The following is a 57,671-nucleotide window of genomic DNA, read 5'->3' on the forward strand; positions in this document are numbered from 1 at the left end:
AGGAATGCCGTCACGAACTGGGTACGCCATACCGCCGACTTTGCTGATTAACTCAGTGCCGTCTTTGCTTAACGTAAGTGACGCTTTTGTCACAGGGCAAACAAGAATGTCTAATAAGTTTTTATTCATGGGGAGTGTCCATTTTAATTAAGTTTAATTTTTCTAAAAAAGCACGCTGAAAACCCAAAGGCAAATCCAGAGAGACGGGTAAGTACCATGCATTACTATTTGGTAATAACAGAGACTGACATTTAACCGCGTCTTTTTCCGTCATGATAACCGCCCCACTCATGGGAATATCCGACACCACAAAAGAATGATGGTCTGCAAACCATTGATGGCTAGCATCTTCGTATTTCAACCCCAATTCTTTTAGCGTTTCGACAAAACGCTCAGGGTTTCCAATACCAGCCATCATATGCCATTTTTTCCGGTCGACAAATGCGCTATGACAATCTAATGTTTTAGATCCATCCAGAGACACCAAATTGGTTGGAATCAACGGCGCCAATGTTATTGGCAAATCCAGCTTTATTAGTGATGGCGTCATTCTGTCCGAAACACTCACGACAAAATCGACGTCTTTTAATCTTTCTACAGGCTCGCGCAGTGGACCAACAGGCAATAAGTGACCATTGCCAACGCCTCGTTTGGCGTCAAGCATCGCAATTTCAATGTCTCTGTTTAATTGGTAATGCTGCATGCCATCATCACTGATGATGATATTGACGTCTGTCGTTGCAAGAAGGTGCTTAACTGCTTCAGCTCTTTTAGCAAACACCACCATAGGGCAAGCTGAACGGCGAGCCAGCATCACAGGCTCATCACCAACCTCATTTGCCAAACTGTTCGGATACACATGAGTCGGGGTTTGAATTTTTACCCCATGGCCTCGTGAGACAATTCCTGGTCGATAACCTTCCTCCGATAGTAGCTTGCACAAAGCCACCACCATTGGTGACTTTCCTGTACCACCAATGCTTATATTGCCCACAACGATGACAGGAACAGGGGCTTTATAAGCCGCATCAGGGTTGGCTAAAAATACCTTCCTCTTATTCAGAACCGCTTTTCTAATCAACGGCTGGAGTGGGCGAAATACATGAGTCCAACCACAAGAGCCATACCAAGCACGATTAAACAATGACTCTACACTCACTGAGCGGGCTCTTTTTGTGCGGTATGAGCCAGTTTTGTAATACCAAGACTCGCTGCTGCGTCATACACTCGCAGCACCATATCATAAGAGGATTTTGCATCGGCAGTGATAATCAGTGGCCGAGTATTGTCACCTTTAGTGACTTCTTTTAGCCCCTGAATTAACGTGCTGACTTTCTCGTTGATAAGCGTTTGTCCGTTTATCACGTATTGTCCGTCCGCCGTAATGACCAGCTCGACATTTTTTGAACGATCAGTGCTAGGAGCATTGGAAGTGGCCGTCGGTAAATCAATGGTCAGTTCTGTGCTTTGATTGAACGTAGTGCTGACCATAAAAAATATCAGGAGTAAAAAGACAACATCAATCAATGGCGTTAGATTAATCTGAACGTCATCTATTTTCTGACGACGAAATTTCACTGTGCAACCCCTATTTTTTCTCGATCACCGTGCAACGCATCGACTAATTTCGTGGATTGTTGCTCCATAGTAACAACCAACTCGTCGATTCGACGACTAAAGAAACGATGGAAAATTAACGCTGGAATAGCGACACCAAGCCCAGCAGCCGTGGTAAGTAACGCTTCTGATATGCCTCCGGCCAGCAATGCTGTATTGCCCGCCCCACTTTCCATCAAAACAGAAAATACCTTGATCATTCCCACGACGGTGCCTAACAAACCAAGCAAAGGGGAAATCGCAGCAATGGTTCCTAGTGTGTTCATAAAACGCTCTAATTCATGAATAACATGACTTGCGGCTTCTTGAACGCTCTCTTTCATCGCACTACGGCCGTGCTTTGAATTCAGAAGTCCGGCTGCAAAAATGGACGCTAAACCAGTTCGAGTTTGCATGGAACGAATGTAATCAAGGGTCATTCTGTCATCTCGTAACCGAGTCATCACATCGGATAAAAGGCCATTTGGTGCAACGCTCGCTTTACGGAGAGTCCAAAAACGCTCAATAATAATGGCAAGTGTAAGGATAGAACAGGCCATCAAAGGCCACATGAAAAAACCACCAGTTTGAATAAAGGCTAACACGTTACACTCCATTTTAAGTTTGCAGGTAATTTAACACACTCTCAAACTTTTCAACACGTTTGCAAGTGTCAGATTTCATGAGAGAAAACGAATAAATACAGGAGGAATGACGCAATAAAATAAGATTGTTTCTAAAGTAAATCTCTAAATTTTCGTCATCAGAAACAACCACCCAATTTATACCCAGAGCAGCAAGCATTCTACGAGTATTTTCAGCCACCTCATCTTTTAGCACAACCCAATTTACGTCATGCACTATTAGCATTTTAGAGGTGAGTTCAGATAGATTGTTCGGGGCTAAAAAATAGCCTCCTTGCTTAATCGATAAATAAGTATCCAGTTTTAATCTTTCGACATCTTCCCCTACCCAGCTATTCATTAATAAGACTTGGCCAGCCTCAATTAAGACAAGCTTATTGTTTTTATTAAGCAAGATTAAATCGGCATTGGTAGTATGAAAAATTATTGAAGAAGAAAACAACACACACCAAACCCCCATCGCACCGCCGACACCCCGCTTCAAAGGGCTTTGGTAAACCCAATAAACCACCAATATCAACATTAAAGAGCGCGCCACACCGCTGTGAAAATGTTCAAACTGCAACAGCGGTAACTCAAATGCAGCACGCTCCATAAATTGCACCACAAGATGCAGAAGCCTGTCGAGAAACTCATAACTGTAAGTAGATCCAAAAACCAGCACTTCAGCACAGGACACAAGTGCCCATGGAAACCATAAAAACGCCGCGAACGGAATAAGAAGCAGATTGATAAAAATAGACACGCTGGAAATGGCGTCCTGCCAACCCAGGATCAATACCATTGACGCGGTACTCAGCATGACTTGCACCATAAACACACGAGACCATTTTGCTGAAGCCTGACAATATCCTATTAATAAATACACCATGCTAAAAGACAGCCACAAACCTGGGCTGAGCACCGTTCTTGGTTCGAATAGCAACACAAGCCATAAAGCAAAAGTAAGAATTCCAAATGGTGATAGTTTTAAAGCCAGCACTCGTGACAATAAATAGACGCTGAGCATGATTGAGGCTCTCACGACGGGTTCGCCCCAATTCGTTAAATAGGCATAGGCAATCAACAATGGCATCACAACCACCGCATCACAATGCCAGCGTGTCACACCAGAAAGAAGTATTTGGTCAGGCAGGAATCGCCAAACCATACCACTCACCCATCGACCAATGGCAAACATAAAGCCTGCATGCAAACCAGAAACAACAAAAAGATGCGCCAAACCGAGCGTCCGAACAATCCAAGTGTCTCGCTCGCTCCATAAATCATCTTGCCCTAACAGCAATGCTTTTGAAAAACGCCATTGAGAAAAAGAGCCTAGCGCATGGTCGAGCTTCTCCAGCAAACGCCCCCTCAAAGAATAAGGCAGCGCCAATCCACGCGGTACCTCAGTAGAAAATCGAACCGTCAGCTGTGCCGATTGCCTTTTGATGTAGAGGTTTTTCTCCCACCAACTTCCTGCTTTATTTGACAACAAAACGCCAGTTACGACGGCACGATAGTGAGACTGAAGTAAGGCTTCTGCGTTCAACCGAGAAGATGAGGATGCAATAGAGAACCCATCCACAGTTCGCCGTACGCCATCCTCTTGAAAATACACCAAACGCACAAACGTGCTATCCGATAAGGTTTCTTGGCTTAACTCGCCAGCCGAAATAGGAATCAATTTTTTACTTTCAAAATCAACAATTAACGCATCACCAACGACAAACGGGACATTTGAAGCAGTGATAAATTCATGTAAAAGGATGGAAACAAAGGAGAGAAGCGTCAAAAACAACACTATCGGCCGCTTTGACCATATTAAGTAGAGACACACCAGAATGATGTGCGTAGAATACACCCACAAATAATCGCTCGGCACCAGAATGGCGCCCATCAATATGGACAAACTACTTAGTAACATAAGACCTCCTTGTCTTAAATTGCTAAATTATTTTTTACCTGATTATGCCGAAGAATTATCTAAAAAAATTCATACCTAACCCAGAGAAACTTAAGCAGAGCAAAGCTTTAGGTCTATTAGGCTCACAGATTTATGAAGCCAATTTATGGCACTTAAATCGAAAATCTGTCGCTCGCGCTTTCTTTAATGGTTTATTCTGGGCATTTATTCCAATGCCATTTCAGATGCTTGCCTCTGCATTGCTTGCGATACCATTACGAGCAAACATTCCACTTTCAATCGCTTTGGTGTGGATCACAAACCCTATTACTATGCCTTTTGTATTTTATTTTAACTACAAAGTGGGCTCATTAATTCTTGGTTCTCATCACGAAAAGAACTTCAAACTGTCGGTTGAATGGATCTGGGATAAAATGGAGCATATCTGGCTACCACTTTATGTCGGTTCAATTGTTTCCGGGCTCATTGCTGGCGCCATCAGCTATGCGCTCATCAGCATATTATGGCGATTACATGTTGTAAAACGCTGGAAAGAACGAAAACTCCGTATTAAAAAATAATCAAATAAAAAAGCCATGATAAATCATCATGGCTTTTTTATTTACGAATCACATCTCTGCTGACTTCAATGGCATCAAAGATCCTTGAGACAATCGATAAGCAGAATCCATCCAGCTCAACATTTTTTCATCATGAGTAACAACAAGAAACGCCATATCGTAAGTCACTTTAAGTTCATTAATCAGCTTCTGAATATCTAACGACGTCGTCTCATCTAGGTTGCCGGTTGGCTCGTCCATCAACACACATGCTGGTCGATTCGCCAACGCTCGCGCAATGGCAACACGCTGTCTTTCTCCGCCCGATAACTGCGAAGGTTTATGATTTAAGCGATCTTTTAACCCCACCTGCCCCAACAGTTCTTCGCCACGCTTCTTGGCTTCTTTTTTACCCATGCCTGAAATCCACATTGGCATCAATACATTTTCTAATGCAGAAAATTCAGGGAGCAAATGATGAAACTGATAAACAAACCCCATTTCTTTATTGCGCATTTTGGATCGTTTGGCGTCTTTCATGCTTGACCAAGAAACATTAGCCAGCTTTACATCGCCAGTTGTCGCCAAATCTAAACCTGCCAACAAGTTAAGTAATGTTGTTTTCCCTGATCCAGAAGAGCCGACAATAGCGCAGGCTTGCCCTTTCAAAAGCGTTAAATCAATGGCGTGAAACACATCAACCAACTTTTTACCGTCCTGATATTGCTTAGACAGCGCACGACACTCTAATACAACTTGGTCATTCATAACGCAATGCCTCCGCTGGTTCCACTTTCGAAGCTCGCCAAGCAGGGTAAATTGTCGCAGCGACCGTCATGATGAAGGCGGATATGACAATAAGCTTCACGTCAGACCACTCCAACTGAGAGGGCAAATAATTAATAAAGTACACGTCTGAACTCAAAAACTGAACGTTCAATAAGGTTTGCATCGCCGCAATAATTTCACTCACATTGAGCGCTAAAGTAACACCCAATACCACTCCAATCAGTGTGCCTAACATGCCAATAAACATACCCTGAACAACAAATATCCACATAACCTGACCAGACGTTAAGCCCATTGTCCTGAGGATGGCGATGTCATTGCGCTTATCCGTAACCACCATGACCAAAGTAGAAACAATATTGAATGCCGCCACAGCAACAATCAATAACAGCAATAAACCTATCATGGTTTTTTCCATTTTAATGGCTTGGAAAAGATTACCGTGGGTTCGAGTCCAATCACTCACTCTGTTCTGACCTGGAATGGCGCGAGCAATGTCCCAGATGCGGGAAGGCGCCAAAAACAAATCATCAAATGAAATGCGCAGCGCTTCAACAGAATCTGCCTTGTAACGTTTTAATTTAGCCGCGTCTTTAATATTGATGTACGCAAGACTGCTGTCCAGCTCTGCACCAACTTCAAAGGTACCAACGACCGTAAAGCGTTTCAGCACTGGTGCCACACCCGCAATAGAAACATTTGCCTTGGGTAAAATAGCCGTCACTTTATCACCGATATCGACACGCAACATTTTCGCCAGCTGAGCGCCTAAAACAATACCGAATCGAGTGTCATTGAGTGCATCCAAAGACCCCGAGGCCATGTTGTCATCAATGATGGAGACTTTCTTCTCCATCTCAGGGTTGATGCCATTTAAGATTGCACCATGGACACTGGCACCCGACTGAAACATGACTTGCGCTTGAATATGTGGAGCAACGCCAATCACATTAGGCATTTTTTCAACCAGTGTGGCCGTGTTGCGCCAATCCTCAAGCACTGGCCCACCCCATAATGTTGCGTGAGGCACCATACCTAAAATTCGTTGACGTAATTCTCGGTCAAAACCATTCATGACAGATAAGACAGTAATCAATACCATGACGCCAAGCGCAAGGCCGGCAATAGAAGAGAAGCTTATAAAAGAGATAAAATGGTTGGAACGTTTTGCCCGGGCGTAACGTAAGCCGATGGCAATAGGAAGGAAATTAATCAATGTATATCCTTATATGACAAGCTTTCGTGGCAAAAATGGAGGAGCAAGACTCCTCCATTATGGACTAAGTGCCAATACGCTTATGAGTCGAAATCAATGCCTATACGACGACCTACATCCTCGTAAGCTTCAATCACGCCACCTAAGCCTTGACGGAAACGGTCTTTGTCTAATTTTTCTTTGGTTTTGGCATCCCATAAGCGACAACCATCAGGTGAAAATTCATCACCCAATAAAACCTCGCCTTTATATAGACCAAACTCCAATTTGTAATCAACCAGAATCATGCCGCCTTCAGCAAAAATCGCTTTTAATACATCATTTACCTTGTATGTAAGGATTTTTGCTTTTTCAAGATCTGCTGCTTTTGCCCAGCCAAATGATTCAACATGCGATTCATTGATCATTGGATCGCCTAATGCATCATTTTTCAGAAATAGCTCAAACGTTGGCGGTGTCAGTGTCACGCCTTCTTCAACACCTAGACGACGACACAAACTCCCTGCCGCCACGTTTCGAACGACGCACTCAACAGGCATCATATCCAGGCATTTAACCAGTGAATCCGTATCGCTCAACAATTTTTCGAAATGCGTCGGAATACCAGCTTCTTGTAGTTTGGTCATGATGAAAGCGTTGAACTTATTGTTCACCATGCCTTTACGGTCAAGTTGCTCTATTCTTTTGCCATCAAATGCTGAGGTGTCATCACGAAATACTAGAACCATCTTGTCAGGATCATCTGTACGAAATACAGATTTTGCCTTACCTGCATACAGCTCTTGTCGTTTTTCCATTGGAGGGTCTCCGGTTTTCTTTTATGAGGGGTTAATCTTAATTTAATTTACAAAGCGCTGCGCCAAATGGAACGACGTCACTTCAGGTGACTCCATTGCAGATACATCGATGACTAAGAAATCACCCGCTTTTTGATGCGTAATTTTGTAAGTGTATTCACGCTCTTCCCAACTCACATCGTCTAAGTTACGACGATAGACATTGAATAATTTTTGTTTTTCTCCATTCCCGACAGGAATATTGAAATCAACCACGTCACCAATTCGAGCTACATCTTCTGGCGGTACTGGGGAAAGCAAATAATCTGAGTCTGGAATCAAATATATACCCGCCGCACTCAAAATGGTTTCGAATTCCGATGCAGATACCTTGTTGCCAAGGCGAATGGCATAAATGCCTTTGTGATCTACCCAAACTGGGAATGAAGCAGAATCTCCACGGTTCGATAAGTACGCGGAAGATTGATTTAATTGACGCCCCATTGTTCCCCATAAGCGAACCGCAACAGAATAAGCGTCATCGTTTTGAACAGGACTTATCCAATTACTTGGCTCAACACCTTGCTGTTCATCACGGAACTGCACGCTGACCAATGTTTTTCCTTCCATTTCACTAAAACGAAATGAGAATGCCGTTTGAGCCGGATGCAAGCGCGTAATGCTACTCCACAATGATGCCCACCAACCTTGTGGATGAAAATCAAATGGAACACTCGTAATTTGATCGTCTGTTTGTGTCGCTACCGATGTACCTGCACCGTGTAAAGCGGTGAGAAAATCCGTCACGATACGTTTTGTTTTTTGTTTTGTCGCTGGAACCAAGTACTCAATAGCATCGTCCTGTTCCGTTACTTCGACAGCCACCATTGGGTAAAAAACAAATGGGGCTCTTGGAGTCGTAAAAGGGGTGGCCGTTTCTAAGTCAGCAATATTGGATTCATTAGGAATGACCAAAACATCTTTTGACTCTGTCGACCCGGCTGGCATTTCCAATGCAGAAGCAACCGGTTTTTCGTTCTGATAGTCATCTGAATGATCGGTAAAAAACATGCTACAACCAGACAACAATAATGTGAGCGATCCCGCCCCCATTAACTGCAATGCAAACTTATTCATACTAATAAAACTCCAGCTTCTATCATGGCTTGTCGAACGGCAGAATGATGCTGTTCAGAAAGAGGTGTTAATGGTAATCGAATCCCTTCTTCGCACAGCCCTAGCTGGCTACAAGCCCACTTAACGGGTATAGGATTAGATTCCAGAAATAAGTTTTTATGAAGAGACGAGATAGTCGCATCGATTGAATGAGCTCGCTCACTATCCCCAGCCAATGCCAATTCAGCTGACTGGGCAACGGCTTTCGGTGCGACGTTGGCGGTAACAGAAATGTTACCTTTGCCACCTAGTAGCATCAATGAAACCGCCGTTGGGTCATCACCAGAATAGACAGCAAAGCCATCAGGCAACGATTTGATAAGGGCTTCACCGCGTTCTAAATTCCCCGTAGCGTCTTTGATACCAACAATATTTTTAACACTAGACAAGCGAACAACCGTGTCGTTTTGCATATCACATGCGGTTCGACCGGGAACATTATAAAGAATCTGAGGAATGTCGACGGCATCGGCAATGGCTTTAAAATGTTGAAACAAGCCTTCTTGCGTTGGTTTATTGTAATAAGGTGTGACCAGCAAACAAGCATCGGCGCCGGCTTCTTTTGCACTGCGAGTCAGATAAATTGCTTCGTGGGTTGCATTCGCTCCCGTACCGGCAATAACAGGAACTCGGCCATTAACCGTCTTTACGACTTGACGAATAACATTGGCGTGCTCTTCTGTTGTCAATGTTGAAGATTCACCCGTTGTGCCCACTGCAACAATTCCGTGAGTCCCTTCATTGATATGAAACTCTATCAGATCATCTAATTTTTTAGTATCTACAGCGCCATCTGGTGACATAGGAGTGATAAGCGCAACTAAACTACCTGTGATCATTTCGAGTCTCCGATAAAATTATAAGCGCGCCTATAGTAACGTCCAGACTCAGGTTTAACAATAATTGAGAGGCGTAAAGCCAGAGTAAATTAGCTTGAGGCCGTATTCGAAGGGATTTTTCTCTTAGCTCTTGGTAAGCTTATAGTTTTTATACTAATAACAGAATTAGACAGACCTGTTTCCAACCATGTTTTATTGAACAAAGAGTAACCTTATGACGATTGAAATTGGACAACCCGCACCCGACTTTAATGCAAAAGACCAAAACGGTGAGTTGATTACACTAAGTCAATTCAAAGGCAAAAAAGTCGTTCTGTACTTCTACCCAAGAGACTCAACACCAGGCTGCACAGCACAAGCTTGCGATCTACGAGATAACTACCAAACACTACTTGATCAAGGTTTTGTGATACTCGGCATTAGCACCGACACAGAAAAAAAACACCAAAACTTTATTGCTAAATACGACCTGCCTTTTCCATTGATCGCAGACACAGAAAAAGACGTGCATGAACTATACGGTACATGGCAACTTAAGAAATTCATGGGCCGCGAATCCATGGGAACCGTTAGAACGACGTTCATCATTGACGAAAACGGCTTAATTTCAGACATCATTAGCAAGGTAAAAACCAAAGAACACGCCGCTCAAATCTTGAATTAGAGCGCACCGCCAAAACAAGGTGTGCCTTTGTGTCACACCTTGTTTTGATTCTGATTAAATGCCGCCGCGAATTTCCTGCCTCACTTCTTCCCGATAAAAATCACGCAGTAGCGCATGAGTCTCTTTACTCAATGGCGGTAACGTAGACGCGGCCGCATTTCGAACCACCTGAGAAGAACGGCTGGCCCCTGCAATGATACTAGATACTTGCGGTTGGTCTAAAATCCAGCGCAAAGAAACATCAAGTATGTTTTCGCCTTCCGGTAGCTTCCCTTTTAGTGCTTCAACCAAACTCACCCCCTTCCCAAAAGGAATACCATTGAAGGTTTCTCCGACATGAAACGCGGCACCGTCTTTATTATATGATCGATGATCACGCTCATCGAACTTATGATCTAATGTCATTTTTCCCGATAACAATCCACTCGCCAAAGGCAAACGCACAATGATACCAACGTTATTTTTCTCCGCGACTGGGAAAAGAGACGCTATCGCATCCTGACGAAATAGATTGAATAAGATCTGCAAACTTGCAACATCTGGGTGCCCGCAGCAAAATTTAGCTTCATCTAACATTTCCACACTCGCGCCAAAATGCTTGATAATACCTTCTTGTTTTAGGTCTTCCATCCAAGCAAGAATGTCGCCAGCAAACAGCACATCTCTTGGCACGCAATGTAATTGAGCCAAATCGATTGCCTCTACCCCCAATCGTTTCGCGGAGGCTTGTAAGCTCTGTTTCACCGACGCTTTAGTGTAACCATTAGGATACAAAGCCGCGTCGCGACCAACCTTAGTGGCAATAATGGGCGGCTGCGATAAGGATTGTCGCCATTGCCCTATTCGCTGTTCGCTCACTCCGCCGCCATACACATCCGCCGTATCAAAAAAATTGATGCCACTATCTACAGCAGTTTGCAGTATTGCATTGGCCTCCTGATCTTCCACTGGACCAAAGTCATTACCCAGTTGCCAGCAACCCAAACCAATTTCTGACACTTCGTAGCCGGTTTTTCCTAATAATCTTGTTTTCATAAAACGTTTTCCTCGTTCTTTTTAAACTAATGCCATTATTAATTAATGCCACTACTATACGAGCCTTTAAACTGTTTATAATTATCAAAACATTTAATGCATTGTTTATTTAGGATTAACAATATGAGCAACCATTTACCAGAAGGCATACGAGAATTTTTAGCCGTTGTGGAAGCTCACAGCTTTTCAAAGGCGGCGGAGCAGCTCAATATTTCTCGCGCTAGAATGTCACAAATCATCAGCCGTTTAGAAAAAGACATGGGCGTTCAACTTCTATATCGATCGACTAGATCACTTTCTTTGTCCCCTGCTGGTGAGACGTTTTATCAACTTTCTCGCCAAGGCATCGACCAACTGGAACACGCGGTATTATCAGCGAAAAATGCGCACTCAAGTATCAGCGGGCAGATTAGAGTCAATGCCGTAGGCGGTTTATTCGGCGAAAAAATACTCGCTCCAATTTTAATTCGTTTTATGGAACAGCACCCTGAAATTGAAATAGAGCTTAGTTTTTCAAGTACACGTGAGGATTTAATTGAATCGCAATATGATCTGGTTGTTCGAATGGGAGCTTTACCAAATTCTAACTTGATCGGTAGAAAGCTCACCAGTTACACCAATTATCTTGTAGCAAGCCCAAGTTATATTGGGTCTATGCCGAAACTGAAGAGCCCAAAAGACTTACTGGATCATGCATTAATTAATGGCTCGGTGAAAAGGTGGTCTTTTACCAATACCATTAGTAACGAGAAGTACGAACTTCCCGTACAGGGGATATTAAAGTGCTCAAACGGTCATGTTGTTATGCTAGCAACGCTTAGCGGTACAGGCATTTCTCGCCAGCCGGCGTATTATGCACAACATGACATTCAGTCGGGGAGACTTGTCGAACTTTTACCAAACTGGACACTCCCGCCGTCTGATGTGACCTTACTTTACCCGCAATCAAGAAATATGAGCCTGAGAGTCAAAGCTCTGGTGGATTATATTGTGGAAGCCTTTAAGATAGATCACGATAGTATTTAACAGCTCTCATTTACCCTAAGGTTTTTTATGTTAACAGCATTGGCTGGCGCACTCACTCCTATCCTATTAATTATTTGTTTAGGGTATTTCCTCGGTAAAAAAACACATTACCTAGAAAGTCCTTCATTAGGCGATTTGGTTTCCAATCTAGGTTTACCTGCCCTATTATTGTATTCCGTTTTATCCATGCAAATGCAGATTTTCAGCATGCTGAAAATCATTGCCGCGACCGTTTTGGTATTGGCCATTGTGGCGCTGGCTTCCTTTATTTTTTTGAAGATATTAAAATTACCAACGCGGTTTTATTTGCCCCCATTAGTTAATCCAAATACGGGCAACCTTGGCATTCCGATCGCGTACGCTTTATTTGGAAGCGAAGGCATGGCCATTGCAGTCGTCATCTCATCGGTTGTACAAATTAGCCACTTTACGCTGGGCGTGGGTTTTATGTCAGGTGCATACAACCCGAAACAATTACTTAAAAATGGCCCCGTAATCGCGCTATTGATTGGCGCACTCTTATTAAGCCTAAATGTCAGTTTACCCTCGCCATTAATGAACACACTGAACATGCTCAGCCATATTACCCTACCCATTATGTTGATGCTGCTTGGTAAGTCACTTAGCACCCTAAGCGTTAAAGAAAGCAATAAGATAAGCCGAGCAGCCATGCTGTCAGCGTTTCGCCCGCTTGTTGGTGGGTTATCAGCGTGCCTGGTTGTGTTTTTTTTCCCGTTAAGCCATTTGGAAAGCGTGGTATTAGTTGTTCTGAATGCGATGCCGGTGGCAGTCATCAGCTATATGCTGGCGATTAAATTTAAAGGCCCTGTCGACGAGATTGCGCTAATGATCCTTATCTCATTGCCTATATCACTTGGAGCAGTCGGTATTTTTTGGTGGTTTTATATTTAGCCCTTTAGGATTGAAGCCAATCTAAAAAAGCCGCAACGGGTGCAGTTTGCGCCCGTTGTTTTGGCAAAACAATGTGATACCCATTATTGGATTGCACTGAAAAATTTGAGAGCGCAATCAATACACCGCTTTGTATATAATCATCTAAAAGTGGCGCCCATCCAAGACCAATACCTTGTCCAGAGATAGCGGCTTGCACCAGCAGAGTGTAATTATCAAACTCCATTGATGAGTCGGATGGTTGCCACCGAGAGCCATTCGATTTAAACAACCACTCCCAATCTACCCATTTTTGTCCCATGTCAGCATTCAACCTAAGTAAGGGAGATTTAACTAGGTCTTCTAAAGTACGAAAGCCGGAATACTCCTCAAACAATTTAGGACTACAGACTGGGTAAACAATTTCAGGCAAAAGTTTCTTCACTAAGTAGCCTTGATACTTTCCTTCACCAAATAAAATCGCCACATCGGCTTCTGTTGAAGCCAAATCCACTTCCGATTGTGATGTTTGGATTCGAATATCAATGTCTTTATGCAATCGACGAAACTCCGGCAATCTCGGCATGAGCCAAAAAGCGGCAAAAGCAAAGTCAGTTGCGACAGTAATCCGTTGTGACTTCGGTTTGTGTTTTATTTTTTGCATCACATCCCGTAAGTCTCGCAAGCTGGATTGTGTCGTTTTTAGTAAAACATGCCCTTCATCCGTTAACACAACGCCGCGATAAATTCGTTCAAAAAGCGAAACCCCCAGCGACGCCTCTAACAAACGTATTTGTTGGCTCACTGCCGGTTGAGTCGTACCCAACTCACGTGCTGCGGCAGTAAAACTCAGTAGTCTTGCCGATGTTTCAAAAACGACAAGGGATTGCAATGGCGGCAACTCTGCATTCGATGACATAAGTAATACTTATCCTACGCATAAGATTTCAGTCAGTTTACAGCAATCGTTTCAAGGCGCAATCTTGATAAATCAAGCAATTAATGCGTATTTGCTTTTATTACCACACTTTATACATTAGAGAAAATCATGTCAGAGAAGCAACCAAATATTCTATTTATTATGGCAGATCAATTAGCCACATCCGCCCTTCCTATCTATGGTAACTCGGTAGTAAAAACGCCTCATTTAAGTTCATTGGCTGCTGAAGGCGTTGTATTTGATTCGGCCTATTGCAACAGCCCACTTTGCGCCCCTTCGCGCTATGTACTAATGACAGGACAATTGCCAAGCAAAATAGGTGCGTATGATAACGCCGCCGATTTGTCCGCCGACATCCCCACCTTTGCCCATTACCTACGGGCGCAAAACTACAAAACCGCTTTGTCGGGCAAAATGCATTTTTGTGGCCCAGACCAATTACATGGATTTGAAGAGCGCCTCACCACAGACATCTACCCGGCCGATTATGGTTGGTTTCCCAATTGGGATGATCTTAAAACTCGCCCCACTTGGTACCACAACATGTCTTCCGTCACTCAGGCTGGCCCTTGCGTTCGAAGCAATCAATTAGATTTCGACGACGAAGTCGTGTTTCACGCTCAGCGATATTTATATGACTATGTTAGACGCGATCAGGATCGCCCATTTTGCTTAACGGTCTCCATGACTCACCCTCATGATCCTTACGCGATTCCGCAAGAATATTGGGACAGATACTGCAACGACGACATTGAATTACCAAAAATTAATATCAAAAAGGAAGACCAAGACCCCCATTCGGCTCGCTTACAATCTGTTTACGCCTATCACGATCAAGAGATTAGCGAACAAGACATAAAAAATGCGCGCCATGCTTATTATGGTGCCATCAGTTACGTTGACGACAAAATTGGCTTGTTATTGAAAGCGTTGAAAGAAACAGGTCTGGATGACAACACCATCATTGTTTTTTCAGGCGATCACGGCGACATGCTGGGCGAAAGAAACCTCTGGTACAAAATGTCATTTTTTGAAGGTTCGGCTCGCGTTCCAATGATCGTTCATGCGCCTAAACGCTTTTCCGCCAAACGTGTTAAAGAATCCGTTTCCACTATGGATTTACTGCCGACGTTCCTAGAAATGGCCACTAACCATCAAGATCACAACTACGCCATGCCAATCCAAGGCAAAAGCTTAATGCCACACATTGAAGGCAAACAAAACGGTCATGACGAAGTCATCGGTGAATACTTCGGTGAGGGCGCTATCGCACCACTTTTAATGATACGCAGGGCACAGTACAAGTACGTTTACTGTCACATTGACCCTGAACAACTGTTTGATCTAGAAAGCGATCCTGATGAGCTAAACAACCTTGCCACAAACCCAAATCATTCCGAACTACTTAGCGCTTTCAAGAAAGAAGCATTGGAGCGTTGGGACTCAAGCGCCATGACGCAGGATGTTCTTATCAGCCAACGCCGTCGCCGACTGATTGTGAAAGCCATGAACAAAGGAAAGAAAGTTGCTTGGGATCACCAACCCATTTTCGACAGCAGTGAAATGTACATGCGAAATCACATTGATCTAGACGATTTAGAAAGCCGGTCTCGCTTTCCGAAAGTCGAATAAATAAACCAAAGTACCACCACAAATAGGAGCACGAGAATGAAAGCACTGACCTTTACGAAAAACGGAATAAAGATAGCAAGTATAGCGAGTCTTCTTATTGGTAGTGGACTAACGCTTTCCGCCGAACCTGAACAATGTAAAAAAGTCACGTTTAGCGACCCGGGTTGGACCGATATAGGGGCGACAAACGGCGTTGCAACCACCCTATTAAACGCCATGGGTTACGATACACAAGTTTATCTTTTGAGTGTTCCTGTTGGATTCGAAAGCTTAAAAAATGGAAAGATCGATGCTTTCATGGGGAATTGGATGCCTGCGCAATCAGCGTTTATCGACAAATACAAAGGCGACATTGATGTCATTCGAACCAATTTAGAAGGGGTAAAGTTCACACTTGCCGTGCCCAGTTATGCTTTTAATAAAGGCGTAAAAGACTTTGCTGATTTATCCAAATTCAGCAAAGAATTCCGCCAACGCATCTATGGTATTGGCGCAGGCGCACCGGCCAATCAAAAACTGCAAAGCATGATAGACACCAACGATTTCAACTTAAAAGGCTGGAAAGTGGTTGAATCTGGCGAACAAGCCATGCTTTCCCAAGTGGCTAGAAGCGTCAAGCGGGATAACTTTATCGTTTTCCTTGCCTGGGAACCTCATCCAATGAACGTCAATTTTGATCTAAAATACCTGAGCGGTGGCGATAAATATTTCGGCCCAAATTACGGCGGTGCAACCATACACACCGTAACTCGAAAAGGTTACAAAGAGGAATGCCAGAATGTCGGTACGCTATTAAGCAACTTAGAATTTGGCTTAACGATGGAAAATGAAATCATAGCGTCCGAAGAAAAACCAGAACAAGCAGCCGAAAGCTGGATAAAAAAACATCCTGAAGTGCTCGAAAAATGGCTGCAAGGTGTTACCACTTATGCAGGACAACCCGCTCTGCCTGCCGTGAAAAAACAACTCGGTTTAATGTAAATGAAAAAGTAAAGTTAAAAAAACCGCATCTGAAGTGAGGCGGTTTTTTTATTTCTCATTCTCTTATTGCAACTACTGGCGGGTCAATCTGTCGTTACCTAACACCAAAGGCGCAGATGAACGATAAGGATTAATGTCTAAACCGCCACGTCTAACATAACGCGCATACACAGTTAAACTTTCTGGCTGACATTGACGCATGATATCGATAAAAATACGCTCAACACATTGCTCATGAAAATCCGTATGTTCACGAAACGACACGACGTATTTTAGAAGGCTTTCATGGTGTATTTTAGCGCCTTTGTAATCGATGAATACCGAGCCCCAATCAGGCTGATTGGTTACAGGGCAATTCGATTTCAATAAATGGCTTACCAATCGTTCCTCGACAATACCTGATTCCGCGTCCAGTGTTAACAGATCCGCGTTAGGATGATATTCCGTAATATCAACATCCAATTCATCAATGCAATAATCTGGTGTTAACACAACCAAAGAAGCCATAGAATCAACATCACGAATAATCACGGTAACATCCGCGCCCGCCGCATTCGAAAGATCTTTCTCAAGCAGTGCCTGCACTTCCTCTATCGAGTCATAACGCATTTGATTCAATGAATTTAGATACAATTTAAACGACTTTGATTCAATAATATTAGGCGAATCGCAAGGTAATCGAAATTCAGCCAACGCAACCACGGGCTTTCCTTTCAAATTTAGCCATGACATCTCATAAGCATTCCAGACATCCTCACCATAAAATGGCAGGCGCTCTGACGCAATGCCCATTTCAGACCATTTGTCGACTCTAGCAATGGGGTAAAGCAACCCTGCATCGTATTCAGAAACATATTCTGTTTGCTGACCTAAGGGTAAAAAGCCCATATACATAACCTCAATTTCTAATGCCTTTGCCCTGATTGAGCAAACGCAGACCAAACCAGAACAACAACACAATAAACACACTGACAATGACAAGCGCCCAATACACATTGATATCGGAAACACCTAGAATGCCGTAGCGAAACGCATTAACCATATATAGAACAGGGTTTAACATCGATATAGATTGCCAAAAATCCGGCAATAAATCGATTGAATAAAACACACCACCAAGGTACGTCAATGGCGTTAAGATGAATGTCGGTACAATAGACACATCATCAAAGCTTTTAGCGTAGATAGCGTTAACAAAGCCTCCAAGCGAAAACATAACCGCCGTCAAACACACAACAAGCACGGTCAAAAATAGGTTTTCCAACGCCAAATGCGTAAAAAACAAAGACAGTACCGTAACAATTAAACCAACACACAAACCACGCGCCACACCGCCTAATGTGTACCCTAACAAAATAATCCAATTAGGCGTCGGTGAAACGAGTAATTCTTGAACGCTGTGCTGAAATTTTGCCGAAAAAAATGAGGATGACACATTTGAATACGAGTTCGTAATGACCGACATCATAATCAAGCCCGGCACGATGTATTGCATGTAACTAAAGCCGCCCATTTCACCAATTCGGTCACCAATTAAATTGCCGAAAATCGCAAAATATAACGACATGGTTATCGCTGGTGGTAACAAGGTTTGCGGCCAAATACGCGTAAACCGACGAATTTCTCTTACTAAAATGGTATAAAACGCGATCCAAATTTCTGAATTTTTCATTTCTCTAACCTTTAATTAATTTGACGAAGAGCTCTTCGAGTCGATTAGATTTATTGCGCATGCTCACCACATTAACGGAGATCGCATCTAGCGCCTTAAAAATCGCATTAATGGATTGCCCTTTTATCACCTCAACCTCAATTGTCGTGGCGTCTTTGCTGATCACGATATTAAATTCCGGTAAATCCCAGCCATCAGGCACGCTAACATCAAGATCCAATATAAACGTTTCTTGATTTAGCGTTTTTAATAACGCCTTAACACTGGTGTTTTCAACAATTTCACCGGCGTTAATGATCGCGATGTTTCGACATAATTGCTCGGCTTCTTCTAAATAATGCGTAGTAAGAATAATCGTCGTGCCTTGCTCATTCAGTTTTTTGATGAATTCCCACATAGAACGGCGCAATTCAATATCCACCCCCGCTGTTGGTTCATCTAAAATCAGCACTTCTGGCTCATGTATCAAAGCTCGCGCAATCATTAATCGACGCTTCATTCCGCCAGATAGCATTCGAGATTGATCGTTACGCTTATCCCATAGATCCAATTGTTTTAGGTATTTTTCAGCCCGCTCAGCTGCAACAACCTTACTGATGCCATAAAAACCCGCTTGAGTGACCACTACATTGAAGACGGTTTCAAATACATTAAAATTAAATTCCTGAGGAACAACCCCCAGATATTTTTTTGCTTTCGCGAAATTTTCGTCAACATCGGTTCCAAAAATAGACACTTTCCCCGATGACTTATTCACTAAAGAACACAAAATACCGATGGTAGTAGACTTACCAGCGCCATTTGGGCCCAGCAAAGCAAAAAAATCTCCTTTTTCAACTTTTAAATCGATCCCCTTTAGCGCTTCAAAACCACCTTCATAGCGTTTTTTAAGGTCACTAATTTCGATTGCATATGTCATAATTGAAATTCTCGTACGGCATCGGCCGACTCAATAGTTATTTATTTGAATAGGGTTTTACGTGGAATCACGCACACAATACATACTCGACGCTTTTTCTGATTTGCGTCATCGAATTGCAGAACATGCTCCTTTTGATCAGACAGACTTAACGGAAGAAGACAAAGACTTCTTAGAAAAATGGGATGAACTGACAAATAAGATTCAGCAAAATGCCCTAGATTACAGTTTTGATGCTCAAGAAGTTTTATCGCGCTTCATTCGCTGTTACGCAAACCTTGTACCACTCATTAAAAGAGAGCTGCTATGGTTTGTTGGCGGAGAGTGTTTGCATTTTCTAGGTGATGAAGAAATCACACTTTATCAGCAACTTGAAGATCGCTTATACGAGCTAGACAGCCAAAACTTACGCGCTGATATATCAAAAGAGATCACGACATTGCGCGGTACATCTACTCAAATTCATTAAGAAAAATGAGATGGGCGATTGCGTTATCGCCCATCGACTCTTTTAACGTATTTTCTTAAACACCAAGGTCCCATTTGTTCCACCAAAGCCAAATGAGTTATTCAAAACCACGTCAATTTTGCGCTTTTGAGGCGTAATCGGTACATAGTTTAAATCACAACCATCGCCCGGCTCTTCTAAATTGATCGTAGGTGGAGCAACCTGATCACGAATGGCCAAAATCGAGAATATTGACTCTACAGCACCAGAAGCACCCAATAAATGGCCAATCATAGATTTAGTCGAACTAATGGCGATGTCCGAGGCGGCATCGCCCATTAGCGCTTTGACAGCATGGGTTTCAGCCAAATCACCAGCTGGTGTTGATGTACCATGTGCGTTTATATAGTCAATGTCATGCGGTTTAAGCTTCGCATCTTTTAATGCCGCACTCATTGCTGATGTTGCGCCTTCGCCACTTTCTGGTGGTGCTGTCATATGGTGTGCATCATCGCTCATACCAAAGCCCGCGAGCTCTGCGTATATTGTTGCACCACGTGCGACGGCGTGTTCGTACTCTTCTAGTACAAGAATACCGGCACCATCTCCCATAACAAAACCATCACGATTCTTGTCCCATGGTCGACTTGCTGTTTTGTGATCGTCATTGCGAGTAGACAACGCCCTAGCTGCACCAAAACCACCAATACCCAATGGGGTAATGGCCATTTCTGCACCGCCGGCAATCATGACATCAGCGTCGCCGTAAGTAATCATACGAGCCGCTATGCCGATGTTATGCGTACCTGTTGTACACGCTGTGACAATAGAACTATTAGGGCCTTTAAAGCCAAAACGTATCGCCACATGACCAGAAATCATATTAATAATCGCGCCTGGTACAAAAAATGGAGAAATACGTTTTGGACCTGATTCATTCAAGAGCTCTAAGTTTTTTTCTATCATCGGCAGACCGCCAATTCCAGAACCTATTGCACAGCCTACGCGGTTCAAATCCGCGGTATCGGCATTTAAATTAGCATCTTCAAGCGCTTGAACAGCCGCTGCGATACCATATTGAATGAAAAGATCCATTTTGCGCGCTTCTTTTACGCTCATATATTGAGTCGCATCAAAATCAGTAACTTGCGCTGCAAAACGAGTGGAAAACTGGCTAGCATCAAAAGAAGTGATCTCCGATACACCACTTTTGCCTTCCAATATGTTATCCCACGTATCCTTCACATTATTGCCAAGGGGTGTCACCATTCCCATACCTGTGACCACAACCCGACGACGAGACATAAGATTCCTCCAGCAACCCGCCCTGAATTCTTCAAAGGGCTATTAATAAGAAAAGCCGCTGTAACGAATACAAGCGGCTTTTCGGGAACTCAGTTCACTAATATATTACAAGTTAGCGTTGATGTAGTCGTTCGCTGCTTGTACTGTAGTGATTTTCTCAGCTTCTTCATCAGGAATTTCAGTATCAAATTCCTCTTCAAGAGCCATAACCAACTCAACTGTGTCTAGGGAATCTGCACCTAGGTCATCAACGAAAGATGCTGAAGAAATAACATCTTCTTCTTTAACACCTAGTTGTTCGCAAACGATTTTTTTAACGCGTTCTTCAATGCTACTCATTAGAAATTCCTACTCTACTCGTTAACAGCTCAGTGTGAGCATATTATAAAAATTCGGTCACCTAAAAGGTGTGATTCTCTACATGAACCGGAGACGTATTTTCGTTGAATTAAATATAAAATTCAACTCAAATTACGACATATACATGCCGCCATTGACATGTAATGTTTCACCAGTGATGTATCCAGCGCCATTTGACGCCAAAAATGCGACTGCCGCCGCAATTTCTTCTGGTTGACCAAGACGAGAAGCAGGCACTTTTGATACCAACTTCGCTTTGTGCTCTTCAGGCAACACCTTAGTCATGTCTGTTTCAATGAACCCAGGAGCAACACAGTTTACTGTGATGCCACGTGATCCAATTTCTGCAGCCAAAGAGCGGCTAAAACCTTCTAGACCGGCTTTCGCTGCTGAATAATTTGTTTGTCCGCCATTGCCCATAGAGCCAACAACCGAACTAATACTAATCACTCGACCAAATTTCGCTTTTGTCATGCCGCGCAAACACGCTTTCGTAACACGGAAAACAGACGTAAGATTGGTATTAATTACCTGATCCCATTCGTCTTCTTTCATACGCATCATTAAGTTATCACGAGTAATGCCTGCATTGTTAACCAAAACCGTTGGCGCACCAAATTCTGCTGTGATTTCTTTGATCACGGCATCAACCGATTCACTGGATGACACATCCAGAACCCAGCCTTTACCATTTGCTCCTAAGTAATCACTGATGCTTGCCGCACCAGATTCACTTGTCGCCGTTCCAATAACCGTCGCACCTTGCTCAACAAGAGCAACCGCAATCGCCTTACCTATGCCACGGGTAGCCCCCGTTACTAGCGCTATTTTTCCTTCAAGACTCATACTTGTCTCCAACGATTTTTCAGTAAATATAAAACAGCACTATGCAGACAACGCCGCCTCAAATGCCGACAAATCACCCAAAGAAGATGTATTCAATCCTTTGACGATTCGCTTATTCAAACCACTTAACACTTTACCTGGGCCACATTCAACGGTTGCCGAAACACCCAATTCAGAAAGCAGCACAACAGATTGAGTCCATAAAACTGGCTCACTCAACTGAGACACCAAATTAGCTTTAATTACAGCAGGATCAGATACCGCTTGCGCCGTCACATTTTGAACCAAGGTACAGGTAGGGACACTAAACGCTATTGACTCCAGTTTTTCAGCCAATTTATTACCTGCTGGAATCATCAACTCACAGTGAGAAGGCACACTAACTGGTAAAGGCAATGCGCGCTTAGCGCCCGCCTCTTTCGCATTTACCATCGCTTCTTCAACAGCGGCAACATGACCCGCTATTACAACCTGCCCAGGTGAATTAAAGTTAACAGCACTCACAATACCTGAAACAGCACTACATGCTGCAATCACTTTATCGTCATCTAGCCCAATAATGGCTGCCATCGCACCCTCACCTGCTGGAACGGCTTGCAACATATATTCGCCACGCAACTTAACCAGTGCAACCGCATCAGTAAAACCAATAACGCCAGCGCACACTAGAGCGGAATACTCACCCAAACTATGGCCAGCAACATACGCTGGCATTTCACCACCCTGTTGCTCCCAAAGGCGCCACAAAGCAACACTTGCCGTCAAAAGAGCGGGCTGCGTCTTGTCTGTTTGACCAAGCTGCTCCGCATCATTCTGAACCAAATTCCACAAATCATAACCAAGAACAGTGGATGCTTCTGCAAATGTTTTTTCAATTATATCGTGTTTTTCTGCCAAATCAGCCAACATTCCCAACTGCTGAGAACCTTGACCCGGAAAAACAAACGCTAATGTTGTGCTCATTTTACTTCCTCGCTACAAAGTCGCGCTTCCATAGCAGAAAACAAATCTGCTCGCGCTATATCAATTCCATATTCAATCGCCCCAACCATTGCTGGTAAATCAGAACGACCATGACCTTTTACCAAATTGCCACGCACTCCAACCAAACAGGCACCATGCCTACGTTCAGTTTGGTAAAAAGTCTCGAATAATGACGACACGCCATCCATACCTTTAAATTTTTGCATTAAAAAGGACAATAGCCCTTCCGATGCCTTTAACACAGCGTTCCCTACCATGCCGTCACACACTATGACGTTTTTCTCGCCATCGAACAATTCCGTACCTTCCGCATAACCAAGATACGTTGGCCAAGCCTTCTCAGAAAGCAAGCGATCCGCTTCCTTAATGACCACACTGCCTTTAGAGCTCTCGACCCCTACGTTCAATAAACCAACCTTGGGCACCTCATCACTTAAGGCTTCAACATACGCAGAACCCAACTCGGCAAAACCAACCAACATAGAAGGCGGACAATGAACGTTTGCACCCAAATCGACCAAACATCGCAAAGGGTTAGAATATAACTCCCTAATAAGAGCGGGATAAAGCTTAGGACGAACCACACCTAAAATATGGCGAGCCAATGCAACCATCGCACCCGTATTCCCTAATGTCACAACGACATCTGAAGACTTCTGAGCCAACGCATTTAAAGACTGATAAAGCGTACTGTTTCGGCGACGAAATAAAGACAAAACGATTTCATCGTCTGCATCAATAACATCAGTGCAAGCTATCAGAGTTAAACGATCATGAGGCGCGGGAAGATCCAGTCCTGGATTTGGGGAATAATAAATTGTGATGGTGACATCTTGATGGCGAGAAAGAATATTTACTGCGCCGTCAAATGCAATGCGGGGACCTAAGTCCCCGCCCATAGCGTCTAAAGCTACCCTAATCATGGGTATCTTAGTTATTCACCTTTAGGGGTGATAACTTGACGACCACGGTAAAAACCGTCTGCAGAAATGTGGTGACGACGGTGAAGTTCACCAGTAGTCTTTTCTACAGATAGAGTAGCGCTTGTTAAAGCATCGTGCGAACGGCGCTGGCCGCGACGTGAACGAGTTACTTTACTTTTTTGTACTGCCATTTTTGGAGCTCCTAACTTTACTTGGCCTTTAATTGGGCCAATATACTAAATGGATTCGGTTTTTCGTCATCCGGTGCGTCATCGGTAGACGAGGCATACTTTACAGCTGTTGGGTTGCAACCACTTTCTTCGTGATAGGCGACAATTGGTAAGGCAAGTATAATTTCTTGCTCCACCATATCTGCCAGGATTACTTCACCATCGGTCATGACAACAGGATCATAATCACCAGGTAGATTTTTAGCATGATCTTCGTCATAAACGAAGCCCAACGATAGATCTAACGCCAGATCATGTGCTACTGCTTCCATACAACGTTGACAAACAACCTGTACTTGAGCAGTTAATGATCCAGTAGCAATGTAACGCCTATCCTCATCAACTCTAAAGTCTAGATGAATAAAAACATTACCCTCATCAGAGGCTAATATAGCACTAAGCTCCTCAAATCGATTAAGGGGCACGTACCCTTCAAAAGCCTGCCTATTAAAGGCATATTTTCGAGGGTCAAAATATTTAGGTAACGTATCATTCAACATGGCGGGGAATGTTATTGCCAAGCGCCCTTTTTGTCAAAGTCTAAGTGCAGTTAAAGCAATTTTTTTCACTCTTTTAAGGCATTCTCAGTAAAAAAACGTAAAATCCACACTCATTCTCATAAAGCGAGCAAAATCGAATGCATAAAATACTCATTTTAGGCTCCTCTTCACCCTATCGAAAAGAGCTACTTAAGCGCCTAAATATACCATTTGAATGCCATTCACCCAACATCGACGAAAGCCCATTAACAAATGAGTCTGCCATCAATTTGGTAAAGCGCCTTTCCATCCAAAAAGCGCACGCCGTTCACCAAGAATGTAAGAATAACAACACCCATAAAGACAGCCTTATCGTCACATCCGACCAAGTGGCGGTATTGGGTGATGTGACATTAGGAAAACCACACACCAAGAGCAATGCCATCAAACAACTGTCGAGTTTTAGCGGCAAGAAAGTCAGCTTTTTAACCGGCCTCTGTGTCCTCAATCAAGAAAGCCAACGCCACCAATACACGCTAAATGAATACCATGTGTATTTTAGAAGGTTAACACTCAAGGAAATTGAATCGTATATTAATATTGAGGAACCATTAGATTGTGCTGGCAGCTTTAAATGTGAAGGTCTAGGGGTTTGCCTTTTTGAAAAAATGGAAGGCGATGACCCCAATGGCCTGATTGGATTACCACTTATTTCGCTTAGTCAACTACTTAGAAATGAAGGCATAAACCCAATAGGCTAAGTTTGTACAAAATCAATGCCCTTTAGGAAAAGCGTAATATCTCATGGAAGGAGACTCCAGCTCATTAATGGCCTTCAACGCTACGTCATAACCAAAAGCAATCAACTCTTTGGCACGCCAAAACTCATAAAATCCGGAGATATCCTTCGGAATTGAGATGAGTAAGTCTGGCGGATAGCCCGCCAATTTGTATTGAGTCAGCGATTCCTGCATTGTCTCAAACATGACATTAATGGTTTGTAAGCGCCCCCAATTTTCTGGCGAATAGGCATTATCATCTTTGTCAGAAAAATCATCCTGCCCTTTACTAAAGAACCCTTTTGTGCTTCCCCACCAAGAAGGCGCCTCTTTAGCGCCACCATCAATTGAAACAGGCACCTGATCGAGCTCTTTTTCTCCAGGGCCGTTGAGATCCACTGCAATAATATAATCTGCGCCAGCGGAGACAGTCGGAATAATGGGCAAAGGGTTTAACACACCGCCATCAACATACCATCGATCATTCAGATGCACGGGCGACAAAATGGAAGGAATCGCTGAAGACGCCCTCATAGCTGTGATCAAATCGCCCCGTTGAAACCAGCATTCTTTTTGATTCACCAACTCAACGGCCACAGAAGTATAGGCAATAGGGAGAGATTCAATAACAGGTTCACCGATGATTTCCTGGATTTTTTCAAAAAAACGATCCCCTTTGATATAACCGCCGTTCATTAGAGACATATCGAGCAATTTAAGGACATCAACCCTATCAAGTGACTCCGCCCAGTCTCGATATTCGGCCAACTTACCAGCTGAAAAAACACCTCCAACAATGGCACCAATAGAGCACCCTGAAATACTAACAATTTCATAACCACGCTCTTCAATGGCCTGAATGACGCCAATATGAGCATTGCCACGTGCTGCACCACTGCCTAAAACAAGAGCAACTGTTTTTTTCTTATTCACTCACACCACCTATGGACGAACATAAACAAACGACACTCTATTCACACCCAGAGATTCTCGCCCAAGATCTGCCAAATTAATAAAACGTACTTTTTCCTTTAATTGATCGCCTAAACCTGCCGTTACAACTGCAATAAGTTGATCCCCTACCTCAATGGCAGTCTGCACCCCGGACTTCTGGCTAGTCACAAAAGCGACGACACGCTGATTTTCTGGCAGATCGCCAACAAACCGACGAATTCTCGGAATGTCGTGTGCATCCATTTGCGCAACAATGTAAAACTCAGTATTTTTTACACTCGCTGTTTTAACCTCATCCAAACGCACCATCACATCACCTGCGCCCCGACGATTTAAATACAAAACCTGATATACATCCTGTTGATTTTTAACCACGAGCAAGAACTGACTTTGATCCGCACCATACAAAAGGTAATCGCCAAAAAAATCATTTGCCCACGCATTACTGCTACCACAGCTTCGACTATCGCATTCGAATAACACACTGCGACCATCAGACAGCATCTGTGAACGATAATGAGCATAAACATCTTCCAGAAGCGCATTACGATTGATCTTATACAACGAGGTAAGATAATCACCATTTAGCCGAATAACCGACTCAGGCTCCCAACCACTTCCTGCTCTACGTATTTTACTTAATGGAATTTCTACCTGCTGGTCCGTCTGCACATTACTCTTAACAAGCTGAGCATCACGGTATGGCTCAATCCCTAAAACACCGGCAAAAGAAACGCTGCTTAAAAAAGCCAACAAACATAAAATTTTGTGAAACTTCACCATAAAATGCCCTATAACCCAAACTAGAAATGGGTTTCTCTTATTAGTTTTGATCAATAAATTGCTGAATCTCGGTGGCAACAGCAAAACAGCTATCAGGTTCGAGATGAAAATGATGATTTCCTTCCAGCCACTTTAACTTTACCCATGGAAAGTGCGCTGCACGATGCTCAACTAGTTCGTATTTGTTTTTATAAATGCCGTCATTGGCTATCAACACTAATGTAGGGCACTTGATCTGCTGAATAAAAGCCTCAACACCACCCTCATCCATGCGAAAAGGAGAAGGAAACGTTAATTTACCATCATGCCGCCACGCCCAAACACCTTCTTTTTTTTGACTAGAACCGCGATCCACCAACACCCTTGATGCTGCATAAGACAATTTGGTGAAACCATCCATTCTAGCCTTTACCATAGCTTCCTTCGATGAATAGATCGTTTCCCTATCCGAACGATACTTCGCCATCTTATTTACTGCTCGCTGAAGCGTCACAACACGATCCGTTGAATCACCCGCCATTGGCCCAACATTATCCAACACAATGAGCCCACGAACCTTTTCAGGCGCGATCGCCGCCACTAACATAGCAACAGCCCCACCCATACTATGACCAATCAACCAAACACTTTGTTTGGATTGGTTCAAAATGGACACAACATCCAAAACATAATCCCATAAATGATAAAAACTTCCCGACGGGCGATGTCGAGACGCGCCATGGCCAGGAAGATCTAAGGCAACATGCGAATATTCAAAGAGGTAAGGAGACAAATTAGAAAAACTGGCCGCATTGTCTAGCCAGCCATGTAAGGACAATATCTTTAAAGCAGAAGTGTTTTTTGGCAACCATTGAATTGCCGCTAACTCTGTGTGCGTCAGCTTATAAACAATCTCATTTCCCATATATACGTATTACCAAATCTAATAAATTCTAGTCCATATTTCACTGGGGGGATGAATACCAACGAAACTGACAGCATGCACCAGCAAAAAACTCACCTTCAACCGCAGTAAGTGTCGCCGTTGCCATAACAACATTGGCAGGCAACGGTTCGTCCACCAAGAAATCCACAAGCTGATACGCAAAAGGCTGATGAGTGATCAACAAAATAGACTCATAAGGCAATTGATCCAACCACTCAGCCACCTCAACTTCTTTTCCATAAGGCGTAATCAAGGGGCTATTTTGAACTTCAACGCCCCCTTCTAGAACAGACAGAAAGTGTGTCGCTGTCTGCTGCGCCCGCACATACGGACTTACAAATACAACATCTGGCACTTCTTTTTTAACTAAAAAAGCCCGGGCTGTCGCCTTAACTTCCGCGACCCCAAGCTCAGTAAGCTTACGAAATTCATCCTGCCCTAAGCCATACGGCTCAGCATTACCATGTCGCAGAACATAGAGTCGCTTAAGCTTCTTCATCCGTCGCTACCTGAGGCCACGGTTGAAATGGAAATGGTTTTTCTTCTGTTTCAAAAGATAAAAATGACAGGTTTTGGCGCAGAAAAGCCGTCATACTTCCTAACCAAGAAGAAAGCATAACAGGCTCATGTTTCGACCCTAATTTCACCAGGCTCACCAACACAAGCAAAACACCAAATACGGTGACAGAGATGTTTAATACAACCCAATACAACAACATAAAAATCAAACGAAACCAAAAACCTTGATCTGCATAACCTGGTTTAGACATTGCCATTCTCCTCATTCGTCGCAAATTCGACATCCCATTTTTGCTCACCTGTCATCATTGAACCAATCAAGGATTCCAGCTTTGCATTTTCAAACAACAGTTTAGACAAACCTTCTGCAAGCGGCATATACAAACCGTGCTTATGCGCCTCATCCACTACCATTTTTAAAGTATTGACCCCTTCAGCGACCTCGCCAATACCGCCAATCGCCTCCTCTAGATTCTTACCAGAGCCGATAGCAAAACCCACTCGATAATTTCGACTTAAAGGCGATGTACAGGTAGCAATCAAATCGCCCATTCCTGCCAAGCCCAAAAACGTCATGGGGTTAGCGCCGAAATGCACGGCAAAACGGCTCATCTCGGCCAGACTGCGCGTCATGATCATCGACATTGTGTTTTCGCCAACATTAAGTGCTTTTGCAAGACCGCACACAATCGCATAAATATTTTTTAATGCGCCAGCCAACTCAACACCTGTACTGTCTTTATTTTCATAAACACGGAAAGTAGGCGACTTAAGCAATTCAATCACACGCTGACGAACCAGATCATCCGAGCTTGCCACTACAGAGCCCGTCATTTGCCCTGCAGCAATTTCTTTCGCCAAATTTGGACCACTTAGAACGCCAATTTTTTGAGTGGCAGGGTTTCGACGCAAAACATCACTCATAAGTTCAAATCGATTTGGATTAAATCCTTTAGTCGTGCTAATCAGTATTTTATCGGCCGTCAATAAAGGCGCAATCCGCTGCACAACTTGCTCAAAAGACTTTGAAGGAATAGAGACAAATACCGTGTCACTGTCACGAATCGCTTGTTCAAGATTACTGGTTGCCAACAATTCACGATGCAATGGCGCATCGGGTAAATATCGGCTATTCAATCCGGTGAGATTAATTTCTTCGACCTGCTCTTCATTACGCATCCACTGACTAACCTGATGGCCATTTTTAGCCATAATATTTGCCAAGGCCGTACCAAAACTACCGCCACCTAATACACACACAGAATGCTTCATATTGACTCTTTCTCTTTTAAAATATCGCCTAACTGCGTAAAAACAAACAACACTAAGACGAACAACTAACTTCTAATGACCGACCCCATTCTGGCGCTCTTTGCGCCAGCAACTCTGATTCAGGATGCTCACTGTAAGGCTGATTCAGAACATTCAACAATCGCCTAAATGGCAAATAATCACCTTGTTCAGCCGCCTGAATGGCATCATGGGCCAAATAATTTCTTAATATAAACTTTGGATTAACGAGCAACATGTCATGACTGACCTTAGACCATACCAGCCCCTCACTTAACCTTGTGGTCTGATAACGATCAAACCAATGAGATAAGCTATCACGGTCAACAACCTCATCAAGCAAGACCGTAAAACCATCTACTTCAAGATGGCTTAATAAGCGGAAAAATACGGTGTAATCCATCTTTTCTTTTGCTAACAGTGTCAATATAGTCGGCAAAAGATCCCTAACATTTTGAGCCTTACTTAAGCCCATTTTTTTCATCATTAGCACGTCATAATGCGACTGCAACTCGGCCTCATAACATTGCAATATTGAAATTAACTGATCTCGTTCCAAATGTTTTGAGAAGCACCGCATTAAACAATTAAGATTCCATAACCCAACACCCGGCTGGCGTGAAAATGCGTAACGACCTTCATGGTCAGAATGATTACACACCCAATCGGGCTCATAATCTTCCATAAAACCATAAGGACCATAATCAATTGTCTCACCAGTAAAAGAAAAATTATCTGTGTTCATAACACCATGTTGAAAGCCAACTGACTGCCACTTGGCAATCATTCTAGCGGTACGTTTTACCACTTCGACCAGCATACTTTGCAATGGCGAATCTGCAGCCAAACATTCTGGATAATAATGCTTTAGGCAATACTCGATAAGCTGGTCCAGTTCAGCCTGTTTCCCTTGAGAAAAAAAGTATTCAAAATGACCGAAACGAATATGCCCCTTCGCAACTCGCAACAACATAGCGCCCGCCTCTGGCGTTTCTCGATAAACCGCCTCACGACTATCATAAAGCGCCAATGCGCGCGAAGAAGGCACTGACAAGGCCGCCATAGCTTCACTCGCCAAATATTCTCGAATACAAGATCGCAAAACTGCACGACCATCACCGCGACGAGAATAAGGTGTTGGCCCAGCACCTTTCATATGCAAATCATACAAAAAGCCATCCGCACCTTTCACCTCACCCAATAGCACCCCGCGACCATCACCCAGCTGAGGAGAAAAACCACCAAATTGATGACCAGCGTAAACCATACTGACACTAGCAGATAAAGTCTCTTCGCCATTGAGTATGCGCTTTGTGGTAGAGGATTTAATATCGATCGATAGAAAGGAAGCAAGCGCTTGGTTAAATTCAACCAAGCGCTGCTCAAAAAGTGGTTGGATGAGTGTTTTTGAAGAAAACGCCTCACCCAGACTTGCAAAGTGATGTTCTAAATTCATCTTGTCTCACTGTAAAAGTAAGCGATGTTTTGTTTATCGAGACGTATCAACCATGTATTCACAGCGAATACTCTCACCAACAACCTTCTCGATTTCAGGAATCATGAACGCATCGTCTTCACTGGCAAAGCTAACAGACTTACCTGATTCGCCACCCCGGCCTGTACGGCCGATACGATGAACATAATCTTCTGGGTCTTCTGGCAACGCATAGTTAACAACCAATGCCACATTATCAACATGGATACCACGCCCCGCCACGTCCGTCGCAACAAGAACCTGAATGATACCGTCTTTGAAGTTCTTCAACGTTTTAACACGCTTATCTTGAGCCACTTCGCCAGACAAAATAGCGCAGTTAATATTTGCTTTTCGTAAACGTTCATACAAGTCACGCGTTTCATCACGACGATTGGCAAAAATAATCGTACGTTGACCACCATTTTCTTCAATTAACTGCTTTAAAACAGGCCATTTTTGATCTGCTTCAACCGTATAAATAACTTGTTCTATATTTTGGTTGGTTGCTTCTTTTGGCACAACCGACACTTCTTTAGGGAAGTATGTCCATTGCTGTGCAAGCGCTTGAACATCTTTAGGGAAAGTGGCACTGAACAACATCGTTTGTCTTGATTCTTTATGAGGCGTCATGCGAATGATGCTTTTCACATCCGGAATGAAGCCCATAGACAACATACGATCAGCCTCGTCTAATACAAGGCATTCCACTTTACCCAACTGTACTTTACGGTTGCGAGCAAAATCCAACAATCGACCTGGCGTTGCGACCAATATGTCGACATTCTCAGTTTCTAACGCAATTTTTTGCTTCTCGTAACTTAAGCCACCCACAAGAGTCACAACATTTAAGTGACAATTCGTCGTCAACTTCACTGCTTCATCGGCAATTTGCAATGCCAATTCACGTGTTGGTGCAATAATCAGGCCTCGAGCAAAGTTATTCGCTCGCTTTTCTTCCAGCGGATAATCAAGAAAATCACTGATCATCGCGATCAAAAAGGCCGCCGTTTTACCCGTTCCCGTCTGAGCTTGCCCAATGATGTCATAACCTTGCAATGTCATTGGTAATGTTTCTGCCTGAATTTCACTGCAGTACTCAAATCCCATTTCCGCAATTGATTTGATAACCCGATCAGGAATATTCAAATCGTGAAAGCGAATTTTACCTTCCACTGCAGCAACCTGGAAATCGTCAATAGACCAAATCCCTGTACTTACTTCACCTTCAGCCGTCAATTTTTTTTCAACTGGTAAGTGAGCTGAAGACTCTACATTATTTTTTGGGCGCTTATTCGTGCGACGAGTACGTTTTGGTTTTTCTGCCGTTTCTGGTGGTGTTTCTTGAATTTGGTTTTCCATATTGGAATCTATACGCTTCTATTGTGTTTTGAGGTTAATCATCTTTGCAAAGAGTGTACCTAATTGAACTCGCTTTATCACCCTTTGCTTACGGTTTGTTAAGCTATGTTATTGATATCGATACGGCGGCAAACTATTAATCAACTGCGAGCCATAACGCTTTGTCTTTAAACGTTTATCTAAAATGTGAATTTCACCAGTGTCTTTTTCACTCCTCAATAGTCGCCCCGTCGCCTGAACCAAACGCAAAGACGCATCCGGAATAGTAATCTCCATAAAAGGGTTGCCTCCACGCTTTTGAATCCACTCAGCCAAAGTTGCTTCTACAGGGTCATCAGGTACAGCAAAAGGAATCTTGGCGATGTACACACACGTTAGATAATTCCCTGGTAAATCCACGCCTTCTGCAAAGCTGGCTAATCCCAACAACAAACTGCCTTTGCCTTCATCAATTCGTGCTCGATGGGAATCTAATATAACCCTTTTAGATTGCTCACCTTGCATCAGCAATATTTCTTGTAAGCCAGCAGTCAGTGATTTAGCGACTTCTTCCATTTGTCGGCGGGAAGAAAACAATACTAAGCTGCCTTTGTCTGTACTGACATGCTCATCAAGGTAGCTAATAATTTCAGCGGTATGCTGCTCAACGCGGTTGGGCTCATGTTCCATATCTGGCACGACCAATAAACCATTATTTTGAAAATCAAATGGGCTAACAACGCGTAAATATTCACTTTCTTTTGGCACACCGGAACGCATATTAAAACGATGGAATTGGTTTAGCGCCGTTAGCGTTGCGGAAGTAACCACAGCGCCAAAACATTTATCCCACAATTGCTGCCTTAACGTATTGGCTGCAAGAATCGGCGAACCGCCCAACTCAATATCCTGCTCCATACCCTGACCGGATAAAACCAACCACCGTGCGTTTGGTGGGTAATTTTGATCATCAACGGTGGAATACAAACGCCACAAACCAACACATTGCTCCAATCGACCAAGAATAACACCCAATATAGGCTGCCAAGTCTCTGCCGTTTCGGACGTCACGCCCATCCCTTCATTTTGTTTGGTCTTTTTACATTCGTCCTGAATACTTTCTATATTATTAAAAAGTTTCTGGTAAGACGTTTGAAGGCTATAAGCCAGCTGTCGCAATTCATCTGGCACCAAGCCAAACTCAAATCGATGCTGATTATTTTCTTGATCTAACCCCAAACCTTGAATGTAAGGTGCCAGACCTTGTTGCGCATATTGGATAAAATTCACAATACTTTGAATTTGCTGCGGTATTTTTAACAACAATTGACCAGTAAGGCTGACGTCATCTGTTAATTCTTGCTTTAAGTTCACCAAGTTTTTTTCTAATTGCCTAAGCCAAGTAATACTTTGCTGCAATCGAACTTCATGACGAAAATGTCCTATTGCTTTATCTGGAAGATGATGACCTTCATCAAACACATAAATGGTTTCTTTTGGCGGCGTCAGAATCGCACCCCCACCAAGCGACAAATCCGCCAACACCAAATCATGATTGGCCACAATGACATCCGCCGTTTCTATCTCAGCTCTCGCCTTAAAGAAAGGGCATACAGAATAATTCGCACAATTACGATTTGTGCATTGCTGATGGTCCGTGGTTAAACGACGCCAATCTTGGTCTCGGATAATGCCAGCCCAATTGTCTTTATCACCATCCCACTCGCCTTTTTCTATGGCGGCGTCCATTTCTTGATAAAGAACTGTATTCACATCATCCGAATGTAGATGCTGCTCAAAAAGGCCTGCGAACATGTCATCCATAGCCTGCTCTTCTGTGCTCAAAAAACCTTCAAGATTGTTCAAACACAAATAACGGCCACGACCTTTTGCCAGTGTGTACTTAAAGCTTAGCTCCGTATGCTCAAGTAAATCTGGTAGCTCCTTATGCAGGATCTGCTCTTGAAGCGCCACTGTTGCTGTAGAAATGATTAACTTCAAGCCTCGCGCTTTAGCGATAGGAATCGCCGCAAGACAATAAGACAAGGTTTTACCTGTGCCCGTTCCAGCCTCGATGACTGCGACATGCTTTTCATCGAGCCGTTCGCCTTCTGAGCCTTGCTTAATATTCCCGAGGGTACGGGCAATCGCACCAATCATTTGGCGCTGTCCAGCCCTTGGTTTATGGGACTTCGCATCCAAAGAGGCTCGGTATGCAAGTTGAATTTGTTTTTTTAGTTCATCTGAAAGCATTTATATTATTGAGATTAGTTAAGAATACTGTATATAATAACAGTTACTGTATAAACAACCAGATAACCTATGATTAAATTAACCAAAAGACAATCTGACGTACTAGAAACCATTCGCGAATTTATTAGTGAAACTGGTTTTCCGCCAACCAGAGCAGAAATCGCTCGTCGACTTGGGTTTAAATCCCCCAATGCCGCCGAAGAGCATCTAAAAGCCTTGTGTAGAAAAGGGGCTATTGAAATGCTTTCAGGCGCCTCACGCGGGATTCGCTTAGTGAATCAAGCGTCGAACGACGAACCAGAAGACCTTGGCCTGCCCATCATAGGAAAGGTCGCTGCAGGTTATCCGATTCTTGCTCAGGAAAATATTGCCTCTCACGTCAACATACCAGCAAGCATGTTTTCTCCAAAAGCAGACTATTTTCTCTCTGTGTCTGGAACAAGCATGAAAAATATAGGCATTATGGAAGGCGATCTTTTGGCCGTTCATAAAACTAACACAGTTCACAACGGTCAAATCGTTGTTGCTCGGATTGGAGACGAAGTCACCGTAAAACGTTTTGAGCAAAAGGGCAGTATTGTTAGGCTGATCCCGGAAAACGAAGAATTTAATGACATCATCGTTGACCTAGAAAGCGAAGACTTTGCCATTGAAGGCTTATCCGTTGGCGTTATCCGCCAAGGGATTTAAAACCTAAAAAAAGGCGAAGCCATCGCTTCGCCTTTTTCAATTTTAAGTATCAATGCAAAATTTTCGGTCGAAATTCTTCATCCGCTAAATAGTCAGAATCATCATCAAATAAAGACTCTTCAGAATAAACAAAATCAATCCCTGCATGGAACATGCATTTCGCCAATTCAAAATAGCGATCTTTCAGAGACGAACGTGTGTCATCCGAAATTTGCAAGGTTGCCAGTGGCACGGTTTCCTCACCATCTTCACTGGCCGGTCGCAGCACGATATCGCCGTTTTCCAGCTCAACAATCTCTAGGTAGGACTCTTTCATATTCAATACTCTGATGACTCTTCTCTAAAACGTAATACCAATTCAACCAGTTTCGCCAAATAGAAATCAACTGAAGCGCCAGCGTCATTACCACGACCAATTAGATTATCGCTTTCAACAACAGACAGGCTTGAGCGACACTCAAACTGCACTAAATACGCCTGATACAGTTGAGCACACCAAGAGTCTGAACGAGACAATAAGTCAGCCAATTCAGACAGTGCAGGTACCATGATTTGCTTTGACTCAGCTTCAAGTAAAAGTGTCGCAACGTCCAAGGATCCAGACAACGAATAGGCACAAGAAAGCTCTTTCAAAAAACCATTGAGCGCACTTCTTAGCTGAAAAATAGCCGAGCTCTCCAAGCCTACACTCAGCCACTTTTCATCACTTTCCTGACTTTGACGAATAAATCGTCTTGCCGTATCTATTTTTTGGTTTGTTAGACTCGCTAAACTTGCACCACTCATTTTTTCTTTTTGCCTTCCTCAATCACCCATTTCGACCCAACAAAATAAGCCTTCCAACCTGTCGGCTTACCTTCTTCCTCTGTCATTACATACTGCTCTTTCGTCTTTCGACTATAGCGAATGACCGTTGGGCGACCTTCATTATCGGCAACAGGTGCTTTAGCGAAGAAATGGTATTTCGGATCAATCTGATCCATGTAAGGAAGCAATTCTTTGACGAGCGGCGCACGCGTCTCTCGTTTACGAGGAAACTGACTAGCCGCCAGGAATAAGCCCGTGGCTCCATCTCGCAAAATGTAATGATCCTCAACCTTCAAACAAGCAAGGTCAGGCATTGGAACAGGATCCATTTTTGGTGGCGCAGCTTCACCACTTTTCAGAAGCTTACGAGTGTTTTTACATTCTTCATTGGTACAACCAAAGTATTTCCCAAAGCGGCCCGTTTTCAACTGCATATCAGCAGAACATTTATCACATTCCAGCAAAGGCCCATCGTAACCCTTGATCTTGAATGTGCCCTGCTCTACTTCATAACCTGAACAAGATGGATTGTTACCACAAACATGGAGCTTGCGATGCTCATCCATCAAATAACTGTCCATGGCAGAACCACAAATAGTACAGCGATGCTTGTTAATCAGTGCTTTTGATTCGCCTTCTTCGTCATCAACCGCAACAACATCATCCCCACGAATAAGGTTAATCGTGGCTTTACAACGCTCTTTTGGCGGTAATGCATAACCAGAACAAGACATAAACACCCCCGTACTCGCTGTACGAATTTGCATAGGTCGAGAGCATGTTGGACATTCAATGTCCGTTGGTGTCGGCTCATTTAGCATCATGCCGCCATCTGGCGCTTCGGCTTTGGCTAAAACACCACTAAAATCTTTATAGAAGGCATTGAGCGTTTTAATCCAATCCTTATGACCTTCCGCGATATCATCAAGCTGCTCTTCCATTTGAGCCGTGAAACTAAAATTCATTAATGAACTAAAGCTATCAACCAAACGCTCAGTGACAATATCGCCCATTTTTTCGGCATAAAAACGGCGATTCTCAACTCGCACATAACCACGATCTTGAATCGTAGAAATGATAGATGCGTACGTTGATGGACGGCCAATTCCTCGTTTCTCCAACTCTTTTACCAAGCTTGCTTCACTGAAACGCGCGACAGGCTTAGTAAAATGCTGCTCTGCCAACAATTCGTTAAGGGATAAATATTCACCTTTAGCAACATCAGGCAAAATATTGTCTTCGCCTTTTTTAACCACGGTTTGCATAGCGCGAGTATAACCATCAAAACGCAAAATACGCCCTTTAGCTTTGAACTCATACTCGCCACTACTTACTGTAATGGTGGTTGATGTATACTCTGCTGGCGTCATTTGACATGCCATGAATTGGCTGCGAATCAAATCGTATAGACGATGTGAATCTTTTTCCATGCCAAGTAAATCGTCAACACGCACTGTAACGTCAGAAGGTCGAATCGCTTCATGGGCCTCTTGAGCGCCTTCTTTACTACTGTAACGAATAGGCTCTTCAGGCAAATACTTATCGCCGTAAGTAGATGAGATATAACCTCGCAAGGCCTCAACAGCATCCACACTCAAGTTTGTCGAATCGGTACGCATGTAGGTGATATAACCACCTTCATACAAACGCTGTGCGAGCATCATGGTTTTCTTAACCCCATAACCCAAACGCGTACTTGCCGCTTGCTGAAGTGTAGACGTAATAAATGGCGCAGACGGTTTACTACTGGTTGGCTTATCTTCGCGACTGCTAACCAAGTATTTCGCGCCACTTAAGCGCGCTAGGTGCTCATCCGATTCGGTTTTATTGACTGGTCGGTATTCTTTATTCTGATACTTTGCCGCTTCAAATTTAATAACTTCTTTTGATGGCGTGGCAAGTAAAGCGTCTAGCTCCCAAAACTCATCAGGAACAAAAGCGCGTATCTCTTTTTCACGTTCAACAATTAAGCGCACGGCAACCGATTGCACTCGACCTGCCGACAAGCCTCGTGCCACTTTTGCCCAAAGCAAAGGTGAGACCATGAAGCCAACCACTCGATCTAGAAAACGACGAGCTTGCTGAGCATTAACTCGATTCAAATCCAGTTCAGAAGGTGTTTCAAATGCCGCTTTTATCGCTTTTTTGGTGATTTCGTTAAATACAACTCGCTTATAACGACTTTCGTCACCACCAATGGCTTCACGAAGATGCCAAGCAATCGCTTCACCCTCTCTATCCAAATCGGTCGCGAGATAAATAGTGTCTGCATTTTTTGCCAATCGCTTTAGTTCATCAACGACTTTTTCTTTACCTGGCAAAATTTCATAATGCGCCTTCCAATTACTTTCAGGGTCGACACCCATTCTGGAAATCAGCTGTTTTCGTGACTTGGTACTTTTATACTCAAGTTTTTCCTCTGGACTCATTTTTCGAGTCAAAGCCGCTTGCTTTGCTCGTTCCTGAGGTGTTGAGGTTGATGTTGTACCTGTAGGCAAATCTCGAATGTGACCCACACTCGATTTAACAATAAAGTCATTGCCCAGATATTTGTTGATGGTTTTCGCCTTAGCCGGCGATTCCACGATAACCAGTGATTTTCCCATTGAACTGTGTAAGCCTTTTAATAAAGTAGGTCTGCAAATCCACGTTGCACGAAGTTTAATCTCTAGGGGCGCTGATATTAAGCAAACACCTTTTATATGACAAGCGATCCCTGTATTGTTTCACACATTAAATCTTGCTGAACTTAGTATTTCTTATTTAACATACTGAATTCATTGCTTAAGGACAATCATGGCTACCCTTCAAATATTAACCATTGCTTTTTTGATCATCATTGTACTTTTGTCTGTGGTTATTGGATCACGCGCGCATCAAAAAGAAAAAGAAATCACTCAGCGACGCGTAAAACAATTACAGCTATCTAATCGAGCCGACCGTGTTGAGCAACATATCCGCGGTCTCAAAGACGTGAATACTGACACAATTGCCGCCGATGTGCTTTATGATTTCTATCTAGACACACTTCGAGAGCTTCTGCAATATTCAGATGATCCTGAAAAAATTGAAATTCGCATCGCAACCGCAGAAGAAGACCGAAACAATGAACCGCAAGAATTTACACCCGAACCCGACCTTCTTAGCTTTCAAGAAAAAAGTAATTACAAAGAGCGATTAACAAAGCTCGCAAAAATGCTTTTGTATTTACGCCGAAAAGGCCGCATAAGTAACACTCACTACCAAGCCTGCTACGAATATTTACGTTGGCTTAACCTGTGGATTCAATTAAACCGTCAAATTGTGCAAGCCAACAAAAACTTTACCGATGGCGATCTTCGAGTTGCCCAAACACTTTATGGCGTCATATTGTCCCACATTAAGTCAGACGCAATCGAACGACCTGAAAAGAACATATTAAAAACCTTTGTGACCGACAGAATGAAAGCGATCTTAACCCCCAAAATAGAAGCCATGAAAGAAAGCGATAATCCAGAAGACGCACTGAACGAAATCATTCACAACCTCGAACTCCCTGAAGGTTAGTCGGTGAATAATAAAACTCAAATCGCCTCTTTTTAAGAGGCGATTGCTTTTATCTCCGCTAACGCAGTAGCAAGACGCGCCATTGCTTCTAAAGCGTCTTCATCACCATTTTCATTCCAGTAAAGCGCCACACTTTCGGGTGTGATTTTAACCCCTGTCAATAAGTCTCCGTAAACGTCCAATACATGACGAGAATCTTCTGTTAACGCAATCGAATCACTCGACCACCAACCATTAGAAAGTGCATTATATTTCCACACCTCATAAGGCAACAGCCAAACCTTCTCTGGTAAAGAAGCAACCGGCTTTGAGCGATAAAGCGAATACGCCGTCGTTTTTTGCCGATTCAATGATTTATCCCACTTGTCAGGAAGGTCAATTGATGTAAGCTGAACAATAAGACCCAATTTTCGAGCATGCAAACGTAAAGCCATACGTTGACGCTCTTTTTTAGGAGGCATAATCCATAATGCCGACCCCATTAAAGACAATGTAATGAAAATAACAATAAGAGCAGTCATGCTTAATGTCTCACTAGTTTTTTGAACTACAATAAATTAACCGAGCTAATTTGGAGGTATTCTATGCTGTATAACAGAATTCTACTTGCCGTTGACCTAACGGATGAAAGCATCAAAGTGGCTAACAAAGCCGTTGCCCTTTGCCAATCAACGGGCGCAGAACTTACTATCGTTCATGTTATTGAATCACTCAATTATGCCTATGGCGGCGATGTACCTATCGACATCACAGACATTCAGGCGCAACTACAAGAAACAGCCAAAGAACGCATCGCCATTCTAGAAGCGCAACTGGATATCCCCTTACAGGAAAGCTGCATCACACAAGGCGGCATAGAAAGTGAAATACACCGCATTGCAGAAGAAAAGAAAGTCGATTTGATCGTCGTAGGGAGCCACGGTCGCCATGGCCTTGCCTTACTACTTGGCTCCACCGCAAATGGCGTGCTTCACGGAGCACCTTGCGATGTGCTAGCCGTAAAAGTGGCCAAAGATTAGCGATTCAAGCAATGACAATCAAAAAGGCGATGTAAATACATCGCCTTTTTTTACATTTCGAATCAGTCTAGCTTCGCGTCCAGCTGGTCCCTTCTCGACTATCAAGAAGCTCAATGCCCTGACGCGCTAATTCATCTCGAATTTCATCACTACGCGCAAAATTCTTATCTTTTCGAACTTGTGTTCTTTCATCTATCAATGCTTGTATTGCGGTGTCATCAAGCCCTTCAGAAATCGTGCTGTTTTGCAGGAAATATTCAGGATCTTGATACAACAGACCAAGCAACTCAGCCAACGAACGCAATTCCGCAGCCAACAACAATGCCTTATCTGCGTCGTCAACTTTTGCCTTGTTAAGCTCACGAACCAACTCAAACAAAACAGAAACAGCAACCGCTGTGTTGAAGTCATCTTTCATGGCCTCTTCAAAGCGCTCAGTGAAAGCAGTAGGCGAAAACGACGCTGCAACTGGCTGTTGACGCAAAGCGGTGTAAAGACGCTCTAGAGCGACTTTGGCTTCTGTCAAACTTTGATCAGAGTAATCAATCGCACTGCGATATTGACTTGATACCATAAGGTAGCGCACAACCTCAGGGTTAAATTTAGCCAACACATCGCGCACCGTGAAGAAATTACCCAATGACTTAGACATTTTTTCGTTATTGACACGAACCGCGCCACAATGCATCCAGTAATTCACATAATCCTTGCCCGTTGCGGCTTCAGATTGTGCAATTTCGTTCTCATGATGCGGAAACTTAAGGTCAGGACCGCCGCCATGAATATCAAAATGACTACCAAGGCAGTTTGTCGACATGGCTGAACATTCAATATGCCAGCCAGGGCGCCCCTCACCCCAAGGAGAAGACCAAGACACCTCTCCTACTTTCGTTTGTTTCCACAATACGAAATCCGCAGGATGCTCTTTAGCAACCTCAACATCAATACGAGCACCAGCCAACATATCATCTAGCTTGCGGTTATTTAACTTTCCATAACCTTCAAATTTGGTGGTTCGATAATAAACATCACCAGACACCCCTTGATACGCAAAACCCTTATCGATCAGGATTTGAATCATATCAATGATCTCTTGCATGAACTCTGTCGCTTTTGGCTCACGGTCAGGCATTTTATTGCCTAAACGCAATTCATCTTTACGCTGTGCAGCAATCATTCGCTCAGTCAACGACTGAGTGGATTCATTATTCTCTTCCGCACGTTTGATGATCTTATCGTCAACGTCGGTAATATTTCGCACATAATTCAATTCGTAACCTAGATGACGAATGAAGCGTGAAATAATATCGAAAGAAATCATCGCACGAGCATGACCAATGTGGCAAAAATCGTAAACTGTGTTGCCACAAACATACATACCAACCTTGCCTTCTTCGATTGGCTTGAAAATTTCTTTCTTCCCACTTAGGGTGTTGTAAATCTTCAACATGCGCTTAATTTCCTTTCGCTTCAATTTTCGCCCAAGAATCACGCAAAGTGACCGTGCGGTTAAAGACAACATCTTCTTCTTTTAGGTCTCGGCAGAAGTAACCTTCTCGCTCAAACTGAAACCCTTGACCTTTTTCAGACGACAACAAAGATGGCTCTGCTTTAGCGATCGACACGACGGTCAGTGAATCAGAATTAATGAAATCCAGGAACGTCTTGTCTTCATGATTTGCATCTGGGGATTCATTCACAAACAAACGATCATAAAGATTCACGGTCGCGTTTACAGCGTGTTTTGCACTTACCCAATGAATCACGCCCTTTGGTTTATAGCCTTCAGGGTTCACGCCCAATGTATTTTCGTCGTATCGACAAAGTAACTCGACCACATCACCCGCGTCGTTTTTAATCGCTTCATCACATGTAATCACGTAACCACCACGAAGACGAACCGCGCCCTCAAGAGTTAAACGCTTCCACTTGCGAGGAGGCACTTCAGCAAAATCCGCTGCGTCAATGTACAGCTCTTTACTGAATGGCACTTCGCGAGTACCCGCGTCTTCATTTTTCGGGTGATTACTGACAGTGAAAATTTCTTCTTTGTCTTCTGGGTAATTGGTCAAGGTCACCTTGATCGGATTCAGTACAACCATGGCGCGATTTGCGCTGGCATCCAAATCTTCACGAATGGCGTGCTCTAACATACCGACATCAACTGTACTATCAGATTTAGTCACGCCAATACGCTCACAGAAGTTACGGATAGACAAAGCCGTATAACCTCGACGACGCAAACCAGAAATGGTCGGCATGCGCGGGTCATCCCAACCGTGAACGTGTTTTTCGTCCACCAGCTGCTTTAATTTACGTTTACTGGTCACCGTATAATTCAAGTTCAAACGTGCAAATTCGATTTGTTGTGGATGCACCGTCTTCAACGTATCCAACACCCAGTCGTACAATGGACGATGATCTTGGAATTCAAGCGTACAAACAGAATGCGTTACTTCTTCAATGGCATCCGATAAACAATGTGTAAAATCATACATTGGGTATACGCACCATTTATCACCCGTTTGGTGATGATGCACATGACGAACACGATAGATGATCGGATCGCGCATATTGATATTTGGACTCGCCATATCAATTTTAGCGCGCAGAACCACTTCGCCATCTTTGTATTTGCCGTTCTTCATATCCATGAAAACAGCCATGTTTTCTTCAACACTGCGGGCACGGAATGGGCTGTTTTTACCTGGCTCTTTCAACGTACCGCGATACTCACGCATTTGCTCGGCGTTTAGTTCACAAGCGTACGCTTTACCTGCTTGAATAAGTTGCACCGCAAAATCAAATAATTGATCAAAGTAATCAGAAGCAAACTTAGGTTCGTCTTTCCATTCAAAGCCAAGCCACTCTACATCACGTTTAATCGACTCAATGTATTCAACGCTTTCCTTCTCAGGATTCGTGTCATCAAAACGTAGATTACATTGACCGTTGTAACGCTGCGCTAAGCCGAAATTAAGACAAATGGATTTAGCATGACCAATGTGTAAGTAGCCATTTGGTTCAGGTGGAAAGCGAGTAAGGACCTTACCGCCGTGCTTACCTGATTCGTTATCTTTATCAATGATTTGGGTAATGAAATTACCTGGTTTTGACGTTTCTGACATGGTTGATGTAAGTCCCGATAAGTGTTGATCTAACAATATTGTTACTTTGACCGGCAAGTATATAGCATTTAGGTTTCTATGGGATATTGAGCAGAAAATCTTTTCAGCTTTTTTAAAGCGAAATTGCGTATTTTGCCACGAAGAAAACAACCACCCCGACCAAAATCGTAAGCAACTGCTGTTGTCGCCAAATACCAACGGCAAAAGCCGCCAGACCACCCAACAACCAAGGATTTAACAACGTGATCGCCATATACTGATCCGGCATCAAAATCATGGGGGTAATAATGGCGGTTAACACAGCGACAGGCACAAACTTCAATGCTCTATCCAAGAAAACAGGCATCACTACTTTATGCGCCCGAGCAAACAAAACAAATCGAACCCCAAACGTCACCAAAAACATTCCGAGTATTACGAGCACTGAATCCAACAAACTCATTTCCCCACTCCTTGAGCTTCACCATTCCTTATTGATTTTTCATCATCGACCGCACTGTCCGAAAAATACCCTACCGCCACGCCAATCACGGCAGAAACAAGTAAACCGAGATTATTTGGCAAGCCAGATAAAACCACCGATGCAACGCCCGCACTGAGCATGCAGAACCAAAATGGCCGGCGCTTTAAATACGGCGTAATTATCCCGATAAAAGTCGCTACCATGGCAAATTCCAACCCCCATTCGCTCATCCCGGGAATAAGTTCACCTGACAAAACACCCAGAATCGTAGTTACGTTCCACATCACATAAAATGAGATAAAAGACCCTAAATAAACTTTGTGACCACCCTCTTCGTCGGCAGCACCAGTCCCATACAAAGGGCGAACTGCTGCATACGTTTCATCAATCAAACCAAAACCCATAATCGCCCGCATCGGCATTGGTAGGTGTTTCACAAATTTCACCAAATCTGCGGCATACAAAAGGTGACGAAGGTTGACAATAAAAGTCGTCGATACAATGACCCAAATCGGTGAATGCAAAGCAATCAAGCCGAGCGCCACGAATTGCGCTGAGCCAGCAAATACAAAAGCGGACATCGCGACCGCAAACCATGGACTCAACCCGTAACTGGACGCCAGAGAGCCAAACAAGAGCCCAAATGGAATACCACCAACAATCATAGGAATTGAGGCGACCGCACCCTGCCGCATATACTGCAATGTATTCATAAAATGCCCTTTAATTGTTTTTCCATGTATATATCCGTTCGCTCATAGACAGAGGGTTTAAGCGGCGTTTTTTCGACGAAGCCATGCTTTTTATAAAGATTTTTTGCTGCATTCAAGTTAGACGCTGTTTCTAGTGTCAACGTCGTGACACCTTTAGATATCGCAAAATCCACAACGTGGGACAACAAAGCATCCGCGATGCCTTTTCCTCTACAATGTTCAGCAACCGCCAGCTTTTGAACATCAGCCACACAGCCATCTTCATGAACCACTAACACAATAGTTCCAAGCACTCGATCTAGTGAGTTTCCCCGACGTAAGGCAACCCATACATAGCCGCCTTTGTTTAATATATTCGCGTGCGGATCACGTAATACCAGGCGATCGTAATCCGTAATTTGGGTTGGGAAATATGTTTCTAGCCAAGCCATATTCAGATCGTGAAAAGCCTCATTATGAGTAGATTTAAATGGCTCAATTATCACCTGATGAAGACGATCTAGCACTTTATCAGCCAGTCGACCATCCATTACCTGAGATTCCAGCTGAGACAAACTGTCCATAAAATTATGGCTTGAGCAGGACGTGGCTTGTTCAATGAGGATTTTCAATTCAACCAAAATAGGATCCACTCGTAGCATGGCGCTTTCTCCATGCGCCGTCATCCGAAGAAAAGAGCGTCGCTGATCACGATCATCAACCGTTTTTTCCAACAAGCCTGCTTTGATCATTTTCGTTGTTTGCTTACTGACGGCGGGGTGGCTCAGGTGCAACTGTTCAGCAATGTCAACCACAGATGATTCACCCACAGATTGAAGCAACCTCAAAATTGGGAAATACGTAGCAGAAATAGGAATGGCGCATACCTCATAAACTTCCTGCACCTGAGCAAATAAATAATCACTGAGGCGCTTCAACCGGCTTCCTAGTGTTAACACGCCAAACTGCTCCATTTACTCCCCCATCGCCATTGATTAAAATACAAATAAACCATATAGGTAACTGGTTACGGATACCAAAATAATGCAACCGACCAGCCTTTGCAATCCCTTTTCCTAGTTGCTTTCTAGTTCACCCAACTAAGCGATCTGCTATACTGCGCGTTTTCATTAACACCATGCCTTTTATTTTTGTATCAAGGGCCAATTACAAGGACAACAACATGTCAGAAAAAGCCGTCGTGGTGTATTCGGGTGGGATGGATTCATTCACCGTTTTGAATACAGCAATCCAAAGTGGATTAGACGTATACGCCTTATCTTTTGATTACGGGCAAAAGCACAACAAAGAATTGAACGTCGCCGCTCAAGTCTGCAAAGACCTTGGTATCTCCCACAAGATCGTTGATATTACGGCGATCAATAGTTTAATGGCCAACTCGTCACTCACTGGTGATGCCGAGATTCCAGAAGGCCATTACGAAGACGACAATATGAAATCCACTGTCGTTCCAAATCGTAATATGGTGCTGCTTTCTATGGCAATTGCTTACGCAGTTTCGTTAGAAGCTGGCAAGGTATATTACGGCGCGCATTCAGGGGATCATCACATTTACCCAGATTGCCGTCCCGAGTTCGTCGAAGCCATGAACGCCGTGTCTAAAATCGCCAATTACCAATCGGTTGAAATCGTCACACCATTTTTACATTCATCTAAAGGCGATATTTTGAAAGCGGGATTGGCCATGAATCTTAACTATGCCAACACTTGGACTTGTTATAACGGCAGAGAAAAGTCCTGCGGCAAATGCGGCGCATGCGTAGAACGCCTTGAAGCCTTCAGCGAACAAGGCAAGATGGACCCATTGGTTTACGAAGCGTAATCTACCCATAACTTTTTCTGATTTTAGTGTGTTTGTTTTAGTGCCAATTGGCTTTTGTTCCACAAATTCCCAGTTTGGCGATTAAATTATCAACTAAAGTTATAACCCTTACCTCGACTGTTTTTCGAGACGCTGCTTGTCAGTATGTAATTGGTGTAACAAAATGTATTCAATTAAAGAAGCCTTTTATTCATTACAAGGCGAAGGTGCTCATGCGGGCCGCCCTGCTCTATTTTGTCGTTTTACGGGCTGCAATCTGTGGTCTGGTTTAGAAAAAACACGAGCTCTGTCCGATTGTCAATTTTGCGATACGGATTTTATCGGTACGGATGGCCAAAACGGCGGTAAGTTTAAAACCGCCTCGCAACTACGCTCACACATCGATGCGCTTTGGCCCTTTGGACAAGGTCATAAGTATGTTGTGTTTACTGGCGGTGAACCGGCGCTACAGCTTGATGACAACCTCATAAAAGAAATGAAAGAACACGGCTACACCATCGCCATCGAAACCAATGGCACGCTTGCTTTACCAGAAGGCATCGATTGGATTTGTGTCAGCCCAAAGACATCAAAGGCGCTGATTATCACAAAAGGCGATGAACTCAAGCTGGTTTACCCACAAGAACACCTCGATCCAGCGTCATTCGAAACACTCGACTTCGCGAATTTTTATTTGCAACCAATGGACCAAGGGCATTTATCTTCGGATCAAATCCCTCTAATCAATACTCAAGAAGCCACATTGCACTATTGTTTATCGCATCCACGGTGGCGTCTTAGCTTACAAACACATAAAATGCTCAACATTGATTAAATAGATTTATATTTTTAACCATTAATTAAACAAGGAACTTTCAATGATCATTCTACATACAAACCACGGTGACATTCACGTCGAGCTAGATTACGAAAAAGCGCCAAAATCTGCGAAAAACTTTGAAGAATATGTAACTGCAGGTTTCTACGATGGCGTTATCTTCCACCGTGTGATCAACGGTTTCATGGTTCAAGGCGGTGGTTTTGAGCCAGGCATGACACAGAAAGAATCACGTACTGCGATTGAAAACGAAGCAGACAACGGCTTGAAAAACGAAATTGGCACACTGGCGATGGCTCGCACAATGGACCCCCACTCGGCTTCTGCACAGTTTTTCATTAACGTTGCTGACAACAGTTTCCTAAACCACCGCAGCAAAACGCCAGACGGTTGGGGTTACGCGGTTTTTGCTAAAGTAACAGCGGGTATGGACGTCGTAAATAAAATCAAAGAAGTGAAAACAACGATGAAGTCTGGACATCAAGATGTTCCAGCGGAAGACGTTATTATCGAAAGTGCTGAACTTGTAAAATAATGATCCGATATTTCATTTCAGATCTGCACCTCAGCGACAAACGCCCGGATCTTATCCGGGCGTTTGTACGAATGACAGACGAGTTAATCCAGCGAAACGAAAAATCTGAGCTGTACCTGCTTGGGGATTTTTATGAAGCGTGGATCGGTGACGATTTTCACGCAGATTGGAACTCTCAAATAGAAAACGCCTTAAGCAAAGTATCCCAATCTGGTATTGCTTTGTATTTTTTACACGGCAACAGAGATTTTTTGATTGGTAACAGTTGGTTAAAACGAGTTGGCGCTACTTTGATTGATGAGCAAACTGTTTTGCTGTTGGAGTCAACGCCTGTCCTTTTAACGCACGGCGACGAATACTGCCTAGAAGATACTGAGTATCAAGCATTCAGAAAAACGGTACGTTCGACCGAGTGGCAAACCCAGATTTTATCTTTGCCTTTAGAACAACGTCTGGCGCTTGCTGCCCAATTGCGCAACGACAGTAAATCAATGGCGGCTGAAAAATCGATAAGCATTATGGATGTTACTGAATCCGCCGTCATCGAATCACTCAACCGCTTAGCGTGCAAAACCGTCATTCACGGCCACACACACAGACCAGACGTTCATAAAGTAGATCAAACTATGCGTTGTGTACTTGGGGATTGGGACAAATCCATTTGGCTGGCTCAAATTGAAGGCGGTATTTACACTCAATCCAATGCCTCTGTAGAGGATTTTATTGAAAATGGCCTACTATCCCTAAGAGGAGTACATCGAGAAGTCTTAATTTAAACAGACAAGTTGAAAACCTCTCTTACAAAAAAGCACCAGCCTTGCGCTGGTGTTTTTTTATCGATTCAACAGCTCTTTAACCCACATCGTTTCACTACTAACCCGTGAGCGAGTAAATTCAATGTTACGGTTATGAAGCATGGCCACAGCTCGAAAGAATGCATTATTAATAATAACCGGACTTAATCGAACACCATATACTCGCCACCAATGCTGCTGAGCTTTACTGGTTAAAAGCTGATACAAAAAATCCAATTCCAAAGACCCTTTGTACATTACATCTAGATCAACAATCGGATCCACTTTTGCAATTTCAAGTGCAAGCCAATAAGTCACATCTGGAAGGGTTTCGCTCTTATATACACCCATAAACACTCCCGAGGATTGCAAGTTTATAGAATGAGTGTAGCAGTATGATTTAAAGGCTGAAGCAATATACCCAATTGGTTTGTGGCATTTTGTAAATTATGATTGCCCAGGAGGACCACTGTGCATACGAAATTCAACATCGGGTTCAGTAATAAGCTTTTCTTCTAAGTCACGGAAAAAGGCTATTCTGCCATCAATAGGTTCGCTTGAATATTCTTTTGCCAATTCAAGGTAATCTTCAAAATGTCTTGCTTCTGATTTTAGCAGTGAGATGTAGAACTTCGACAGCTCGTCATCCAAATGCGGAGCAAGTGCCGCGAAGCGCTCACAAGATCGAGCCTCAACAAATGCACCAATAATCATAATATCCACTAAACGAGCTGGTTCGTGCGTACGAATATGCTTGCGTAAACCATCCGCATAACGAGACGCAGACAAATGATCATAAGTGACATTTCGTTTACGCATGAGTTTGTGTACTTGCTCAAAATGCAAAAGCTCTTCACGCGCCAAACGCGACATTTTATGCAGCAAATTATCACGATCAACATAGCGATACATTAAGTTCATTGCGGTGCTTGCGGCCTTCTTTTCGCAATGAGCATGGTCATTTAAAAGCAAAGTTTGATTCTCAAGAGCCCAATCTACCCATGCTTTTGGGGATTCACACGGAAGAAATTCAACAAGCTCAGGATACGCTGATAACATTACTCTACCTTTTTGTGTTAAAAAACGTGATTATACTCTGTATTAAGCACTTAGACAGCAACGTCTTGATTTGGATATCAAATTCGTAATGAATGATTTTTATGACCCACAAAAATTAAAGATTGGCCAAAATGTAGGAATCGAACTCGATCCGTACATTTTAAACTACCCAATGGACAAACAAAAAACCACTTGGGTAGCCGATCAAGGTGGCCGACCTTTTGTACTTCGTTTTTTTCAATCGAACAAAGGCAAAGTTGAGGATTTTTTACAAAACGCCAGAAAATATACGGGCGTAAAACACACGGCCATCACGCCAAACTACCCGCCCTTCTATTCGAATCTATGGGTGTTTTCGTGCTCTGCGGTTTGCGGGGGGGAAAACCTTTATAGCTTTTTAGGAAAATACCCCGATGGTGCGCCATTAAATGTGGTTATTGGTTTATTCGATAATATTGCCAAAGCACTAGATCAAGTTCACAAAAATGGCTTATTTCATGGCCATCTCGATTTGAACTCCATTCATGTCGTGAATGGACTTGGTCTTATGACTGGGTTTGGGGCGCACAATTGGATGAATCAAATTGACGACAGCGTGATGGATTCTCGATTTTTTCCACCGGAATACCTCAAAAAGAGCCAAAAAAGAACACCTGCGTCAGACAGTTTTGCCTTTATGAAGTTACTGATGGCTGCATTGCTGGGTGAGTCTATACTTGATAAAGATTTCACTACCAGCCTACCAGATTCCCATCCTAATTTAAGTGACGCTACATGGAACCGTTTGCTTAAATGGTGTGGCGAAAACGAACGCCATAGACCAAAGTCTTTGGTAGAGGTGATTCGAATCATTCGCGCCAACCTTTATAAGCCTGAGGCAAACAACAGCTCTTCAACCAAGCGCGCCGTGAAGCGATATATTAGAAACACCAAACCCAAAACAATGGCGATAGGCGCGGCGGTGGTATTAAGCCTGTTTGCGGCCATTATTTTATGGCCCGATACGGCGTCAGAAAAGACAGTAAATACCCCAAAACCTGTCGCTAAAATTAAAATAAAAACACCGTTTGAAGCTTTACCACAAATTTTGGAAGAACCCTTAATAACGGGTGGAACCGCACCAAAAATTGAAAAAATCCCTCCGGCTGTTTTCATTATGGGCGATCAAAATAGAATGGGCGATGATAATGAAAAACCCGCCCACGAAGTGGACATCCCCAACGGCTTCTACATTAGTAAATACGAAGTCACTTTCGACCAATACGACACATTCGCCACAGCAACAGGTCGAGACCTGCCTCCCGATAATGGCTGGGGACGAGGACAACGCCCCGTTATTAATGTCAGCTGGTATGACGCAAAGGCTTATACGACATGGCTGTCCGGCCAAACCAATGCCGAGTATCGACTTCCTACAGAAATTGAGTGGGAGTATTCCGCCCGTGCGGATTCGACCACCTCCTTCTGGTACGGCAATGACGTTAAGTCGGGCTACAGTGTTTGCGATAGCTGCGGAAGCCAGTGGGATGGTGTTTCTACTGCACCAATTGGCAGTCAAGCCAGTAATCCGCTAGGCTTGTTTGATATGCATGGCAATGTAGCGGAATGGGTGGAAGATTGTTATCACGATACCTATGAAGGCGCACCAACCCGAAATGAAGTGTGGTTAGCCAATCAATGTGAAAATCGTGTACTACGGGGTGGGTCTTGGTTTGACATCCCTAGAGTCGGCCGAAGTGCCACAAGATATCGCGCTCAACCAACCCTAAAAGCCAGTAACTGGGGGTTTAGGGTCGTGAGGATTATTCATCAATCAAATGACAATCCTAAATCAGAATAATTCCGCTAAATGTCACCTATTCGAAATTGTTATGGTGGATTGTAAGTTTTTAGGGCTTTTTTTCTATAAAATACAATCCATCATCAATCATAAAATCTCATCTGGCTTGAACTTCTAAAGCCAACTTACTGCACTAACTTAAAGGTTAATGCGGAAAATTAAGGGAGAGCTATTATGTTGAAAAGTATACCGAGAACATGTCGAACGTCGAAAGGTACTTCTACTTTATTTGAAACAAATTATCCGTGCAAAAAAACACTAATCAAGGAATGAAATGGTGAGGTCTCGACATACTATGTGTCTAGGGCAGATATAGTGGACCTGATCGCAATTTCCCTTTTTAGTACATAATATTATTATCATAAATTATTATTCAGAGGTGTAAATGAGCCTGTATTCAGAGTACTTACAAGAAATCGAAATTCGCAAAGGTCAAGGATTGCATCCTAAGCCAATTGATGGCGGTGAATTACTAGCAGAAATCATTGCTCAAGTTAAAGACACAACTCACCAACACCGAGAAGATTCTCTTAACTTCTTCATCTACAACACCATACCGGGCACAACAAGCGCTGCCGTTGTAAAGGCAAAATTCTTAAAAGAGATTATTCTAGGTGAATCCAGCGTAAAAGAAATCACACCCAAGTTTGCCCTAGAATTACTGTCTCATATGAAAGGCGGCCCTTCTGTTGAAGTATTGATCGACCTTGCATTATCTAATGATGCTTCGATTGCTGCTCCAGCGGCTGACGTTTTAAAAACTCAAGTCTATCTATATGAAGCAGATATGGAACGCCTTGAAACAGCCTATAAGACTGGTAATTCAATAGCTAAAGACATTCTTCAAAGTTACGCACGCGCTGAGTTCTTTACTAAATTACCAGATATCGCTGAAAAAATTGATGTAGTTACTTATATTGCTGGTGAAGGTGATATCTCAACTGATTTATTGTCGCCAGGGCATCAATCTCACTCTCGTGCCGATCGTGAATTACACGGACAATGCATGAGCACACCAGAAGCTCAAGCAGAAATAAAAGCTTTGCAAGCTCAGCACCCTGACATGCAAGTAATGCTCATTGCTGAAAAAGGCACAATGGGAGTAGGTTCATCTCGCATGTCTGGCGTGAATAACGTCGCACTTTGGGCGGGCAAGAAAGCAAGTCCATATGTTCCATTTATCAACATCGCACCCATTGTTGCTGGCACCAATGGTATCGCCCCAATCTTCCTAACAACGGTTGACGTAACAGGCGGTATTGGTCTTGATCTTAAAAACTGGGTTAAGAAACTAGACGCAAACGGTAATACTGTTTTTGATAAAAACGGCGATGCTGTATTAGAAGAAGCATATTCAGTAGCCACTGGCACTGTGTTAACTATCGATACGAAAGCTAAGAAGTTATATAACGGCAATAAGATGCTTGCGGATATATCATCAGCCTTTACACCACAAAAAGTGGAATTCATGAAAGCTGGTGGTTCATATGCCGTAACGTTCGGTAAGAAACTACAAACATTTGCAGCAGAAGCTTTAGGCGTTGAACCACTAAGCGTATATGCGGCTGCAAAAGAGATTTCGCATAAAGGCCAAGGCTTAACAGCTGTTGAGAAAATATTTAACCGAAATGCCGTTGGTGTTTTATCTGACTCACCATTGCACGCAGGATCAAACGTTCGTGTGAAAGTGAATATTGTTGGCTCGCAAGACACAACGGGGCCTATGACATGTCAGGAATTAGAAGCCATGGCAGCTTCTACCATTTCACCCATTGTCGATGGCGCATTTCAATCTGGTTGTCACACTGCCTCTGTATGGGACAGTAAAGCAAAAGCAAACACACCTAAGTTAATGAGCTTTATGAACAAGTTCGGTCTAATCACTGCACGTGACCCTAAAGGTGTTTATCCGTCAATGACGGATGTTATTCATAAAGTATTGAATGATATTACCGTTGACGACCGCGCTATCATTATCGGTGGTGACTCTCATACACGTATGTCTAAAGGCGTTGCTTTTGGGGCTGACTCAGGCACTGTAGCTATTGCACTGGCAACAGGTGAGTCTGCAATGCCAATCCCAGAGTCAGTAAAAGTAACGTTTAAAGGCCACATGAAGAAATACATGGATTTCCGTGATGTGGTACATGCGACACAAGCTCAAATGCTAAAACAGTTTGGTGGTGAGAATGTATTCCAAGGTCGTGTGATCGAAGTACATATCGGTACATTGCTAGCCGACCAAGCCTTCACCTTCACTGACTGGACAGCTGAGATGAAAGCGAAAGCTTCCATCTGTATCTCTCAAGATGACACCCTTATTCAATCTCTTGAGTTAGCGAAAAAGCGTATTCAAATCATGATCGACAAAGGCATGGAAAATGAAGCTAAAACACTTCATGGTCTAATCACCCTTGCAGATAAACGTATTGCTGGCATTAAATCCGGCGAACAGCCTGCCCTGGCACCAGATAATAATGCTAAATATTTTGCAGAAGTCGTTGTTGATCTTGATGAAATCGTTGAGCCAATGATTGCTGATCCTGATGTAAACAATGACGATGTATCTAAGCGTTATACTCATGATGTAATTCGTCCTGTTTCATTCTATGAAAACAAGTCAGTTGACTTAGCATTTGTTGGTTCTTGTATGGTTCATAAAGGCGATATGCAAATCATCGCTCAAATGTTCCGTAACATGGAATTACAGGGTAAAGAAATCAAGTTCAATGCACCTCTGGTCATCGCTCCACCAACATACAATATCGTTGATGAATTGAAAGCAGAAGGCGATTGGGCACTTTTAGAGAAGTACTCTGGCTTTGAATTCGATGATACTAATCCTAAAGCTTCGGCACGAACTAAGTATGAAAACATCATGTACTTAGAACGCCCTGGTTGTAACTTGTGTATGGGTAACCAAGAAAAAGCGGAACCAGGCGATACCGTTCTTGCAACTTCTACTCGATTATTCCAAGGTCGTGTTGTAGCTGATACGGCAGAGAAAAAAGGTGAGTCCCTACTTGGCTCTACACCACTCGTTGTATTGTCTGCAATATTGGGACGATTCCCAACATTAACAGAATATAAAGAGGCTGTGGCTGGCATTCATCTAACGGATTTTGCGCCACCGCTAGAAGAAATGACAACAGCGCCTGTTGAGTTTATTCCAGTATCTAACGTTTAAACTTAATAATAACGATGAATAGCGATTAAGCTATTTGATAAAAAGCCTACAGATAATATTATCTGTAGGCTTTTTTATTGCCTGGTTTCTGACTCAGTGACAACTTCTTTTATTCCTCAACACCTTGATACAGGAAAGGTTTTAGACACAAAAAAGCCCCGCTATGCGAGGCTTATCCTAGAAGATTTGATTGACTAAATAACTTCACGCTCAACGAGCTCATCAAATTCTGCTTGCATCTGGCGCTCTACGGGACTCTCTACATCCTGAGCATTAATATGGTGCTGTCGACCAGCATGTTTTGCTTTGTGCTTAATTAGTTGTTTCTCTAACTTACCAACTAAAAGATCAAGGGCCGGTTTAATTTGCTTATCCGTCTTAACTGTAGCAAAAAGATCATGACCAGGGATATGAACACTGGCTTCCACTATTAATTCATGAATCTCATGCTTCTCTGTATTTAAAATCACTTTAATACTGGTTATCTGGTTATTGATACGAGATAAGTGATCCATTTTTTCTTTAACGAGTTCTTGAACTTCTTCACCAGATTGGACGTGGTGACCGCTAATATTCAATGTATACATAGAGAATTTCCTTCTGTTTTTTTGTCAGATGTTTTATTAACTTAAATTCTGTTCCTCCTCTGTTGCCCTTCCTAATAATCTATGGACTGTTGGGTATGATTTCAATCCCTACAATGTAAATACTTGCTCAAGATCATGAATGAAAAAAAATACATTCAAAAACACAGTAAAACACGACTTAAACACTTTATTTATCAATACCATACCTATTTAAATCTAGCAAACAATTCACCATACTGCACAACAAAAACATGTTTTTTTTACCATTTTAAGTGACATTTAACCCTGCTAAAAAAGCACAGTATGCTGGCAGCACAACACAAGTCTAAAGACGCCAATTCAAACAGCTTGCTCATCACGAGTTAGGTGAACGTTATACAGTCGATATAACGTCGCAAGACACACACATAGCAAAGAAGGAATGCCCAATGCATAAAAGCCTATCCACTGAAACAGCCAAGCTCCCAACCCTCCTCCACTGATAAAGCCAACAATAATTACAAGAAACAAAAATACCTTTCGCTTATCTAAACTCTTCCCCTGAAAAGAACCGCCCAACATAATTCCTAAATCTGTAAATATACCCGTTAGATGCGTGGTTCTTACGATTGCGCCACTGTATGTTGTCGCCAATGCATTTTGAAGCCCGCAAGCCGCAGACGCGAAATAGTGCCCAGATGTATGACCACTCAATAATAAGTACATAGCAACAAGTAAAAACATGGCTTCAATGACCAATAAAACATCATAAAAGCGGCCAAGTTTTAACGACGTGCCGGTTAGTGTGAACCCAGAAACAAAGGATCCAAACAAAAAGCTAAGTAAGATTCCAATGAGGTGAAAAAGCATCTCTGTATTTGGGTTTAATAACGCACTACCAATCAGTGTAGCAGTCCCTGATAAATGCGACACAGCTTGATGCTGAAAGCCTAACAATGCGACAGCATTGACACAACCAGCCACAAGAGCCAGAACAAAAGCACCACATTCAATCCACCTAGGTAATCGTGACAACACGGCTCTCCCTTTCAAATTTATATAATACTTTTAAAAAAACGCTCAATCGCAACGCAAAAAAAAGCGCCTGTCAAAAATGACAGACGCTTCTTAGAAACCTTATCTTAGCGCTCTAGTCATTTAGCAAGATGCGTAACATACGGCGCAATGGCTCTGCAGCCCCCCACAATAGCTGATCACCTACCGAGAATGCACTGATGTATTCTGGTCCCATGTTCAGCTTGCGAATACGACCAACAGGAATATCTAAAGTCCCTGTCGCCGCCGTTGGAGTAAGGTGCTCCATCGTTGCTTGTTTGTCGTTAGGAATCACTTTCACCCAGTCATTATGCTGCGCTAACATGCCTTCGATATCGTCAACAGGAATGTCTTTATTCAACTTAATTGTGAATGCTTGGCTATGGCAACGCATCGCACCAATACGAACACACAGACCATCGACAGGAACAATCAAATCTGTATTTCCTAAGATCTTGTTCGTTTCCGCTTGCGCTTTCCACTCTTCTCGGCTTT

General features: G+C 43.2%; 62 protein-coding genes (2 of these 62 cut by a window edge). 17 read left to right on the forward strand and 45 right to left on the reverse strand.

Annotated elements, in window-relative coordinates; genetic code table 11:
- The 5 genes in view from D104_RS35905 to D104_RS35925 are tightly spaced (at most 13 nt apart) and all read right to left on the reverse strand, a layout consistent with a single transcriptional unit that may run on beyond the window.
- Positions 1-129 carry the 5' portion of a Trm112 family protein gene (locus tag D104_RS35905; protein ID WP_024025519.1) on the reverse strand. Its footprint begins 69 nt before the window's first position, so only the first 129 of its 198 coding nucleotides appear in the window; its start codon is at positions 127-129; the stop codon falls past the left edge of the window.
- Complete coding sequence (gene lpxK, locus D104_RS35910; protein WP_024025520.1) at positions 122-1,159, reverse strand: tetraacyldisaccharide 4'-kinase; 1,038 nt, start codon at positions 1,157-1,159, stop codon at positions 122-124. The genes D104_RS35905 and lpxK overlap by 8 nt, the downstream gene beginning before the upstream one ends.
- Positions 1,156-1,578, reverse strand: a complete 423-nt coding sequence (locus D104_RS35915) for an ExbD/TolR family protein (RefSeq protein WP_024025521.1) — start codon at positions 1,576-1,578, stop codon at positions 1,156-1,158. Before D104_RS35915 ends, lpxK begins: the two co-directional genes overlap by 4 nt.
- Positions 1,575-2,201: a MotA/TolQ/ExbB proton channel family protein gene (locus D104_RS35920; RefSeq protein WP_024025522.1), complete on the reverse strand. Its 627-nt coding sequence runs from the start codon at positions 2,199-2,201 to the stop codon at positions 1,575-1,577. The genes D104_RS35915 and D104_RS35920 overlap by 4 nt, the downstream gene beginning before the upstream one ends.
- Before the next feature lie 13 nt (positions 2,202-2,214).
- Positions 2,215-4,146 carry a ComEC/Rec2 family competence protein gene (locus D104_RS35925; protein WP_024025523.1) on the reverse strand — a complete coding sequence of 644 codons (1,932 nt, stop codon included), beginning with the start codon at positions 4,144-4,146 and terminating at the stop codon, positions 2,215-2,217.
- A 44-nt stretch (positions 4,147-4,190) separates the two neighbouring features.
- On the opposite strand from D104_RS35925, the gene D104_RS35930 reads away from it, so the two are divergent.
- Positions 4,191-4,706: a DUF2062 domain-containing protein gene (locus D104_RS35930; RefSeq protein WP_024025524.1), complete on the forward strand. Its 516-nt coding sequence runs from the start codon at positions 4,191-4,193 to the stop codon at positions 4,704-4,706.
- A 48-nt stretch (positions 4,707-4,754) separates the two neighbouring features.
- Here D104_RS35930 and D104_RS35935 read toward each other — a convergent pair whose 3' ends face one another.
- The 5 genes from D104_RS35935 to dapA all read right to left on the reverse strand — a co-directional run bounded on the left by D104_RS35935 (position 4,755) and on the right by dapA (position 9,481).
- A complete protein-coding gene (locus D104_RS35935) occupies positions 4,755-5,453 on the reverse strand; it encodes an ABC transporter ATP-binding protein (protein WP_024025525.1) in 699 nt (232 codons plus the stop codon).
- Positions 5,446-6,690, reverse strand: coding sequence for a lipoprotein-releasing ABC transporter permease subunit (locus tag D104_RS35940; protein ID WP_024025526.1), 1,245 nt, complete (start codon positions 6,688-6,690; stop codon positions 5,446-5,448). Before D104_RS35940 ends, D104_RS35935 begins: the two co-directional genes overlap by 8 nt.
- 80 nt (positions 6,691-6,770) lie before the next feature.
- Complete coding sequence (gene purC, locus D104_RS35945) at positions 6,771-7,487, reverse strand: phosphoribosylaminoimidazolesuccinocarboxamide synthase (protein ID WP_024025527.1); 717 nt, start codon at positions 7,485-7,487, stop codon at positions 6,771-6,773.
- Positions 7,488-7,529: 42 nt separating this feature from the next.
- Complete coding sequence (locus D104_RS35950; protein WP_024025528.1) at positions 7,530-8,603, reverse strand: hypothetical protein; 1,074 nt, start codon at positions 8,601-8,603, stop codon at positions 7,530-7,532.
- Entirely contained in the window at positions 8,600-9,481 is an 882-nt protein-coding gene (dapA, locus tag D104_RS35955; RefSeq protein WP_024025529.1) for a 4-hydroxy-tetrahydrodipicolinate synthase, read from the reverse strand. Before dapA ends, D104_RS35950 begins: the two co-directional genes overlap by 4 nt.
- A 214-nt stretch (positions 9,482-9,695) precedes the next feature.
- On the opposite strand from dapA, the gene bcp reads away from it, so the two are divergent.
- Positions 9,696-10,145 carry a thioredoxin-dependent thiol peroxidase gene (bcp, locus tag D104_RS35960; RefSeq protein WP_024025530.1) on the forward strand — a complete coding sequence of 150 codons (450 nt, stop codon included), beginning with the start codon at positions 9,696-9,698 and terminating at the stop codon, positions 10,143-10,145.
- A gap of 54 nt (positions 10,146-10,199) precedes the next feature.
- Here bcp and D104_RS35965 read toward each other — a convergent pair whose 3' ends face one another.
- On the reverse strand, positions 10,200-11,180 hold the full coding sequence (locus tag D104_RS35965) for an aldo/keto reductase (RefSeq protein WP_024025531.1): 981 nt from the start codon (positions 11,178-11,180) through the stop codon (positions 10,200-10,202).
- 123 nt (positions 11,181-11,303) lie between these two features.
- Here D104_RS35965 and D104_RS35970 point away from each other — a divergent pair, with 123 nt between their 5' ends.
- The gene (locus D104_RS35970) at positions 11,304-12,206 is read left to right on the forward strand and encodes a LysR family transcriptional regulator (RefSeq protein ID WP_024025532.1); all 903 of its coding nucleotides are present in this window, start codon (positions 11,304-11,306) and stop codon (positions 12,204-12,206) included.
- Positions 12,207-12,233: 27 nt separating this feature from the next.
- Positions 12,234-13,118, forward strand: coding sequence for an AEC family transporter (locus D104_RS35975; RefSeq protein ID WP_024025533.1), 885 nt, complete (start codon positions 12,234-12,236; stop codon positions 13,116-13,118).
- Between the two features lie 4 nt (positions 13,119-13,122).
- Here D104_RS35975 and D104_RS35980 read toward each other — a convergent pair whose 3' ends face one another.
- Positions 13,123-14,016, reverse strand: coding sequence for a choline sulfate utilization transcriptional regulator (locus tag D104_RS35980; protein ID WP_024025534.1), 894 nt, complete (start codon positions 14,014-14,016; stop codon positions 13,123-13,125).
- Positions 14,017-14,145: 129 nt separating this feature from the next.
- Here D104_RS35980 and betC point away from each other — a divergent pair, with 129 nt between their 5' ends.
- Both betC and choX read left to right on the forward strand, forming a co-directional pair.
- Complete coding sequence (betC, locus tag D104_RS35985) at positions 14,146-15,669, forward strand: choline-sulfatase (protein ID WP_024025535.1); 1,524 nt, start codon at positions 14,146-14,148, stop codon at positions 15,667-15,669.
- 36 nt (positions 15,670-15,705) lie between these two features.
- Complete coding sequence (gene choX, locus D104_RS35990) at positions 15,706-16,650, forward strand: choline ABC transporter substrate-binding protein (protein WP_024025536.1); 945 nt, start codon at positions 15,706-15,708, stop codon at positions 16,648-16,650.
- A gap of 72 nt (positions 16,651-16,722) precedes the next feature.
- On the opposite strand, the gene queF is transcribed toward choX, so the two are convergent.
- From queF to D104_RS36005, 3 genes are read right to left on the reverse strand one after another with little or no spacing between them, the layout of a single operon-like run.
- On the reverse strand, positions 16,723-17,538 hold the full coding sequence (gene queF / locus D104_RS35995; RefSeq protein ID WP_024025537.1) for an NADPH-dependent 7-cyano-7-deazaguanine reductase QueF: 816 nt from the start codon (positions 17,536-17,538) through the stop codon (positions 16,723-16,725).
- 10 nt (positions 17,539-17,548) lie between these two features.
- Complete coding sequence (locus D104_RS36000; RefSeq protein ID WP_024025538.1) at positions 17,549-18,322, reverse strand: ABC transporter permease; 774 nt, start codon at positions 18,320-18,322, stop codon at positions 17,549-17,551.
- A gap of 4 nt (positions 18,323-18,326) precedes the next feature.
- Positions 18,327-19,241: an ABC transporter ATP-binding protein gene (locus tag D104_RS36005; protein WP_024025539.1), complete on the reverse strand. Its 915-nt coding sequence runs from the start codon at positions 19,239-19,241 to the stop codon at positions 18,327-18,329.
- Between the two features lie 61 nt (positions 19,242-19,302).
- Between D104_RS36005 and D104_RS36010 the strand changes: the two genes are divergently transcribed.
- Positions 19,303-19,710 (forward strand): PA2817 family protein, encoded by a 408-nt coding sequence (locus D104_RS36010; RefSeq protein WP_024025540.1) that lies wholly within the window; start codon positions 19,303-19,305, stop codon positions 19,708-19,710.
- A 42-nt stretch (positions 19,711-19,752) separates the two neighbouring features.
- Here the strand turns inward: D104_RS36010 and fabF are convergent, their stop codons facing one another.
- The 7 genes from fabF to D104_RS36045 form a co-directional block, all read right to left on the reverse strand.
- Positions 19,753-20,994: a beta-ketoacyl-ACP synthase II gene (gene fabF / locus D104_RS36015; protein WP_024025541.1), complete on the reverse strand. Its 1,242-nt coding sequence runs from the start codon at positions 20,992-20,994 to the stop codon at positions 19,753-19,755.
- A 105-nt stretch (positions 20,995-21,099) separates the two neighbouring features.
- The gene (gene acpP / locus D104_RS36020) at positions 21,100-21,333 is read right to left on the reverse strand and encodes an acyl carrier protein (RefSeq protein WP_024025542.1); all 234 of its coding nucleotides are present in this window, start codon (positions 21,331-21,333) and stop codon (positions 21,100-21,102) included.
- A 132-nt stretch (positions 21,334-21,465) separates the two neighbouring features.
- Complete coding sequence (gene fabG, locus D104_RS36025) at positions 21,466-22,200, reverse strand: 3-oxoacyl-ACP reductase FabG (protein WP_024025543.1); 735 nt, start codon at positions 22,198-22,200, stop codon at positions 21,466-21,468.
- A gap of 39 nt (positions 22,201-22,239) precedes the next feature.
- Complete coding sequence (fabD, locus tag D104_RS36030) at positions 22,240-23,163, reverse strand: ACP S-malonyltransferase (RefSeq protein WP_024025544.1); 924 nt, start codon at positions 23,161-23,163, stop codon at positions 22,240-22,242.
- Positions 23,160-24,107 carry a fatty acid synthesis protein gene (locus D104_RS36035; RefSeq protein ID WP_024025545.1) on the reverse strand — a complete coding sequence of 316 codons (948 nt, stop codon included), beginning with the start codon at positions 24,105-24,107 and terminating at the stop codon, positions 23,160-23,162. The genes fabD and D104_RS36035 overlap by 4 nt, the downstream gene beginning before the upstream one ends.
- A gap of 11 nt (positions 24,108-24,118) precedes the next feature.
- A complete protein-coding gene (rpmF, locus tag D104_RS36040; RefSeq protein WP_024025546.1) occupies positions 24,119-24,298 on the reverse strand; it encodes a 50S ribosomal protein L32 in 180 nt (59 codons plus the stop codon).
- A 17-nt stretch (positions 24,299-24,315) separates the two neighbouring features.
- A complete protein-coding gene (locus tag D104_RS36045) occupies positions 24,316-24,858 on the reverse strand; it encodes a YceD family protein (RefSeq protein ID WP_235075970.1) in 543 nt (180 codons plus the stop codon).
- Between the two features lie 116 nt (positions 24,859-24,974).
- Here D104_RS36045 and D104_RS36050 point away from each other — a divergent pair, with 116 nt between their 5' ends.
- The gene (locus tag D104_RS36050) at positions 24,975-25,577 is read left to right on the forward strand and encodes a Maf family protein (RefSeq protein ID WP_024025548.1); all 603 of its coding nucleotides are present in this window, start codon (positions 24,975-24,977) and stop codon (positions 25,575-25,577) included.
- Positions 25,578-25,589: 12 nt separating this feature from the next.
- Here the strand turns inward: D104_RS36050 and D104_RS36055 are convergent, their stop codons facing one another.
- The 9 genes from D104_RS36055 to dinG all read right to left on the reverse strand — a co-directional run bounded on the left by D104_RS36055 (position 25,590) and on the right by dinG (position 35,134).
- A complete protein-coding gene (locus D104_RS36055; protein ID WP_024025549.1) occupies positions 25,590-26,528 on the reverse strand; it encodes a patatin-like phospholipase family protein in 939 nt (312 codons plus the stop codon).
- Between the two features lie 9 nt (positions 26,529-26,537).
- Entirely contained in the window at positions 26,538-27,332 is a 795-nt protein-coding gene (locus D104_RS36060; RefSeq protein WP_024025550.1) for a DUF4892 domain-containing protein, read from the reverse strand.
- Positions 27,333-27,372: 40 nt separating this feature from the next.
- Positions 27,373-28,236, reverse strand: a complete 864-nt coding sequence (locus D104_RS36065; protein WP_024025551.1) for an alpha/beta fold hydrolase — start codon at positions 28,234-28,236, stop codon at positions 27,373-27,375.
- Between the two features lie 40 nt (positions 28,237-28,276).
- A complete protein-coding gene (locus D104_RS36070; RefSeq protein ID WP_024025552.1) occupies positions 28,277-28,756 on the reverse strand; it encodes a SixA phosphatase family protein in 480 nt (159 codons plus the stop codon).
- Complete coding sequence (locus D104_RS36075) at positions 28,743-29,027, reverse strand: DUF4389 domain-containing protein (RefSeq protein WP_024025553.1); 285 nt, start codon at positions 29,025-29,027, stop codon at positions 28,743-28,745. The genes D104_RS36070 and D104_RS36075 overlap by 14 nt, the downstream gene beginning before the upstream one ends.
- Entirely contained in the window at positions 29,020-30,048 is a 1,029-nt protein-coding gene (locus D104_RS36080; protein WP_024025554.1) for an NAD(P)H-dependent glycerol-3-phosphate dehydrogenase, read from the reverse strand. Before D104_RS36080 ends, D104_RS36075 begins: the two co-directional genes overlap by 8 nt.
- 52 nt (positions 30,049-30,100) lie before the next feature.
- Complete coding sequence (locus tag D104_RS36085; protein WP_024025555.1) at positions 30,101-31,522, reverse strand: protein adenylyltransferase SelO; 1,422 nt, start codon at positions 31,520-31,522, stop codon at positions 30,101-30,103.
- A gap of 33 nt (positions 31,523-31,555) precedes the next feature.
- A complete protein-coding gene (locus D104_RS36090) occupies positions 31,556-32,902 on the reverse strand; it encodes a DEAD/DEAH box helicase (RefSeq protein WP_024025556.1) in 1,347 nt (448 codons plus the stop codon).
- A 108-nt stretch (positions 32,903-33,010) separates the two neighbouring features.
- Positions 33,011-35,134, reverse strand: a complete 2,124-nt coding sequence (gene dinG / locus D104_RS36095) for an ATP-dependent DNA helicase DinG (protein WP_024025557.1) — start codon at positions 35,132-35,134, stop codon at positions 33,011-33,013.
- Between the two features lie 69 nt (positions 35,135-35,203).
- Between dinG and lexA the strand changes: the two genes are divergently transcribed.
- Entirely contained in the window at positions 35,204-35,824 is a 621-nt protein-coding gene (lexA, locus tag D104_RS36100) for a transcriptional repressor LexA (RefSeq protein WP_024025558.1), read from the forward strand.
- 49 nt (positions 35,825-35,873) lie between these two features.
- Here lexA and D104_RS36105 read toward each other — a convergent pair whose 3' ends face one another.
- From D104_RS36105 to topA, 3 genes are read right to left on the reverse strand one after another with little or no spacing between them, the layout of a single operon-like run.
- Positions 35,874-36,140 (reverse strand): hypothetical protein, encoded by a 267-nt coding sequence (locus D104_RS36105; RefSeq protein ID WP_024025559.1) that lies wholly within the window; start codon positions 36,138-36,140, stop codon positions 35,874-35,876.
- A gap of 2 nt (positions 36,141-36,142) precedes the next feature.
- Positions 36,143-36,610, reverse strand: coding sequence for a DUF6586 family protein (locus D104_RS36110; protein WP_024025560.1), 468 nt, complete (start codon positions 36,608-36,610; stop codon positions 36,143-36,145).
- Positions 36,607-39,237 (reverse strand): type I DNA topoisomerase, encoded by a 2,631-nt coding sequence (topA, locus tag D104_RS36115; RefSeq protein WP_024025561.1) that lies wholly within the window; start codon positions 39,235-39,237, stop codon positions 36,607-36,609. Before topA ends, D104_RS36110 begins: the two co-directional genes overlap by 4 nt.
- A gap of 190 nt (positions 39,238-39,427) precedes the next feature.
- Here topA and D104_RS36120 point away from each other — a divergent pair, with 190 nt between their 5' ends.
- Positions 39,428-40,177 (forward strand): DNA topoisomerase I, encoded by a 750-nt coding sequence (locus tag D104_RS36120; protein WP_024025562.1) that lies wholly within the window; start codon positions 39,428-39,430, stop codon positions 40,175-40,177.
- 32 nt (positions 40,178-40,209) lie between these two features.
- On the opposite strand, the gene D104_RS36125 is transcribed toward D104_RS36120, so the two are convergent.
- On the reverse strand, positions 40,210-40,698 hold the full coding sequence (locus D104_RS36125) for a hypothetical protein (RefSeq protein WP_024025563.1): 489 nt from the start codon (positions 40,696-40,698) through the stop codon (positions 40,210-40,212).
- 63 nt (positions 40,699-40,761) lie between these two features.
- On the opposite strand from D104_RS36125, the gene D104_RS36130 reads away from it, so the two are divergent.
- Positions 40,762-41,196 carry a universal stress protein gene (locus D104_RS36130; protein WP_024025564.1) on the forward strand — a complete coding sequence of 145 codons (435 nt, stop codon included), beginning with the start codon at positions 40,762-40,764 and terminating at the stop codon, positions 41,194-41,196.
- A 67-nt stretch (positions 41,197-41,263) separates the two neighbouring features.
- Here D104_RS36130 and cysS read toward each other — a convergent pair whose 3' ends face one another.
- The 5 genes from cysS to D104_RS36155 all read right to left on the reverse strand — a co-directional run bounded on the left by cysS (position 41,264) and on the right by D104_RS36155 (position 46,453).
- Positions 41,264-42,646 carry a cysteine--tRNA ligase gene (cysS, locus tag D104_RS36135; protein WP_024025565.1) on the reverse strand — a complete coding sequence of 461 codons (1,383 nt, stop codon included), beginning with the start codon at positions 42,644-42,646 and terminating at the stop codon, positions 41,264-41,266.
- A gap of 4 nt (positions 42,647-42,650) precedes the next feature.
- A complete protein-coding gene (locus D104_RS36140) occupies positions 42,651-44,324 on the reverse strand; it encodes a glutamine--tRNA ligase/YqeY domain fusion protein (protein ID WP_024025566.1) in 1,674 nt (557 codons plus the stop codon).
- A 112-nt stretch (positions 44,325-44,436) separates the two neighbouring features.
- On the reverse strand, positions 44,437-44,766 hold the full coding sequence (locus D104_RS36145) for an AzlD domain-containing protein (RefSeq protein WP_024025567.1): 330 nt from the start codon (positions 44,764-44,766) through the stop codon (positions 44,437-44,439).
- Entirely contained in the window at positions 44,763-45,500 is a 738-nt protein-coding gene (locus tag D104_RS36150) for an AzlC family ABC transporter permease (protein WP_024025568.1), read from the reverse strand. Before D104_RS36150 ends, D104_RS36145 begins: the two co-directional genes overlap by 4 nt.
- Positions 45,497-46,453, reverse strand: a complete 957-nt coding sequence (locus D104_RS36155; protein ID WP_024025569.1) for a GNAT family N-acetyltransferase — start codon at positions 46,451-46,453, stop codon at positions 45,497-45,499. The genes D104_RS36150 and D104_RS36155 overlap by 4 nt, the downstream gene beginning before the upstream one ends.
- A gap of 209 nt (positions 46,454-46,662) precedes the next feature.
- Here D104_RS36155 and queC point away from each other — a divergent pair, with 209 nt between their 5' ends.
- The 4 genes from queC to D104_RS36175 all read left to right on the forward strand — a co-directional run bounded on the left by queC (position 46,663) and on the right by D104_RS36175 (position 49,450).
- The gene (queC, locus tag D104_RS36160; RefSeq protein ID WP_024025570.1) at positions 46,663-47,322 is read left to right on the forward strand and encodes a 7-cyano-7-deazaguanine synthase QueC; all 660 of its coding nucleotides are present in this window, start codon (positions 46,663-46,665) and stop codon (positions 47,320-47,322) included.
- A gap of 163 nt (positions 47,323-47,485) precedes the next feature.
- On the forward strand, positions 47,486-48,136 hold the full coding sequence (gene queE / locus D104_RS36165) for a 7-carboxy-7-deazaguanine synthase (protein ID WP_024025571.1): 651 nt from the start codon (positions 47,486-47,488) through the stop codon (positions 48,134-48,136).
- Positions 48,137-48,179: 43 nt separating this feature from the next.
- Complete coding sequence (locus tag D104_RS36170) at positions 48,180-48,674, forward strand: peptidylprolyl isomerase (RefSeq protein WP_024025572.1); 495 nt, start codon at positions 48,180-48,182, stop codon at positions 48,672-48,674.
- Positions 48,674-49,450 carry a UDP-2,3-diacylglucosamine diphosphatase gene (locus tag D104_RS36175; RefSeq protein WP_024025573.1) on the forward strand — a complete coding sequence of 259 codons (777 nt, stop codon included), beginning with the start codon at positions 48,674-48,676 and terminating at the stop codon, positions 49,448-49,450. Before D104_RS36170 ends, D104_RS36175 begins: the two co-directional genes overlap by 1 nt.
- A 57-nt stretch (positions 49,451-49,507) precedes the next feature.
- Here the strand turns inward: D104_RS36175 and D104_RS36180 are convergent, their stop codons facing one another.
- Both D104_RS36180 and miaE read right to left on the reverse strand, forming a co-directional pair.
- Entirely contained in the window at positions 49,508-49,819 is a 312-nt protein-coding gene (locus D104_RS36180; RefSeq protein ID WP_024025574.1) for a hypothetical protein, read from the reverse strand.
- A 96-nt stretch (positions 49,820-49,915) separates the two neighbouring features.
- A complete protein-coding gene (gene miaE / locus D104_RS36185; protein WP_024025575.1) occupies positions 49,916-50,527 on the reverse strand; it encodes a tRNA-(ms[2]io[6]A)-hydroxylase in 612 nt (203 codons plus the stop codon).
- Positions 50,528-50,615: 88 nt separating this feature from the next.
- Here miaE and D104_RS37085 point away from each other — a divergent pair, with 88 nt between their 5' ends.
- Both D104_RS37085 and D104_RS36195 read left to right on the forward strand, forming a co-directional pair.
- Entirely contained in the window at positions 50,616-52,367 is a 1,752-nt protein-coding gene (locus D104_RS37085) for an SUMF1/EgtB/PvdO family nonheme iron enzyme (RefSeq protein WP_024025576.1), read from the forward strand.
- 385 nt (positions 52,368-52,752) lie between these two features.
- Positions 52,753-55,554 carry a bifunctional aconitate hydratase 2/2-methylisocitrate dehydratase gene (locus tag D104_RS36195; protein ID WP_024025577.1) on the forward strand — a complete coding sequence of 934 codons (2,802 nt, stop codon included), beginning with the start codon at positions 52,753-52,755 and terminating at the stop codon, positions 55,552-55,554.
- A gap of 194 nt (positions 55,555-55,748) precedes the next feature.
- On the opposite strand, the gene hpf is transcribed toward D104_RS36195, so the two are convergent.
- The 3 genes from hpf to asd all read right to left on the reverse strand — a co-directional run.
- The gene (gene hpf / locus D104_RS36200; RefSeq protein ID WP_024025578.1) at positions 55,749-56,141 is read right to left on the reverse strand and encodes a ribosome hibernation-promoting factor, HPF/YfiA family; all 393 of its coding nucleotides are present in this window, start codon (positions 56,139-56,141) and stop codon (positions 55,749-55,751) included.
- 339 nt (positions 56,142-56,480) lie between these two features.
- Positions 56,481-57,158: a YoaK family protein gene (locus tag D104_RS36205; RefSeq protein WP_024025579.1), complete on the reverse strand. Its 678-nt coding sequence runs from the start codon at positions 57,156-57,158 to the stop codon at positions 56,481-56,483.
- A 112-nt stretch (positions 57,159-57,270) separates the two neighbouring features.
- Positions 57,271-57,671: the end of an aspartate-semialdehyde dehydrogenase gene (gene asd / locus D104_RS36210; protein WP_024025580.1), read on the reverse strand. It continues 718 nt past the right edge of the window; the window shows 401 of its 1,119 coding nt (coding positions 719-1,119); the start codon falls outside the window, past its right edge; it ends in the stop codon at positions 57,271-57,273.

The sequence above is a fragment of the Marinomonas profundimaris genome (genome assembly GCF_000508165.1).
Lineage (GTDB): Bacteria > Pseudomonadota > Gammaproteobacteria > Pseudomonadales > Marinomonadaceae > Marinomonas > Marinomonas profundimaris.

Excerpts from the sequence above, each read along its gene's own strand:
- D104_RS35925 (WP_024025523.1), bottom strand. The coding sequence starts at position 4,146 with ATGTTACTAAGTAGTTTGTCCATATTGATGGGCGCCATTCTGGTGCCG.
- D104_RS35930 (WP_024025524.1), top strand. The coding sequence starts at position 4,191 with ATGCCGAAGAATTATCTAAAAAAATTCATACCTAACCCAGAGAAACTT.
- D104_RS35935 (WP_024025525.1), bottom strand. The coding sequence starts at position 5,453 with ATGAATGACCAAGTTGTATTAGAGTGTCGTGCGCTGTCTAAGCAATAT.
- purC (WP_024025527.1), bottom strand. The coding sequence starts at position 7,487 with ATGGAAAAACGACAAGAGCTGTATGCAGGTAAGGCAAAATCTGTATTT.
- D104_RS35950 (WP_024025528.1), bottom strand. The coding sequence starts at position 8,603 with ATGAATAAGTTTGCATTGCAGTTAATGGGGGCGGGATCGCTCACATTA.
- dapA (WP_024025529.1), bottom strand. The coding sequence starts at position 9,481 with ATGATCACAGGTAGTTTAGTTGCGCTTATCACTCCTATGTCACCAGAT.
- bcp (WP_024025530.1), top strand. The coding sequence starts at position 9,696 with ATGACGATTGAAATTGGACAACCCGCACCCGACTTTAATGCAAAAGAC.
- D104_RS35965 (WP_024025531.1), bottom strand. The coding sequence starts at position 11,180 with ATGAAAACAAGATTATTAGGAAAAACCGGCTACGAAGTGTCAGAAATT.
- D104_RS35970 (WP_024025532.1), top strand. The coding sequence starts at position 11,304 with ATGAGCAACCATTTACCAGAAGGCATACGAGAATTTTTAGCCGTTGTG.
- D104_RS35975 (WP_024025533.1), top strand. The coding sequence starts at position 12,234 with ATGTTAACAGCATTGGCTGGCGCACTCACTCCTATCCTATTAATTATT.
- D104_RS35980 (WP_024025534.1), bottom strand. The coding sequence starts at position 14,016 with ATGTCATCGAATGCAGAGTTGCCGCCATTGCAATCCCTTGTCGTTTTT.
- betC (WP_024025535.1), top strand. The coding sequence starts at position 14,146 with ATGTCAGAGAAGCAACCAAATATTCTATTTATTATGGCAGATCAATTA.
- choX (WP_024025536.1), top strand. The coding sequence starts at position 15,706 with ATGAAAGCACTGACCTTTACGAAAAACGGAATAAAGATAGCAAGTATA.
- queF (WP_024025537.1), bottom strand. The coding sequence starts at position 17,538 with ATGGGCTTTTTACCCTTAGGTCAGCAAACAGAATATGTTTCTGAATAC.
- D104_RS36000 (WP_024025538.1), bottom strand. The coding sequence starts at position 18,322 with ATGAAAAATTCAGAAATTTGGATCGCGTTTTATACCATTTTAGTAAGA.
- D104_RS36005 (WP_024025539.1), bottom strand. The coding sequence starts at position 19,241 with ATGACATATGCAATCGAAATTAGTGACCTTAAAAAACGCTATGAAGGT.
- fabF (WP_024025541.1), bottom strand. The coding sequence starts at position 20,994 with ATGTCTCGTCGTCGGGTTGTGGTCACAGGTATGGGAATGGTGACACCC.
- acpP (WP_024025542.1), bottom strand. The coding sequence starts at position 21,333 with ATGAGTAGCATTGAAGAACGCGTTAAAAAAATCGTTTGCGAACAACTA.
- fabG (WP_024025543.1), bottom strand. The coding sequence starts at position 22,200 with ATGAGTCTTGAAGGAAAAATAGCGCTAGTAACGGGGGCTACCCGTGGC.
- fabD (WP_024025544.1), bottom strand. The coding sequence starts at position 23,163 with ATGAGCACAACATTAGCGTTTGTTTTTCCGGGTCAAGGTTCTCAGCAG.
- D104_RS36035 (WP_024025545.1), bottom strand. The coding sequence starts at position 24,107 with ATGATTAGGGTAGCTTTAGACGCTATGGGCGGGGACTTAGGTCCCCGC.
- rpmF (WP_024025546.1), bottom strand. The coding sequence starts at position 24,298 with ATGGCAGTACAAAAAAGTAAAGTAACTCGTTCACGTCGCGGCCAGCGC.
- D104_RS36050 (WP_024025548.1), top strand. The coding sequence starts at position 24,975 with ATGCATAAAATACTCATTTTAGGCTCCTCTTCACCCTATCGAAAAGAG.
- D104_RS36060 (WP_024025550.1), bottom strand. The coding sequence starts at position 27,332 with ATGGTGAAGTTTCACAAAATTTTATGTTTGTTGGCTTTTTTAAGCAGC.
- D104_RS36065 (WP_024025551.1), bottom strand. The coding sequence starts at position 28,236 with ATGGGAAATGAGATTGTTTATAAGCTGACGCACACAGAGTTAGCGGCA.
- D104_RS36070 (WP_024025552.1), bottom strand. The coding sequence starts at position 28,756 with ATGAAGAAGCTTAAGCGACTCTATGTTCTGCGACATGGTAATGCTGAG.
- D104_RS36075 (WP_024025553.1), bottom strand. The coding sequence starts at position 29,027 with ATGTCTAAACCAGGTTATGCAGATCAAGGTTTTTGGTTTCGTTTGATT.
- D104_RS36080 (WP_024025554.1), bottom strand. The coding sequence starts at position 30,048 with ATGAAGCATTCTGTGTGTGTATTAGGTGGCGGTAGTTTTGGTACGGCC.
- D104_RS36085 (WP_024025555.1), bottom strand. The coding sequence starts at position 31,522 with ATGAATTTAGAACATCACTTTGCAAGTCTGGGTGAGGCGTTTTCTTCA.
- D104_RS36090 (WP_024025556.1), bottom strand. The coding sequence starts at position 32,902 with ATGGAAAACCAAATTCAAGAAACACCACCAGAAACGGCAGAAAAACCA.
- dinG (WP_024025557.1), bottom strand. The coding sequence starts at position 35,134 with ATGCTTTCAGATGAACTAAAAAAACAAATTCAACTTGCATACCGAGCC.
- lexA (WP_024025558.1), top strand. The coding sequence starts at position 35,204 with ATGATTAAATTAACCAAAAGACAATCTGACGTACTAGAAACCATTCGC.
- D104_RS36105 (WP_024025559.1), bottom strand. The coding sequence starts at position 36,140 with ATGAAAGAGTCCTACCTAGAGATTGTTGAGCTGGAAAACGGCGATATC.
- D104_RS36110 (WP_024025560.1), bottom strand. The coding sequence starts at position 36,610 with ATGAGTGGTGCAAGTTTAGCGAGTCTAACAAACCAAAAAATAGATACG.
- topA (WP_024025561.1), bottom strand. The coding sequence starts at position 39,237 with ATGGGAAAATCACTGGTTATCGTGGAATCGCCGGCTAAGGCGAAAACC.
- D104_RS36120 (WP_024025562.1), top strand. The coding sequence starts at position 39,428 with ATGGCTACCCTTCAAATATTAACCATTGCTTTTTTGATCATCATTGTA.
- D104_RS36125 (WP_024025563.1), bottom strand. The coding sequence starts at position 40,698 with ATGACTGCTCTTATTGTTATTTTCATTACATTGTCTTTAATGGGGTCG.
- D104_RS36130 (WP_024025564.1), top strand. The coding sequence starts at position 40,762 with ATGCTGTATAACAGAATTCTACTTGCCGTTGACCTAACGGATGAAAGC.
- cysS (WP_024025565.1), bottom strand. The coding sequence starts at position 42,646 with ATGTTGAAGATTTACAACACCCTAAGTGGGAAGAAAGAAATTTTCAAG.
- D104_RS36140 (WP_024025566.1), bottom strand. The coding sequence starts at position 44,324 with ATGTCAGAAACGTCAAAACCAGGTAATTTCATTACCCAAATCATTGAT.
- D104_RS36145 (WP_024025567.1), bottom strand. The coding sequence starts at position 44,766 with ATGAGTTTGTTGGATTCAGTGCTCGTAATACTCGGAATGTTTTTGGTG.
- D104_RS36150 (WP_024025568.1), bottom strand. The coding sequence starts at position 45,500 with ATGAATACATTGCAGTATATGCGGCAGGGTGCGGTCGCCTCAATTCCT.
- D104_RS36155 (WP_024025569.1), bottom strand. The coding sequence starts at position 46,453 with ATGGAGCAGTTTGGCGTGTTAACACTAGGAAGCCGGTTGAAGCGCCTC.
- queC (WP_024025570.1), top strand. The coding sequence starts at position 46,663 with ATGTCAGAAAAAGCCGTCGTGGTGTATTCGGGTGGGATGGATTCATTC.
- queE (WP_024025571.1), top strand. The coding sequence starts at position 47,486 with ATGTATTCAATTAAAGAAGCCTTTTATTCATTACAAGGCGAAGGTGCT.
- D104_RS36170 (WP_024025572.1), top strand. The coding sequence starts at position 48,180 with ATGATCATTCTACATACAAACCACGGTGACATTCACGTCGAGCTAGAT.
- D104_RS36175 (WP_024025573.1), top strand. The coding sequence starts at position 48,674 with ATGATCCGATATTTCATTTCAGATCTGCACCTCAGCGACAAACGCCCG.
- D104_RS36180 (WP_024025574.1), bottom strand. The coding sequence starts at position 49,819 with ATGGGTGTATATAAGAGCGAAACCCTTCCAGATGTGACTTATTGGCTT.
- miaE (WP_024025575.1), bottom strand. The coding sequence starts at position 50,527 with ATGTTATCAGCGTATCCTGAGCTTGTTGAATTTCTTCCGTGTGAATCC.
- D104_RS37085 (WP_024025576.1), top strand. The coding sequence starts at position 50,616 with ATGAATGATTTTTATGACCCACAAAAATTAAAGATTGGCCAAAATGTA.
- D104_RS36195 (WP_024025577.1), top strand. The coding sequence starts at position 52,753 with ATGAGCCTGTATTCAGAGTACTTACAAGAAATCGAAATTCGCAAAGGT.
- hpf (WP_024025578.1), bottom strand. The coding sequence starts at position 56,141 with ATGTATACATTGAATATTAGCGGTCACCACGTCCAATCTGGTGAAGAA.